Source organism: Paenalcaligenes hominis (assembly GCF_041359055.1).
Lineage (GTDB): Bacteria > Pseudomonadota > Gammaproteobacteria > Burkholderiales > Burkholderiaceae_B > Paenalcaligenes > Paenalcaligenes hominis_A.
This window is the reverse complement of sequence record NZ_JBGJKZ010000001.1, coordinates 573,237-630,907: the sequence shown is the minus strand read 5'-3', so window position 1 is coordinate 630,907 and position 57,671 is coordinate 573,237. Positions and strand designations below refer to the sequence as shown.

54 protein-coding genes and 2 tRNA genes (2 of these 56 cut by a window edge) are annotated in these 57,671 nt (G+C 45.0%); 24 read left to right on the top strand and 32 right to left on the bottom strand.

Annotated elements, in window-relative coordinates; all coding sequences use genetic code 11:
- The 3 genes from metG to ACBP46_RS02925 form a co-directional block, all read left to right on the top strand.
- Positions 1 to 1,039, top strand: the 3' portion of a protein-coding gene (metG, locus tag ACBP46_RS02935; protein ID WP_371015234.1) for a methionine--tRNA ligase. It extends 1,034 nt beyond the left edge of the window; only the last 1,039 of its 2,073 coding nucleotides appear in the window; the start codon falls outside the window, past its left edge; it ends in the stop codon at positions 1,037 to 1,039.
- Between the two features lie 71 nt (positions 1,040 to 1,110).
- On the top strand, positions 1,111 to 2,013 hold the full coding sequence (locus ACBP46_RS02930; RefSeq protein ID WP_371015233.1) for a cation diffusion facilitator family transporter: 903 nt from the start codon (positions 1,111 to 1,113) through the stop codon (positions 2,011 to 2,013).
- Between the two features lie 13 nt (positions 2,014 to 2,026).
- Positions 2,027 to 2,386 (top strand): 5-carboxymethyl-2-hydroxymuconate Delta-isomerase, encoded by a 360-nt coding sequence (locus ACBP46_RS02925; RefSeq protein WP_371015232.1) that lies wholly within the window; start codon positions 2,027 to 2,029, stop codon positions 2,384 to 2,386.
- 142 nt (positions 2,387 to 2,528) lie between these two features.
- Here the strand turns inward: ACBP46_RS02925 and ACBP46_RS02920 are convergent.
- Positions 2,529 to 2,602: transfer RNA gene (locus tag ACBP46_RS02920), tRNA-Gly, on the bottom strand.
- A 75-nt stretch (positions 2,603 to 2,677) separates the two neighbouring features.
- Here ACBP46_RS02920 and trmB point away from each other — a divergent pair.
- From trmB to lysM, 3 genes are all read left to right on the top strand, one after another.
- A complete protein-coding gene (trmB, locus tag ACBP46_RS02915) occupies positions 2,678 to 3,403 on the top strand; it encodes a tRNA (guanosine(46)-N7)-methyltransferase TrmB (protein WP_371015231.1) in 726 nt (241 codons plus the stop codon).
- On the top strand, positions 3,404 to 3,601 hold the full coding sequence (gene thiS / locus ACBP46_RS02910; protein ID WP_371015230.1) for a sulfur carrier protein ThiS: 198 nt from the start codon (positions 3,404 to 3,406) through the stop codon (positions 3,599 to 3,601).
- A gap of 103 nt (positions 3,602 to 3,704) precedes the next feature.
- Positions 3,705 to 4,154 carry a peptidoglycan-binding protein LysM gene (lysM, locus tag ACBP46_RS02905; protein WP_371015229.1) on the top strand — a complete coding sequence of 150 codons (450 nt, stop codon included), beginning with the start codon at positions 3,705 to 3,707 and terminating at the stop codon, positions 4,152 to 4,154.
- A gap of 93 nt (positions 4,155 to 4,247) precedes the next feature.
- On the opposite strand, the gene ffh is transcribed toward lysM, so the two are convergent.
- A complete protein-coding gene (gene ffh, locus ACBP46_RS02900) occupies positions 4,248 to 5,732 on the bottom strand; it encodes a signal recognition particle protein (protein ID WP_371015228.1) in 1,485 nt (494 codons plus the stop codon).
- 99 nt (positions 5,733 to 5,831) lie between these two features.
- On the opposite strand from ffh, the gene ACBP46_RS02895 reads away from it, so the two are divergent.
- The 3 genes from ACBP46_RS02895 to ampD are packed head-to-tail and all read left to right on the top strand — an operon-like array spanning position 5,832 to position 7,487.
- On the top strand, positions 5,832 to 6,683 hold the full coding sequence (locus ACBP46_RS02895; RefSeq protein WP_371015227.1) for a cytochrome C assembly family protein: 852 nt from the start codon (positions 5,832 to 5,834) through the stop codon (positions 6,681 to 6,683).
- Positions 6,676 to 6,915, top strand: coding sequence for a PP0621 family protein (locus ACBP46_RS02890; protein WP_371015226.1), 240 nt, complete (start codon positions 6,676 to 6,678; stop codon positions 6,913 to 6,915). The genes ACBP46_RS02895 and ACBP46_RS02890 overlap by 8 nt, the downstream gene beginning before the upstream one ends.
- Positions 6,915 to 7,487: a 1,6-anhydro-N-acetylmuramyl-L-alanine amidase AmpD gene (gene ampD, locus ACBP46_RS02885; RefSeq protein ID WP_371015225.1), complete on the top strand. Its 573-nt coding sequence runs from the start codon at positions 6,915 to 6,917 to the stop codon at positions 7,485 to 7,487. Before ACBP46_RS02890 ends, ampD begins: the two co-directional genes overlap by 1 nt.
- On the opposite strand, the gene ACBP46_RS02880 is transcribed toward ampD, so the two are convergent.
- The 4 genes from ACBP46_RS02880 to htpG all read right to left on the bottom strand — a co-directional run bounded on the left by ACBP46_RS02880 (position 7,484) and on the right by htpG (position 13,624).
- Positions 7,484 to 8,593 carry an alpha-hydroxy acid oxidase gene (locus tag ACBP46_RS02880; RefSeq protein WP_371015224.1) on the bottom strand — a complete coding sequence of 370 codons (1,110 nt, stop codon included), beginning with the start codon at positions 8,591 to 8,593 and terminating at the stop codon, positions 7,484 to 7,486. The genes ampD and ACBP46_RS02880 overlap by 4 nt on opposite strands.
- Positions 8,593 to 9,273 (bottom strand): Fe2+-dependent dioxygenase, encoded by a 681-nt coding sequence (locus ACBP46_RS02875; protein WP_371015223.1) that lies wholly within the window; start codon positions 9,271 to 9,273, stop codon positions 8,593 to 8,595. Before ACBP46_RS02875 ends, ACBP46_RS02880 begins: the two co-directional genes overlap by 1 nt.
- An 87-nt stretch (positions 9,274 to 9,360) precedes the next feature.
- Positions 9,361 to 11,550 (bottom strand): TonB-dependent receptor, encoded by a 2,190-nt coding sequence (locus tag ACBP46_RS02870; protein ID WP_371015222.1) that lies wholly within the window; start codon positions 11,548 to 11,550, stop codon positions 9,361 to 9,363.
- Positions 11,551 to 11,719: 169 nt separating this feature from the next.
- Positions 11,720 to 13,624, bottom strand: coding sequence for a molecular chaperone HtpG (htpG, locus tag ACBP46_RS02865; RefSeq protein WP_371015221.1), 1,905 nt, complete (start codon positions 13,622 to 13,624; stop codon positions 11,720 to 11,722).
- 153 nt (positions 13,625 to 13,777) lie between these two features.
- Between htpG and ACBP46_RS02860 the strand changes: the two genes are divergently transcribed.
- Entirely contained in the window at positions 13,778 to 14,968 is a 1,191-nt protein-coding gene (locus ACBP46_RS02860; protein ID WP_371015220.1) for an RtcB family protein, read from the top strand.
- Between the two features lie 134 nt (positions 14,969 to 15,102).
- Here ACBP46_RS02860 and ACBP46_RS02855 read toward each other — a convergent pair whose 3' ends face one another.
- Together ACBP46_RS02855 and ACBP46_RS02850 are read right to left on the bottom strand one after the other, a co-directional pair.
- Complete coding sequence (locus ACBP46_RS02855; RefSeq protein ID WP_371015414.1) at positions 15,103 to 15,402, bottom strand: peptidylprolyl isomerase; 300 nt, start codon at positions 15,400 to 15,402, stop codon at positions 15,103 to 15,105.
- A 73-nt stretch (positions 15,403 to 15,475) separates the two neighbouring features.
- Positions 15,476 to 15,928: a YaiI/YqxD family protein gene (locus ACBP46_RS02850; protein WP_371015219.1), complete on the bottom strand. Its 453-nt coding sequence runs from the start codon at positions 15,926 to 15,928 to the stop codon at positions 15,476 to 15,478.
- Between the two features lie 183 nt (positions 15,929 to 16,111).
- Between ACBP46_RS02850 and ACBP46_RS02845 the strand changes: the two genes are divergently transcribed.
- Both ACBP46_RS02845 and ACBP46_RS02840 read left to right on the top strand, forming a co-directional pair.
- A tRNA-Leu gene (locus ACBP46_RS02845) sits at positions 16,112 to 16,196 on the top strand.
- A gap of 208 nt (positions 16,197 to 16,404) precedes the next feature.
- Complete coding sequence (locus ACBP46_RS02840) at positions 16,405 to 17,658, top strand: tyrosine-type recombinase/integrase (RefSeq protein ID WP_371015218.1); 1,254 nt, start codon at positions 16,405 to 16,407, stop codon at positions 17,656 to 17,658.
- 76 nt (positions 17,659 to 17,734) lie between these two features.
- Here the strand turns inward: ACBP46_RS02840 and ACBP46_RS02835 are convergent, their stop codons facing one another.
- The gene (locus ACBP46_RS02835; RefSeq protein WP_371015217.1) at positions 17,735 to 18,070 is read right to left on the bottom strand and encodes a hypothetical protein; all 336 of its coding nucleotides are present in this window, start codon (positions 18,068 to 18,070) and stop codon (positions 17,735 to 17,737) included.
- Positions 18,071 to 18,253: 183 nt separating this feature from the next.
- On the opposite strand from ACBP46_RS02835, the gene ACBP46_RS02830 reads away from it, so the two are divergent.
- The 4 genes from ACBP46_RS02830 (at position 18,254) to radC (ending at position 21,210) form a co-directional block, all read left to right on the top strand.
- Complete coding sequence (locus ACBP46_RS02830; RefSeq protein WP_371015216.1) at positions 18,254 to 18,604, top strand: hypothetical protein; 351 nt, start codon at positions 18,254 to 18,256, stop codon at positions 18,602 to 18,604.
- An 87-nt stretch (positions 18,605 to 18,691) separates the two neighbouring features.
- Complete coding sequence (locus ACBP46_RS02825; protein WP_371015215.1) at positions 18,692 to 19,693, top strand: YqaJ viral recombinase family nuclease; 1,002 nt, start codon at positions 18,692 to 18,694, stop codon at positions 19,691 to 19,693.
- A gap of 78 nt (positions 19,694 to 19,771) precedes the next feature.
- Positions 19,772 to 20,638: a recombination directionality factor gene (locus tag ACBP46_RS02820; RefSeq protein ID WP_371015214.1), complete on the top strand. Its 867-nt coding sequence runs from the start codon at positions 19,772 to 19,774 to the stop codon at positions 20,636 to 20,638.
- Positions 20,639 to 20,709: 71 nt separating this feature from the next.
- Positions 20,710 to 21,210, top strand: a complete 501-nt coding sequence (gene radC, locus ACBP46_RS02815; protein ID WP_442512686.1) for a RadC family protein — start codon at positions 20,710 to 20,712, stop codon at positions 21,208 to 21,210.
- 74 nt (positions 21,211 to 21,284) lie between these two features.
- Here the strand turns inward: radC and ACBP46_RS02810 are convergent, their stop codons facing one another.
- The 22 genes from ACBP46_RS02810 to ACBP46_RS02705 form a co-directional block, all read right to left on the bottom strand.
- A complete protein-coding gene (locus ACBP46_RS02810; protein ID WP_371015213.1) occupies positions 21,285 to 24,653 on the bottom strand; it encodes a DEAD/DEAH box helicase family protein in 3,369 nt (1,122 codons plus the stop codon).
- A 10-nt stretch (positions 24,654 to 24,663) separates the two neighbouring features.
- Positions 24,664 to 28,002 carry a site-specific DNA-methyltransferase gene (locus ACBP46_RS02805; protein ID WP_371015212.1) on the bottom strand — a complete coding sequence of 1,113 codons (3,339 nt, stop codon included), beginning with the start codon at positions 28,000 to 28,002 and terminating at the stop codon, positions 24,664 to 24,666.
- A gap of 325 nt (positions 28,003 to 28,327) precedes the next feature.
- Positions 28,328 to 30,130 (bottom strand): DUF262 domain-containing protein, encoded by a 1,803-nt coding sequence (locus ACBP46_RS02800; RefSeq protein ID WP_371015211.1) that lies wholly within the window; start codon positions 30,128 to 30,130, stop codon positions 28,328 to 28,330.
- A 401-nt stretch (positions 30,131 to 30,531) separates the two neighbouring features.
- On the bottom strand, positions 30,532 to 32,247 hold the full coding sequence (locus ACBP46_RS02795) for an ATP-binding protein (protein ID WP_371015210.1): 1,716 nt from the start codon (positions 32,245 to 32,247) through the stop codon (positions 30,532 to 30,534).
- A 13-nt stretch (positions 32,248 to 32,260) separates the two neighbouring features.
- Entirely contained in the window at positions 32,261 to 35,125 is a 2,865-nt protein-coding gene (locus tag ACBP46_RS02790; RefSeq protein WP_371015209.1) for an SNF2-related protein, read from the bottom strand.
- 76 nt (positions 35,126 to 35,201) lie between these two features.
- Positions 35,202 to 35,429 carry a hypothetical protein gene (locus tag ACBP46_RS02785; RefSeq protein ID WP_371015208.1) on the bottom strand — a complete coding sequence of 76 codons (228 nt, stop codon included), beginning with the start codon at positions 35,427 to 35,429 and terminating at the stop codon, positions 35,202 to 35,204.
- 56 nt (positions 35,430 to 35,485) lie between these two features.
- Positions 35,486 to 35,881, bottom strand: a complete 396-nt coding sequence (locus ACBP46_RS02780) for a restriction endonuclease (RefSeq protein ID WP_371015207.1) — start codon at positions 35,879 to 35,881, stop codon at positions 35,486 to 35,488.
- A 25-nt stretch (positions 35,882 to 35,906) separates the two neighbouring features.
- Complete coding sequence (locus ACBP46_RS02775; protein WP_371015206.1) at positions 35,907 to 36,560, bottom strand: YagK/YfjJ domain-containing protein; 654 nt, start codon at positions 36,558 to 36,560, stop codon at positions 35,907 to 35,909.
- Between the two features lie 306 nt (positions 36,561 to 36,866).
- Entirely contained in the window at positions 36,867 to 37,928 is a 1,062-nt protein-coding gene (locus ACBP46_RS02770) for a Fic family protein (RefSeq protein ID WP_371015205.1), read from the bottom strand.
- Positions 37,929 to 37,985: 57 nt separating this feature from the next.
- Positions 37,986 to 38,672 carry an IrmA family protein gene (locus ACBP46_RS02765; RefSeq protein ID WP_371015204.1) on the bottom strand — a complete coding sequence of 229 codons (687 nt, stop codon included), beginning with the start codon at positions 38,670 to 38,672 and terminating at the stop codon, positions 37,986 to 37,988.
- Positions 38,673 to 38,727: 55 nt separating this feature from the next.
- Positions 38,728 to 38,991: a helix-turn-helix transcriptional regulator gene (locus ACBP46_RS02760; RefSeq protein ID WP_269902077.1), complete on the bottom strand. Its 264-nt coding sequence runs from the start codon at positions 38,989 to 38,991 to the stop codon at positions 38,728 to 38,730.
- An 87-nt stretch (positions 38,992 to 39,078) separates the two neighbouring features.
- The gene (locus ACBP46_RS02755) at positions 39,079 to 39,672 is read right to left on the bottom strand and encodes an inovirus Gp2 family protein (RefSeq protein WP_371015203.1); all 594 of its coding nucleotides are present in this window, start codon (positions 39,670 to 39,672) and stop codon (positions 39,079 to 39,081) included.
- A gap of 375 nt (positions 39,673 to 40,047) precedes the next feature.
- On the bottom strand, positions 40,048 to 41,265 hold the full coding sequence (locus ACBP46_RS02750; RefSeq protein ID WP_371015202.1) for a hypothetical protein: 1,218 nt from the start codon (positions 41,263 to 41,265) through the stop codon (positions 40,048 to 40,050).
- 507 nt (positions 41,266 to 41,772) lie between these two features.
- Positions 41,773 to 42,966, bottom strand: coding sequence for an ABC transporter substrate-binding protein (locus tag ACBP46_RS02745; RefSeq protein WP_371015201.1), 1,194 nt, complete (start codon positions 42,964 to 42,966; stop codon positions 41,773 to 41,775).
- A gap of 18 nt (positions 42,967 to 42,984) precedes the next feature.
- Complete coding sequence (locus tag ACBP46_RS02740; protein WP_371015200.1) at positions 42,985 to 43,683, bottom strand: ABC transporter ATP-binding protein; 699 nt, start codon at positions 43,681 to 43,683, stop codon at positions 42,985 to 42,987.
- Positions 43,680 to 44,399 (bottom strand): ABC transporter ATP-binding protein, encoded by a 720-nt coding sequence (locus ACBP46_RS02735; RefSeq protein ID WP_371015199.1) that lies wholly within the window; start codon positions 44,397 to 44,399, stop codon positions 43,680 to 43,682. The genes ACBP46_RS02740 and ACBP46_RS02735 overlap by 4 nt, the downstream gene beginning before the upstream one ends.
- 2 nt (positions 44,400 to 44,401) lie before the next feature.
- Positions 44,402 to 45,373, bottom strand: coding sequence for a branched-chain amino acid ABC transporter permease (locus ACBP46_RS02730; protein WP_371015198.1), 972 nt, complete (start codon positions 45,371 to 45,373; stop codon positions 44,402 to 44,404).
- Positions 45,370 to 46,221, bottom strand: coding sequence for a branched-chain amino acid ABC transporter permease (locus tag ACBP46_RS02725; protein WP_371015197.1), 852 nt, complete (start codon positions 46,219 to 46,221; stop codon positions 45,370 to 45,372). Before ACBP46_RS02725 ends, ACBP46_RS02730 begins: the two co-directional genes overlap by 4 nt.
- 43 nt (positions 46,222 to 46,264) lie before the next feature.
- Positions 46,265 to 47,029: an SDR family NAD(P)-dependent oxidoreductase gene (locus tag ACBP46_RS02720; protein ID WP_371015196.1), complete on the bottom strand. Its 765-nt coding sequence runs from the start codon at positions 47,027 to 47,029 to the stop codon at positions 46,265 to 46,267.
- A 1-nt stretch (position 47,030) separates the two neighbouring features.
- The gene (locus ACBP46_RS02715) at positions 47,031 to 47,363 is read right to left on the bottom strand and encodes an NIPSNAP family protein (protein ID WP_371015195.1); all 333 of its coding nucleotides are present in this window, start codon (positions 47,361 to 47,363) and stop codon (positions 47,031 to 47,033) included.
- Entirely contained in the window at positions 47,353 to 49,077 is a 1,725-nt protein-coding gene (locus ACBP46_RS02710; RefSeq protein ID WP_371015194.1) for an FAD-dependent oxidoreductase, read from the bottom strand. The genes ACBP46_RS02715 and ACBP46_RS02710 overlap by 11 nt, the downstream gene beginning before the upstream one ends.
- On the bottom strand, positions 49,074 to 49,916 hold the full coding sequence (locus tag ACBP46_RS02705; RefSeq protein WP_371015193.1) for an SDR family NAD(P)-dependent oxidoreductase: 843 nt from the start codon (positions 49,914 to 49,916) through the stop codon (positions 49,074 to 49,076). Before ACBP46_RS02705 ends, ACBP46_RS02710 begins: the two co-directional genes overlap by 4 nt.
- Positions 49,917 to 50,075: 159 nt before the next feature.
- Between ACBP46_RS02705 and ACBP46_RS02700 the strand changes: the two genes are divergently transcribed.
- Together ACBP46_RS02700 and ACBP46_RS02695 are read left to right on the top strand one after the other, a co-directional pair.
- On the top strand, positions 50,076 to 51,020 hold the full coding sequence (locus ACBP46_RS02700) for a helix-turn-helix domain-containing protein (protein ID WP_371015192.1): 945 nt from the start codon (positions 50,076 to 50,078) through the stop codon (positions 51,018 to 51,020).
- A gap of 159 nt (positions 51,021 to 51,179) precedes the next feature.
- Entirely contained in the window at positions 51,180 to 51,350 is a 171-nt protein-coding gene (locus ACBP46_RS02695; protein WP_371015191.1) for a hypothetical protein, read from the top strand.
- Here ACBP46_RS02695 and ACBP46_RS02690 read toward each other — a convergent pair.
- Positions 51,347 to 51,964 (bottom strand): Fic/DOC family protein, encoded by a 618-nt coding sequence (locus ACBP46_RS02690; RefSeq protein WP_371015190.1) that lies wholly within the window; start codon positions 51,962 to 51,964, stop codon positions 51,347 to 51,349. The two genes, ACBP46_RS02695 and ACBP46_RS02690, sit on opposite strands and share 4 nt — an antisense overlap.
- A 142-nt stretch (positions 51,965 to 52,106) precedes the next feature.
- On the opposite strand from ACBP46_RS02690, the gene ACBP46_RS02685 reads away from it, so the two are divergent.
- The 6 genes in view from ACBP46_RS02685 to ACBP46_RS02660 are tightly spaced (at most 3 nt apart) and all read left to right on the top strand, a layout consistent with a single transcriptional unit that may run on beyond the window.
- Positions 52,107 to 53,192 carry a LuxE/PaaK family acyltransferase gene (locus ACBP46_RS02685; RefSeq protein ID WP_371015189.1) on the top strand — a complete coding sequence of 362 codons (1,086 nt, stop codon included), beginning with the start codon at positions 52,107 to 52,109 and terminating at the stop codon, positions 53,190 to 53,192.
- Positions 53,189 to 54,652, top strand: a complete 1,464-nt coding sequence (locus ACBP46_RS02680) for an acyl-CoA reductase (RefSeq protein WP_371015188.1) — start codon at positions 53,189 to 53,191, stop codon at positions 54,650 to 54,652. Before ACBP46_RS02685 ends, ACBP46_RS02680 begins: the two co-directional genes overlap by 4 nt.
- Positions 54,653 to 54,655: 3 nt before the next feature.
- Complete coding sequence (locus tag ACBP46_RS02675; RefSeq protein ID WP_371015187.1) at positions 54,656 to 55,399, top strand: ABC transporter ATP-binding protein; 744 nt, start codon at positions 54,656 to 54,658, stop codon at positions 55,397 to 55,399.
- Positions 55,396 to 56,184: an ABC transporter permease gene (locus tag ACBP46_RS02670; RefSeq protein ID WP_371015186.1), complete on the top strand. Its 789-nt coding sequence runs from the start codon at positions 55,396 to 55,398 to the stop codon at positions 56,182 to 56,184. The genes ACBP46_RS02675 and ACBP46_RS02670 overlap by 4 nt, the downstream gene beginning before the upstream one ends.
- A complete protein-coding gene (locus ACBP46_RS02665) occupies positions 56,174 to 57,172 on the top strand; it encodes an ABC transporter substrate-binding protein (protein WP_371015185.1) in 999 nt (332 codons plus the stop codon). Before ACBP46_RS02670 ends, ACBP46_RS02665 begins: the two co-directional genes overlap by 11 nt.
- Positions 57,173 to 57,175: 3 nt before the next feature.
- Positions 57,176 to 57,671, top strand: partial view of an SDR family oxidoreductase gene (locus tag ACBP46_RS02660; protein ID WP_371015184.1) — the 5' portion only. 275 nt of this gene lie beyond the right edge of the window; 496 of the gene's 771 nt are visible here — the first part of the coding sequence; its start codon is at positions 57,176 to 57,178; the stop codon falls past the right edge of the window.

The window sequence follows — 57,671 nt, the reverse complement described above, 5'->3', positions numbered from 1 at the left end:
CCGCGGTACAGGTATCTCACCTTTACGCTATCTAGAGCTAGGTTTAGATGCCGAGTGGATGCGCTACTATATTGCCGCCAAGCTCAATTCTCATGTAGAGGACATCGACTTTAACCCTGACGACTTTGTGGCACGCGTCAATAGCGACCTAGTCGGAAAATACGTGAATATCGCCAGTCGTGCGGCCAACTTTATTGGCAAGTTTTATGATGGTCAATTAGCCTATGTGGGTGATACCAGCGCCATGCAAGCCGAAATTGCTGAGCTAGCACAAACTGTTTCCCATAACATCGAGATCGGTGAGTACGGCCGTGCCATTCGTCAAACCATGGCTTATGCCGACACAATTAATCAAGCTTTTGATACAGCACAACCCTGGATTCTCGCCAAAGGGCTAAATGAAGCCTCGGCTGAAACCAAAGCTCAGCTTCAAGACATCTGCTCTCGTGCTATTGCAGGCTTTAAAGCGCTTTCTGTTATGTTAGCGCCTATTGTGCCAAGCCTTGCTAATCGTGTGGCTAACGAGCTTTTTGAGCTAGGGCGCAACTTTACGTGGGCCGACGCTACCGTACTGCCAACCTCTATTGCACGCTTCAAACACCTGCTCCAACGTGTAGATGTCAAACAAATGGATGCTCTCTTTGAGCCTCCCGTGGTTGAAGAGGTAGTTCCCACCCCCGGTGGTGAAGCCATCGCTGAAACCATCGACATCAAAGACTTTATAAAACTCGATTTACGCGTAGCAAAAATTGTTGAGTGCACTGAAGTCGAGGGCTCAGACAAGCTACTGCGCCTGATGTTAGATGTAGATGAAGGACGCTTGCGCCAAGTCTTTTCCGGTATCAAATCTGCTTACCAACCTCAAGATCTAGTAGGCAAGCTTACTGTGCTTGTTGCTAATCTTGCCCCACGCAAAATGCGTTTTGGGGTCTCCGAAGGCATGGTTCTAGCTGCCAGCCACGCCGATGAGAAAAACAACCCAGGGCTTTATATACTTGAACCCAATAGCGGAGCCACGCCAGGTATGCGTATTAGCTAATACGCTACCTCTAGACCTAGGCACTAAGTTATCTTAGTGCCTTTATTTTGATCTTAATGTAATTAGAGTCTATGCCTCGCAGAGAAGATAACGAACTCGAACGCAGTATGGCTGCAGCCCGCTCCACCTTGGTTAGTGTGGCAGTTAACCTGTTCTTATCTCTCTTGCAACTCATTGTAGGGATAGTTGCTAAGTCACAAGCCTTAATTGCTGACTCAATTCACTCCTTATCTGATCTGATCTCGGACGCTATTGTGCTTATTGCAAATAAGCACAGCAGCAAAGCCCCCGATGCAGAGCACCCCTACGGTCACCATCGCTTTGAAACAGCTGCCACATTGGCTGTAGGCGTGATATTAATTGCTGTGGGTTTAGGGATGCTCTGGAGCAGCTTTATCAAGCTGCAAAATCCGGGCCTAATTCAAACTGTGCATTTGCTTGCTCTACCTATTGCTGTCTTTGCATTAATTGCTAAAGAGCTGCTGTTTAGGTATTTGCTACGTGTCGCCAAGCGCGTGCGCTCTACGATGCTAGTCGCCAATGCTTGGCATGCGCGCTCAGATGCCGCCTCGTCTTTGGTAGTGGCCGTAGCCATCGTCGCAAACTTAATGGGGCTACCTATTGCTGATCCCATCGCGGTGCTAATTGTCGGGTTATTAATTTTACGCATGGGATGGCGCTTTGCATTTAGTGCTTTTAACGATCTGATGGATCAGGCCGTCGATGATGCTACCGAAGCAAAAATTACAAAAATTATTTTAGACACCCCCGGCATAGCGGGATTGCATGACTTAAAAACTCGCAAGCTAGGCGACATGATTTGGGTAGAGGTAGACCTTGAGATGGATGGCCGTCTTAGCATCTACGAAGGTCACGCAATTGCAGAGGAAGCGCGCCGTCGCGTCATGGCTGCATTACCTGTGCTAGAGGTCATGACCCACTTTGATCCGGTTACTATTCCTAACCCCTCATAAGGCCTTCTGCACCATGCCTCACTTAACCATTGAATACTCTGCCAACCTTAATCCTGACCCCCACGCCTTGTTGACAGCGCTCAATGAGACATTAATTCAGAGCGGGCATTTTGCCGAGTTTGATATTAAAACGCGGCTTTTTCCTGTGGAATATTTTTTAATTGGCAACCAAGGCCAACGTGCTTTTGCTCATGCTTGTTTAAAACTAATGCCTGGACGCAGCCTAGAAATTCGCGCAGACTTAGCGCAGCGGCTTAGCCAAACATTAAGCCAGCAATTAAGTCATGCCACTGAGCTTCATACTCAGTTCAGCGCCGAAGTGCTTGAGTTGCACGCTCCGACTTATAGCAAGCACTTTAGTTCTAACTGCTAAACACGCAATTAACTCGTCATTGCCTTGTTGAAAAACAAGCTAAACGTCTTAATAGAAATACTTTGGAGGAGCACGCAATCGATTGGATTGGTATGAGACTAAGACATCTGGGGGTTTAACCAGAATTAAAAAGCGCAGCGATTGGAGCGGATGATGGGAATCGAACCCACGACGGATGCTTGGGAAGCACCAGTTTTACCATTAAACTACATCCGCACGCCTAATTGACAATGCCTGCTAAAATGGCAGGTTGTATTAATTATTATATCCCAACTGCCGCTGCATCGCATCATGAATTCTGAAAAAAATCCTAAAGACTTTGGTCATATAAAAAGTTTTGTTTCGCAACGCGCTCATATGACGCCTAGTCAAAAAGACGCCTACGACCGTTTGATGCCAGTCTGGGGCATCCCTTATGAAAACCGTATTCTAAATCTAGAAACAACGTTTAAACGCCAAGCCCCTACCATTCTAGAAATTGGCTTTGGTATGGGGGAAACCACATTAAAAATTGCTCAGGCACGTCCAGAAGACAACTTTTTAGGTGTAGAGGTTTTTCCTTCAGGTGTGGGATCGTTACTAAAACGTATTGAAGAAAACCACGTCGAAACTATTCGCATTATTCAACACGATGCTGTAGAAGTCGTGCGAGATATGGTGCTGCCAGCCACTTTGGCCGGTGTACACATTTATTTCCCAGATCCCTGGCATAAAAAGCGTCACCACAAACGCCGTTTGATTCAACCTCCATTTATCGAACTTTTGGCCTCACGATTAGCGCCAGGTGGTTATATTCATTGCGCAACAGACTGGGAAAACTATGCCCAGCAAATGCTCGAGGTATTATCTGCTAGCCCACTACTTACTAATCAATTTAGCGATTACGCACCTCGGCCGGAGTATCGTCCGCAGACCAAATTTGAAACACGTGGATTACGTTTAGGTCATGGGGTGTGGGACCTGTTATTTTCTCGTAACACCACGCCCAACCCAGAAACCTTACAAATGGAGAAATAAATGCAAATTATCCTAAATGGCGAACCCCGTTCTTTTGAAGGACAAAATATCTACCAACTGTTACAAAACCTGGGTTATGTAGATAAGCGTATTGCAGTAGAGCTCAATGGTGAAATCGTGCCCAAAAGCCAGCATGCAGACACTTTGCTAAATGAAGGGGATCAACTCGAAATCGTGGTCGCAGTAGGTGGGGGCTAATCACTCTCTCACAAAGCTTAACAATCCATACTTAATTTATCTCCGTGAACTCTGCATAATAAAACAGTGTCATCAATCCAATCCTATTCCAAGGAGTAGTGCAATGAGCGTTTTAAGTTTTTTGAAAGATGTAGGAGCCAAAATTCTTGGTAGCACTGATACGTCCCCAGCGACCTCTGATGAGCTAAAAAAAGAGTTAGCCAAACACAATTTGGATGCTGAAGGGATTCAAGTCAATGTAGATGGCGATAAAGTAACGGTAACAGGTGCAGCAGACACCACCGAACAAGCAGAAAAAATTGCTTTGGCGTTAGGCAACACCATGGGCGTATCCGAGGTAAACAACCAACTTCAGGTGGCTAAGCCTGCGCCTGAGGCACGCATGTACACCGTTAAATCGGGCGACACGTTATGGAAAATTGCTGAAGAAATGTACGGCAAAGGCAAAGGCGCTCAATATAATGTTATTTTTGAAGCCAATACGCCTATGCTAAGCCACCCCGATAAAATTTATCCAGGGCAAGTGCTGCGCATTCCCGAGCTAACCGCCTAAACAGTTAACAGCTTGCTCTAAATCGCCCTAGGTTTTCCTAGGGCTTTTTTTATACCATCGCTAATGGCAAGCACTACCCCTATCGAATCTGACTTAACGACGGCGACGGCCTTTGCCCTTGCCACCGCGAGCACCACCACCGCCTAACATACCACCTAGGCCACCCATCATGCCACCTAAACCTGGCATACCGCCGCCCCCCATACCACCAAGAGCGCGCATCATTTTAGCCATGCCGCCGCCTTTCATTTTTTTCATCATGCCTTGCATTTGCTCGAACTGCTTGAGTAACTGATTAACCTCTTGGACAGGCACACCAGAACCCAAAGCAATGCGGCGTTTGCGTGATGCTTTAATAATTTCAGGCTTTTCACGTTCAGCAGGGGTCATTGCATTAATAATGCCTTCAGTACGGGCCATTTGCTTTTCTGCTTCCCCGCCTTGGATTTGTTCTGCTGCAGCTGAAAACTGGGCAGGTAGTTTTTTTAACAACGAGCCCATATCACCCATTTTTTTAACTTGCTGAAGCTGCTCTTTAAAGTCATTTAAATCAAAGCGATCACCAGCTTTGATTTTTTTAGCCATTTTTTCCGCTTCAGCAATATCAATATTGCGCTGAGCTTGTTCAACCAGGCTGACAATATCACCCATACCCAAAATACGTTGGGCCATGCGCTCGGGGTGAAAAGGCTCAAGACCGTCTAGCTTTTCAGACACCCCTACAAACTTTAATGGTTTGCCGGTAATATGACGTACTGATAAGGCCGCACCCCCGCGTGCATCCCCGTCTAATTTGGTTAAAACCACCCCAGTTAAGGGCAAGGCCTCAGCAAAAGCCTTGGCCACGTTCACCGCGTCCTGACCCTGCATAGCGTCTACCACAAACAAGGTTTCAATCGGGTTAACGGTATCGTAGAGTAAACGGATCTCTTGCATCATGGCCTCGTCAATACCGAGGCGACCTGCCGTATCCACAATCAAGACATCATAATGATGTCTACGAGCATGATCCACAGCGCGTGCAGCAATGTCTTGGGGCTTTTCTGTGGCACTAGAAGGCAAAAAGTCCACACCGACTTGGCCTGCTACGGTTTCAAGCTGGTCAATCGCTGCGGGGCGATACACGTCGGCACTAACCACGAGCACTTTCTTTTTACCCGTTTTACGACCATTTTGTGTGTGACCGCCTTCGGCAAGCCATTTCGCTAATTTACCCGTTGTGGTGGTTTTACCTGCCCCTTGAAGCCCTGCCATTAAAATAACAGCAGGAGGTTGTGTCGCCAAAGAGAGCTCTGAAGCCTGCTCACCAAGGTCGGCCCCCATGAGCTCGGTTAACTCTTTGTGCACAAGACCCACTAAGGTTTGACCAGGGTTGAGCGAATCGGCGACCTCTTGGCCCAAAGCCTGTTCTTTGACCTTGGCGATAAACTCTCGTACCACAGGTAAAGACACGTCGGCCTCAAGTAAGGCCATACGGACTTCACGCAACATTTCTTGGGTGTTGGCCTCAGTCAATCGGGCTTGGCCACGCATTGTTTTTACAACACGTGACATACGTTGGGTAAGATTTTCAAACATATGGCTGGTTTCGCTTAAACTATAGAATAGAGGAGACAGATTAAATATGGTTTACTGTGGCATCGTGCCTGAAAACCTTTACCTACCCTGTCGATAAATATGTCTGCAAGTATAGTATTTCATGGATTGGCGGCCATCGCCTACGCTGTATTGGCTTTATCCTTATGGCTGCCCATACAAAAATACCAACGATCACCCCACCTAGACCGTACCTTCAGAACGGGATTACTAGGCGCTATTATCATTCATGGCACCGGTTTGTTATTAGCCATTATTATGCCTCAAGGTCTGCATATAGGCTGGGCCAGCGCATTATCTGCGGGGTTATGGCTAGGTATGGTGGTATTTTGGTTTGAAAGCCTATACCTACGGCTGGATAGTTTATTACTTATATTACTACCTACTGCTGCCATAGTCAGCTTAATTGCGGCGCTTTTTCCGCATGGCGTCTTTGTTACCTCAGAAACCAGCGAATGGTTACGCATCCATTTATTGATCGCTTTGGCTTCGTATGGTTTAGCCGGTGTAGCGGCCTTACATGCTATTTTAATTACTGTACTCGATCGTCAACTGCATAAACCAGTACAGCGCGCAGGCGAACAAAACACATGGTACAGAGCGCTCGACAGCATGCCCCCCCTTATGATCCAAGAAGACCTGCTGTTTCGCTTGATTCGTATGTCTTTTTTTGCGTTGACTCTTACCGTATTAACGGGTGCCGCGGTATCATTACGCTTGGTCGATCAACTTCTTCCTCTTGATCACAAGACTTTTTTCACCTTGTTGTCTTGGTTTACTTTTGGCGGTTTATTGCTCGGCCGCCGTATCCGAGGCTGGCGAGGTCGTATTGCTTTACGCTGGACCTTAGTGGGTTTTAGTTTTTTGTTTCTGGCCTATTCTGGAAGCCGGTTTGTGTTAGACGTTATTTTGCAGCGAGGTCCTTTTGGCTAAATTATTAATTTGGGTGGTGGTTATTATTGCCGCTTTGTTTATCACCCGACTCATCACTCATAAAAAAAATACCGTGCGCGCTCGTCCGGGTCGCGCGCCCACCCCAAAAGGGGCCGAGCAAATGGTACGTTGTGCTCACTGTGGTATTTATCTACCCCGCTCAGAGGCCCTCATGAGTAATGACCACACATGGTGTAGCTTGGACCACGCAAAGCTTGGGCCGCGCCACTAATGCAGCTAGATCGTCATGGGTGGCTGCACCTTTCAGATGGGGTGCAGCACGCTGTTTCCCCTAACCACAACGAACGCCCCAACCTCTCTACGCCTTTGTTGCTAGTGGTGCATAATATTAGCCTGCCACCCAATCAATTTTCTGGGGATGCCATCGTACAGTTTTTTCAAAACAAGCTCGATTTTAATGCGCATCCTTGGTTTGAAAACATTCGTGGCGTTACCGTTTCAGCCCATTTTTTAATTCGGCGCGATGGTCATTTAGTACAATTTGTATCGACCGATGATCGCGCTTGGCACGCGGGCGAGTCTTTTTTTGAAGGGCTAACCGGTTGCAATGATTTTTCTATAGGCATAGAACTAGAGGGTGCCGATCACATTGCTTATACCGCCAAGCAATACGAGTGTCTAAGTAGACTAACCGAGCTCCTATGTCAGCGCTATCCGATTCGCGCCATACGGGGCCATGAGCATATAGCCCCAGGGCGCAAAACAGACCCTGGGCCAAGTTTCAATTGGTGGCAGTATGCCCACCAGTGTCATTTACCTTTGCGTTTTTTCCCGTTGGATTAATCCATAGGCATCAAATTTGAGCGTTTAATATCAGCCAGTTGGGCGCAACCTGCTAAGGCCATCGCCACCTCAAACTCAGCTCGTAATATATGCAGAACATGAGCAACACCCGCAGCACCCGCAGCGGCTAAAGCATACACATAGGGCCGCCCAATCAATACGGCCTGCGCCCCAAGAGCTAAGGCCGCAAACACATCCGTACCACGACGTATGCCTCCATCCATTAAAATGGGTATGCGTTGGTCTACGGCCTGTGCAATCAAAGGCAAAACCTCCCAGGCTGTAGGAGCAGCATCCAAGACACGGCCACCATGATTTGAAACAACAATCCCCGCCGCGCCGACCTGTACCGCCTGCTCAGCATCTAAAGGATGCAAAATCCCCTTTAAAAACACAGGCAAAGGGCTTTGCTTTATAAAGTGTGCGACCTCATGCCAAGTGGGCCGAGTAGCTAAATAACCCGTACCAAATAATGGACTCTGACCCGCCCCAACCACAGGAGGCGTGATTATCTGCATGCCTTTGAGGTTTACCGCGGCGACCTGATCCGGCAGTGCAAACTGTGCGCGTTGCTCGGTATTACGAATACCATTAACTGGTGCATCCACCGTTAACACAATTGCCTGTACGCCCGCAGCTACAGCTCGCTGTAATAAAAGCTCTGTGGCCGCTTCATCTGGCTGCCAATACCACTGCAACCACTGCGGCCCTGGCGCATGCTGTGCGATAGCCTCGATGGTCTGAGATGCCTGCATGCTAATAACAAAAGGCGTTTGCATGGCAGCAGCACCTAATGCAGCAGCTAGCTCGCCCTCGGCATGAGCGAGTTTCTGATACGCTACGGGTGCCAAAAATATGGGAAATGCATACGTTTGGCCTAATAAATGCAATTGAGTGGAAGCATGGCTTAAATCATTTAATACCCGCGGCCAAATACGATAAGGACTACCCGCCTCATTGCGGCGTATAAGCTGCTCATCAGCCGCGCCACCACTAAAGTACGCCCATGCTTGAGTGCTCATACGTTCGTAAGCATATGGCACATAGTCTTGCACAGCGACTATCTCAGCAGGTATAGAGGTTAAAGGCGGCAACATTGTTGTCATTAGAGTTCAGCCCATTCGCGTAATAAATTATGGTAGACGCCACTTAATCGAGCTAGTTCGCTGGGTTGCGCATCGCTAGCAGCCAAGCGTTGAATGCTTTGATCTAGCTCCCACAACATACTACGTTTATGTGCTTGCCTTACCATGCTCTGAGTCCAAAAAAATGATGCCAGTCGACGTCCTTTGGTAACGGGGTTCACTCTATGTAAACTTGTGCCTGGATACAATACCAAGTCCCCCGCATTCAGCTTTATCGACTGCTGACCATAAGTGTCTTCAATCACAAGCTCACCGCCTTCATAGTCATCTGGATCGCTTAAAAAAAGCGTTGACGAGACGTCGGTGCGCAAGCGTTGCGTTGCATCAGCTAAAGGAAAAATGGCATTATCAATATGATTCCCATAGGTGCCACCACCTTGATAACAATTAAAGCGCGGCGGTAAAATTTTTGCCGGCAAAGCGGCCGCCACAAACGTTGGGTTGTTATTCAAAATATGCAAAAGAAACTCGCCTACCTGTTGAGCTATTTCACTATTTATAGGCAGTTGCAGATTCGTTTTAACATGCTGTGCTAAATAGCCCGCTGTTTTTTTGCCCTCTTCCCACGTTGCACTCAATAAGGCGTGTTGGCAGTCGTGCACCTGCTCAGGCGTTAATACCTGAGGAATGGTAATAAGCATACAAAACCCTCACTCAAAAACCCACTGCATCATCATAAACAAAACCGCCCCCTAAGGGGCGGCACCTCGGCTGCATCAGCTCAAGATTTACTCAAAACGATAAGTGGCATTAAGCATATAAGAACGACCTGGGCCAACGTTTGCAAAAATGCCTACATGAGAAGCATCATACACACGTGTGTTACTGATGTTATTGACGTTGAACTGCAGGTTAAAACTCTTGTTCACATCGTAACGCACCATGGCGTCGTACACAGTATGAGAAGGAAGCTTTAAGGTATTTCCATCATCTACAAAACGTTGCCCTACATACGTTACCCCTGCACCGGCAGTCCAGTCAGGCATAAACTTGTATGTAGTCCAGAGCGAGGCGCTGTTTTTGGCGATAAATTTGATTTGATTACCATCAAAAACATTTTTGCCATTACGGTATTTTTTGATCTTAGGATCTAAATACGTGTAACCAGCCCATACATCCCATTTCGGAGTGATGGCACCCGAAGCACTTAGCTCTATGCCTCGTACACGGTTGCTACCAGCCAAAGACACATTACCTGTTAACGGATCGGTAGAGCGCGCATTGGTTTTATCTGTTTGGAACACCGCTGCGGCTAAGGATAATTTCTCATCCATTACATCCCACTTGGTGCCTAGCTCCCAAGAGTGACTTTTCTCTGGTTTTAGATCATGCAATTGCGCACCGCCTGCAGGGCCATCAGCCCCACCCGCCTGACCAAAGTTTTCCCCTGCTGGGTTGGAAGACGTACCATACGACACATAGATGGAACCATTATCCACCGGTTTATACACCACACCGGCTTGGTAATTCCAAAGATTATCTGTACGGGAATTATTTTTAACTGTGTCCGTCACTTTGAATTTGTCGTAACGTAGACCAGCATTCACAGACCACTGCTCGTTTAGCTTAACTGTATCAAACACATAAACAGACTGGGTCTTAATAGAGCCATCTTTAGTTTTTGGCCCATAAGCAAAGTTTGTGGTGTAAGGACGGTTTGGATTTGGGTTCCAGAAAGAATCTGTATCAGTACCTGGACCGCCTGTCATAGTTTTAGAGTAAATGTCTTCTTTACTGAACTCTATCCCAGCCGCAATTTGATGCTCTAACTGGCCTGTTTTAAAGTGCCCAAACAGATCTGTTTGGTTAATCAGGGATTCGCTCTTACGCCAACGCATACGATCAGAACGGGTGAACTGCAAGCCCGCATCTTCAGTCGCGCATGAGCCTGTTGCCCCTGCCACACAATTATCAAAAGATGGACGCGTGTAGAGATAGTGATTAAGACTGGTTCCGTAACGGGTAATATTTCGTACGGTAAAATCGCGATTTAAATCATGCTCTATCTCGGCCGTTGCTGTATCAAAGGTGTTTTCACGGAAATCCACCTCTTTACGACCATAGTAGTTTTCGCGATCGACCTTAATGGGTTCGATACGATCAGGATTAGCCTGATTACGGAAAGGAATGCCCCAATCAGGCGTGTCTTTATTCACAATATGTGAATAGCTTAGTGTGGCACGTGTGGGAGTTCCTAGACCAAAAGAAATAGAAGGTGCCACCCCCCAGCGATCCATTTTCACCTCATTGCGACCGGGTACATCACCACCGGTGCGCATTAGGTTTAAACGCATTGCCGCCGTATCAGTAAATACATAGTTGCCATCTACCGTTAAACGGTGCTGGCCGCCGTTACCAATACCCGCGCTGCCTTCAGCAAAATTTTCCAACTTGGGCGTTTTGGTTACCAGGTTAACACTACCGCCAGTACCACCACGGCCGGTATACGCTGAGCTTGGACCCTTAATAACCTCTACGGACTCTAGATTAAAGGTTTCGTGTGAGCCACGGGCGTAATCACGCACGCCATCAATAAAAATATCTGTACTGGCTTCATAACCACGAATAAATGGTCGATCCCCGGTTGGCGTACCCCCTTCGCCAGAACCCAAAGTAATGCCCGGAGTGGTACGCAACACATCTTGTAGGGATGTGGCTGCGCGATCCTTAATCAACTCTTCAGAAATCACATTGACGGTGCGAGGAGTGTCTAATAAGGGAGCAGTCATTTTCAGGGAGCTAGCATCTTTAGCTTGATAAGCATCTATATTTGCCCCTCGCACAGAAATAGTTTTTAACTGCTGTACTGAATTGTTGCTTGCTTCTTGAGCAAAAGTAGGTACCGCTAACGCACTACAAATGGCGCTGTAAAGCACCTTTTGGCTAAAGGATCTAGCCAACGGATAACTGCTAAGCATCACATTCTCCTGGAATGAATACATTTTGATAAGATTTACAATTTGACAAATGATAATCATTATCATTCACAAACGCAAATCAAGTCTTATTACTCCTTGTACCGTTGGCATTAGGCAACAAAAAAGGCGATGGAATCCATCGCCTTTAGCATTTCAGCAAAAGAAGCGCTTAGTTTTTTAACAATAAGCGGTTCATACGCTGCACAAACAACGCCGGCTCATCTAAGGTCGCGCCTTCAGCAAGCATGGCCTGGTCTACCAACAACGCTGCCCAGTCGCTAAAGTCATCCTCTGCAGCTTCATTAATACGGCTAATTAAGCTGTGTTCGGGATTAATTTCAAGAATAGGTTTTAGCTCTGGTGTTTGTTGGCCTGCCGCTTGAAGCATACGCAATAAGTGCGGGCTCATTTCATTTTCATCTACCACTACACACGCAGGTGAATCCACCAAACGCCCAGTGATACGTACTTCTTTGACCTTATCACCCAACGCAGTTTTCAAACGCTCTACTAAGGGCTTGTATGTTTCTGCTATTTGCTCTTGTTTTTTCTTTTCCTCGTCGTCTGCTAGCTCGGCAAGATCTAAGCCGCCTTTAGCTACTGACACAAGAGCTTTACCGTCAAATTCATTCAAGAACGACAGCATCCACTCGTCTACCCCTTCACTAAACAACAGGACCTCGATGCCTTTTTTGCGGAATACCTCGAGATGAGGGCTGTTTTTAGCAGCAGAATAAGAATCTGCTGTGACATAGTAAATTTTGTCTTGACCCTCTTTCATGCGCTCGATGTAATCAGCAAACGACACATTTTGCACGGAAGTCTCATTGTGAGTCGAAGCAAAACGTAACAAGCTAGCAATGCGATCTTTGTTCGTCGAATCTTCGCCTACCCCTTCTTTGAGCACAGAACCAAACACCTGCCAGAAACTATCGTATTTCTCTACTTGGTTTTCCGCTAAGTCTTCGAGCAATGACAAAATACGGCGAGCAGAACCATCACGGATCGCACGCACATCACGACTTTCTTGCAAGATTTCGCGAGATACGTTCAAAGGCAAATCAGCGGAATCAATCACACCACGTACAAAGCGCAGATAGTTCGGCAACAACTGCTCGGCATCGTCCATGATAAACACGCGTTTTACATACAGCTGCACGCCACGCTTGGCATCGCGATCCCACATGTCAAACGGAGCACGTTTGGGCACATACAGCAGCTGGGTGTACTCGGTACGACCTTCGACACGATTATGTGTCCAAGCAAGTGGCTCCTCAAAGTCATGAGCAATATGTTTATAAAACTCAATGTACTGCTCGTCTTCGATCTCGTTACGGGAGCGAGTCCATAACGCATTGGCTTGGTTAACGTTTTCCCACTCGTTTGTGCGCAGATTTTCTTGTTTTTCTTCGTTCCATTCCTCTTTGCGCATTTGTACAGGCAGAGAAATATGGTCAGAGTAACGACGCAAAATAGAACGCAAGCGCCAGTTATCAGCAAACTCGGCATCCTCTTCGCGTAAATATAAGGTAATAGCCGTACCACGGTCTGCTTTTTCAGCAGGCGCGATGGTGAACTCACCTTCGCCAGTGGACTCCCACAATACAGCCTCTGTTTCAGCAGTGCCTGCACGACGCGTTAAGACAGAAACTTTTTCCGCTACGATAAAAGACGAATAAAAACCCACCCCAAACTGCCCAATGAGCTGAGAGTCTTTTTTGCTGTCACCCGTTAGCTTGCTAAAGAACTCTTTGGTGCCAGAGCGAGCAATGGTACCCAGGTTTTGAATGACCTCGTCACGGTCCATACCAATGCCGTTATCTGAAATGGTAACGCTACGGGTATCCTTGTCGTAATCCACACGAATGCGTAGCTCCGCCTCGCCTTCAAGAAGGTCTGGTTTGTCAATGGCTTCAAAGCGCAGTTTGTCACACGCATCGGAAGCATTGGATACCAATTCGCGTAAAAAGATCTCTTTGTTGGAATACAAAGAGTGAATCATCAAATGCAGTAGTTGTTTTACTTCTGTTTGAAAGCCGAGGACTTCCTCATTCTTTTGTTCTACTTGACTCATGTCGGTTCACATATAAGGAGAAGAGTTAATCAATATGCATATAGATGGGTGCGTTCGATAAAAATTCAAGCTCTATCCACAATTTCTCAAAAAAACCTGCATTACCAAGGCCTTACTTGGTATGGGCCCCCGCTTTATGCCATCATAGATAGCATGAAACACGTTATTCACACCCAAGGGTCGGCTCCCATTAAAATCTGGACCAATGATATTGACCCAGCCGCATTAGCCCAACTACAAAACGTCTCTACGCTCCCTTTTGTTCATTCTCATGGGGTCGTAGCCATGCCCGATGTACATGTCGGTATTGGTGCCACCGTAGGAAGTGTTATTGCAACGGATCATGCTGTCATTCCAGCTGCAGTAGGGGTAGACATAGGCTGCGGTATTAATGCGGTACGCCTGTCACTTAAAGCCACCGACCTACCTGATAATTTGGCACCTATTCGTCATCAAATTGAGCGCGATGTACCTCTGGGCGCGGGGCCAGCAGGTACACACAAGCCTAAAAATATGCCTAAGTTCGATACAGAGCTATCTGCACGCCTAAAGCAACTAACAACAAAACACCCCTTGCTAGAAAAAAACAATGCTCAGCGTCAAATTGGTACCTTAGGTTCAGGCAATCATTTTATCGAGATATGCTTGGATCAAAACGATGACGTATGGGTGATGCTGCACTCAGGCTCTCGCGGTATTGGTAATTTAATCGGACGCTATTTCATAGAAAAAGCCAAAAAACGCATGGAAGCGTTTGGTATTCAGTTACCGGATGCTGACTTGGCTTATTTACCTGATGACAGTGACGACTTTGATGATTACGTGGAAGCCGTGCAATGGGCTCAAGACTACGCCTTTGAAAACCGCCGTGTCATGATGGCTAAAACCATTGCAGCCTTACGCCGCCACATAAAAAAACCGTTTCAAATCACGCAGGAAGCCATTAACTGCCATCATAACTACGTCGAACAAGAAGAACACTTTGGACGTAAGCTCTGGGTGACACGCAAAGGGGCTATTCGAGCTAGAGAGGGTGATTTAGGCGTGATTCCCGGCAGCATGGGGCAACGTAGTTACATCGTGCGCGGTAAAGGGAATATTGATTCCTACTGCTCGTGTGCTCATGGTGCAGGCCGTAAGTTCAGTCGTACCCAAGCCAGAAAGCAATTTAGTGTAGAGGATTTGCGTGCGCAAACAGAAGGTGTAGAGTGCCGCAAAGATGCTGCCGTACTAGACGAGTTGCCGAGCGCTTACAAAGACATTGATGAAGTGATGGCTAATCAAGAAGATTTAGTGGAAGTCTTGCACGTACTAAAGCAAGTGGTTTGCGTTAAAGGGGCGTAGTCTTAGCGCAAAATACACCTCGTTAAGAGAAGCACTTTGCCATAAATGACTACGCCCATATCATCGCCCTAAAAAGCCTGCACTGCCGTTAACTAGTAATAGCAACGGCTGCGACTTTGCTAAAGCACGAGGAATTAGTCGTTACGTTCTGTAACCAAAACCAAATGATAGCCAAACTGGGTTTTAACAGGGCCTTGAACCACGCCTACTGGCGCTGTAAATACCACCTCATCAAACTCAGGCACCATTTGACCACGACCAAATGTTCCTAATGCCCCGCCTTGGTGGGCGGAGGGGCAGCTAGAGTTTTGCTGAGCCAGTTGCGCAAAATCGGCACCTGCTTCAATGGCGCTTTTTAATTCCTGAGCGCGGGCTTCTGTTTCTACTAAAATGTGACTTGCGGCTGCTTGTGCCATAAAAGACTCCTTATTAATACAAGCTAAAAGAGTAACCCAACTTCTTAGCCGCTTCTAGTCATGTGGGCATAAACTATCACTTATTCGAGGATTATGCCCGACTCAATTTTTGCATCAGCGTATCAAACGCATTGGCAAACTCCTTTCTATCGCTTTGTGACAAGGCTGCTGGCCCTCCTACCTCTACACCCAAGCCGCGCAACTCCTCCATGACATTTCGCATTGTTAAGCGCTCTCTGATGGTATCCGTTGTAAAACGCTCCCCCCGTGGGCTGAGCACATGGACTGCTTTTTCAACTAACTGTGCAGCCAGTGGAATATCGCCTGTAATCGCTATATCGCCTGCTTGGGCCTGCGCCACAATATAATCATCAGCCACATCAAACCCACGTTGCACCTGAACCGCACGTATCCATGGCGAAGGCGGCGTACGCAACGCCTGATTCGCCACTAAGCACACTTTGCACTGCCAGCGCTGCGCGCCTCGATACAAAATATCTTTAATGACCACCGGACACGCATCCGCATCCACCCAAATCTGCATACCAAGCTCGCTTATTTAAACACTTATTAAGGGTTTGATTATGACACCCAGACTCAGAACTCTGCCATGAGTTATCACCTAGACTTAGACAAATAAACTCTGTGTCTTTAGCTTTTGAAAAATTGCTTGCGTATCTGCTCTGCTCCCTCTATAATTTATTTTTGCTGCTACCAGATAGCTCGTGCCCGAGTGGTGGAATTGGTAGACGCGTCGGACTCAAAATCCGATCCCGAGAGGGGTGCCGGTTCGATTCCGGCCTCGGGCACCATTAGCATAAAAAACAGACCGCAAATGCGGTCTTTTTTTTCGTCTTTTGATTGTTAAAGCCACTATTCATGCGGTTTTCAGAGCTTCGATCAATTTTGAAAGTCTACCGAGGTCAACTGAAGTCCATCCACATCAAGCGATTTTTGTTGGTACATTTGTTGGTATAAGCTGGTTCGATAGAAATTTGTACCAACAATTAAGGATCGAATATGGCTCTCACCAATACACAAGTTAAAAACGCTAAACCTAAAACTAAAGCTTACAAACTCACCGATGGTGAAGGCATGTATCTTTTAGTAAATCCTAATGGCTCTAAGTATTGGCGACTTAACTACCGCTTTCAGAGACAACAAAAAACACTAGCTCTTGGCGTATACCCACTCATCTCAATAGCTGAAGCGCGAGAGGCACGAAGCGAAGCCAAAGCTAACCTTGCCAAAGGCATTGACCCCAATGATCTAAAAAAAGAGGTTGCCTTGGAGTCCGCTCCTGAAACCACCTTTGAATTCATAGCACGACAATGGCACGCCGCTAATAAAACATGGACAGCAGACCATCGCGCTCGCGTTTTACGTTCATTAGAGAAAGATATTTTCCCCTATATAGGCAACAAGCAAGTTAGTGAACTTAACACTCCCCAACTTCTGGCACCCATCAAACGAGTCGACAAAGCAGGCAACTACGATACAGCCACTCGCCTACAGCAACGAGTCACTGCTATTATGCGCTTCGCAGTGCAAAACGGCTTGATTCATTACAATCCTGCGCAAGAGTTATCGGGGGCGCTAAGCGTTAAGAAAACCCAACACCGCCCTGCGCTTGATCTCGACCAGTTACCCTCCCTACTACAGCGTATAGAAAAACACCAAGGCAGAATCCTAACTCAGTACGCCATCCGATTTGCGCTGCTCACCTTTGTGCGCTCCAGTGAAATGCGATTTGCTCGTTGGTCAGAAATCGACTTTGATAAAGCCATCTGGACTATACCTGCAGAACGCCAACCCATCGAAGGCGTAAAATACTCAAACCGTGGCTCAAAAATGCGTACTGTCCATATCGTTCCTTTAAGCCGACAAGCTTTAGACCTGCTGAAAGCAATTCATTTCTACAGTGGTAAGCATGAGCTGATTTTTATAGGTGATCACAATGCCAATAAGCCCATGAGTGAAAACACAGTCAATAAAGCACTAAGCAATATGGGCTATGACACCAAGACAGAACTCTGCGGGCACGGCTTTAGGGCTATGGCTTGTAGCGCCCTCATCGAGTCAGGCCATTGGTCTAAAGATGGTATAGAGCGCCAAATGAGCCACCAAGAACGTAATTCAGTACGAGCCGCCTACATTCATAAAGCAGAACACCTAGAAGAACGCAAACAAATGATGCAATGGTGGGCTGATTACATAGATGCGAATAAGAATCATTACGTAAGCCCCTTTGAGTTTAATCGACAAGACAAATAACGCTCTCTCAATACCCTTCAAAAAAGGCAGTGTTCGAACTGCCTTTTTTTTTTCCTTTATCTAGCCTATCTCTTAGCTAGCTTGCTGTACTGTTATCCTTATCATTCGCAAGGGCTTTACTCGCAGCGATATCCTCAAATAACTTAACCAAATTTTTTTCACCCTTTAATAAATTCATGAATTTATCCTCTACGGCTCGTTCAATTCTTGCTTTTTCTTGTAGCAGTTCATGAATTTTTATTAAGTCCTTCATGAGACTTCGGTAAATTTTATAATTTTGATCACTAACCACATCTCTCACTGGATGCACCTCCAGCAAATAGTTGTTTAGCCCAGACTTATTTTTCTTTTTACTTAGTTCGGCAATTACAGCTTCAGCCAACTCATGGTCAACACGCTTCACTTCAGACACATGACTCTCCTAGAAAACATAAAGATGAATTAGGCAAATTAGCACAAAACTATTAGACTTTGAAATTAAAAAATACAAATCATAATAATATTTATTTGTATTACAGATTTTTTCATACCTATATCACCCTAGTGAACCCGGCAGAGCATTGGCTCTGCCTTTTTGTTTTCTAAGGAGATCAGTATGTCATTTGTTCATGAGTGCCCACGTTGCCTCTCTAAGCGAGTGCTCACTAAACACACAGGTCGCAAAATTGGCGCAGGTATAGGCGCAGTGGCGGGTTTTGGTTCAGCGATCAGTAGTGCGGCGACCGGAGCGGCTACAGGGGCTTCGTTTGCCATTCAAAACCTCTCAGACAAAAGCCCTTCCCCTCAAACCGTTCTCAGTGCGGTGATAGGTGGGTTAGTCGGTGGTGTAGCAGGTTGTGCCGCAGGTGCAGCGTTTGGTGACGCCCTTGATCAAACCGTGTTTGATAACTACGAATGCCTTGATTGTGGGTATAGCTTTAGTTATGTCGCCAACTCGGATCATTAACAGCCTAAAGAACTGTCTTGCCCCTTTTCTTATTGATTAGCCCGATGTGATTGCATCGGGTTTTTTTACGCCTTTTAGGAGTCCATCATGCAAACCCAATCCTTACCCCAACCACGTCCTACCTATCGTCCTGCTCTACGCTTAGTGGATACCAAAACCCTTGATCACTCAGAATGGCTCAGTGTCCGTAAACAAGGCATTGGTAGCTCGGATGCAGCCACCGCCATCGGCTTAAATCCATACCAATCACCGCTTGAACTGTGGATGGTTAAAACGGGACGAGATAGCGCCTTTCAAAAAGAAGAGAGCAGCATTGGTTATGCACCGATGCACTGGGGTACACAGCTTGAGCCCCTAGTTGCCAAGCAATACCAAACTCACACAGGCCATCGGGTACGCCGTGTCAATGCCGTCCTACAGCACCCTGACCACCCTTGGATGCTAGCGAACATTGATCGTGAAGTGGTCGGCACGGCTGAGGTGGATATTTTAGAGTGTAAAACCGCAGGCGAATTTGGTGCGAGACACTGGCGAGATGGCGTACCTGAATATGTACAAATCCAAGTCCAGCATCAGTTAGCCGTCACAGGTAAACACGCCGCCGACGTAGCGGTCTTGATCTGCGGACAAGACCTACAGATCCATCGCATCTACCGAGACGATGCTGTGATTGCTCGCTTGATTGAACTAGAAGCCAAATTTTGGCATTACGTACAAACCGACACCCCGCCACCTGCGGATGGCTCAGAGTCAGCCGCTAAAGCCCTCCAAGCCTTATACCCTCACGATAACAGCGAGGAGCTAGACTGGAGCCAAGACAGCAGCAAGTCAGCCTTGTTCGGAGATCTGATTGCCATTCGTCAACAGGCCGATCAACTGAAACAACGTGAAGAGCAACTCAAACAACAAATCCAAGAGCAAATGGGCGATGCCAGCAAAGCGCTGTTTGAGACAGGCTCGGTAACATGGAAACGCAGCAAAGACAGCGTTACTTTAGACACCAAACGTCTCTTAGCGGATCACCCTGAGCTACTACACCAATACAGCATGACTCGCAGTGGTAGCCGTCGTTTTTTAATCCAAGCCTAAAGCCTATTTCATCACAGCATATAGCCAGCCCGTCGTCACTGACAGGCTGGCTTTTTTACGTTTTATAAGGACGACATCATGATTAAAGGATTAATGATTACCCCACCGACCTTAGGTCGTATTGCCATTGGTCGTGTGGTAGAAAAAAACGGCAAACGTCTGCCCATCAAAGACGATCAGTTCACTATCACCAGCCAAGTACAAACCAAAGACGGCTGGATACCTCACCCTTTAGATAGTGCCTTACGCAACGGGGAAGACAAGCTACGTTCTATCCCTATACGTCTGCTCTTTAACGAGCCAGACCTCAATCTACGAGCCGAATACAGCCTATTTGACCGCACATCAGGCCGACCGCTTTGTGTAGGTAATGGTGAGGCTTGTAAACGTGTTACACAAGGCGGTATGCAGTCTCTGGCCTGCCCTGCTCCTGACCAATGTGAGTTTGGGCAAAGCGGTTACTGTAAGCCCTACGGACGCTTGAACGTCGTGATTGATCAAGACGATGAAATGGGAACCTTCATCTTTAGAACCACGGGCTTTAACAGCATTCGTACCCTTGCGGCACGACTGCATTACTACCATGCGGTATCCGGTGGCTTATTAGCGTGTATGCCTTTAGAACTCAAACTACGAGGCAAAAGCACCACCCAAAGCTTTAGGTCTGCCATTTACTACGTGGACATGACCATCCGAGAAGGACTGAGCCTAGAAGAGGCCATACAAGAAGCCCAAGCCTTGTACCAACAACGCCTCAGCGCTGGCTACGACCAAGCGGCTTTAGATAAAGCAGCACGACAGGGATTTGCCAATGGGGCTTTTGAGGACAGTGAAGACGAAGCCTTAGAAGTCATCGAAGAGTTTTACCCTGAAGCCCACACACAAGCCCAGTCTACTCAATCCACTACCCTCGCCGACAAGCTAGAGCAACGTGCGACAGCTTAACCCCTACCTACCCAAACAACATACACGCCACCCTAAACAGGTGGCGTTTTTTACGTCTAAAGGAATTGATCATGCGTTATCACAAAATGAAAGCCTGCCCCAAGTCTGGCCTGTATCTGATGGAGTCCAACGTGCTTTCAGAAGCGGATATATTAACAATGGCAAACCAGCTCGCCAGAAAGCGCCTAGCTAAAGGCCGCAGCATCAGCAGCCCACAAACCGTTAAAACCTACCTGCAAAATTTACTACAAGACTACGAGCATGAAGTCTTTGCTGTGCTGTTACTGGACAACAAAAACAAAGTAATTGGCTTTGAGGAGCTGTTTAGAGGCACCATCACCCAAGCCCCTGTTTACCCTAGAGAAGTGGTTAAACTTGCACTAGAACGCAATGCCGCTGCCATTATCATGACCCACAACCACCCATCGGGAGACCCTACGCCCAGTCAGGCAGACATTGAGCTGACGAAACAGCTACAGAAAGCGTTAGCGCTGGTGGATGTAAGGGTGTTGGATCACATTGTAGTGGGGATGGAGGGGTGTGAGTCGTTGGCGGATCGCGGTGAGATCTAAAAGCTAGCAGCAACAAACGATAAGACTTTAACCCCTTCTACGACGCTGAGGTTAAAGTCTTTTAAGATAGCCTGTTAAAGCCCCAGCTTTTGTACTAACTTTTCCATATAAAGCTCGTCATCTTCTGGAAATAAAATATGTTTATTTTCCATACTGGTTTGAGTTTCTCCTGACCAAAGACTTTCTAATACCGCAGCACGAGTTTGCGAAATGATAAATGAGTGCAGCTTAATATTTCTCTTGCTCTGGTTGTTAGCGTGTAAAGCTCGTTCTAACTCTTTAATGCTAAGATAAAAGTTGATCTTGGGGTCATTCGCCTGGAGTTGGCGTAAGCCTTTAGGATCGATAAACACTACATGTTGATGTTCTTGATACTTTACCCACAAAATAAAGTCAGGTTCAAAGCCACCATCAATAAATACGCCCACCGCACCTTTACCCGCTATATTGCGCAGCAGATAAACCTCTGCCTCACTAGGAAATACGTCATTATCCCACGCTTTTTGCACGGCAATCACAAAGTCAGCCTCACCTTTATTCAGTGGTACAGGCGTTACTTGATAGTCCACCTTTTTCGCCACTAAAGTAAGCAAAGGCTGGTAAAAATGGCGCTCATTAAATAGAAACTGTAAGCCAGCATCTACAATGGTGTCCTGCCATTGCTGTACATCATTAGCAGCAATCTGATCATTAATGTTTTGTAATTCGTCGTAGACGTTTTCGTGACGTACAGGATCAAGGGTAATCAAATACCCCCCCTCCGGCATATCCTCACGCACATTAGGTAAATAACTCTTGTCGTCAGTGATGTACTTAAACTCTAACTTATCACTTTCCCACTGCTTACGACGGTAGTTATAAAACATTTCACAATACTTACGCAGCAAACTAATGGCCATATCATGCCATAGACTCACGTTTTTTAAGTTACCAAGCTCCATCATAGCCGGCGGAGCTTGTAGCTCATACCAACTGCTATCGCTTAGCAACTCGTTAACCACCTTAGGCGATAGGGTTAAATTAGACCAACGCTTGCTACGCTTAAAAGCGAGTAACTCAAAGTACAGCTTGTCATTGTCTAGCAGTATTAAATGTGCAGAAGTAAGTCGCTGAGTCTTCCCTTGTAGTGTGCGGGTATCCCCATCTGTCGCAAAACTGCCTATACGAGGATAAAAGTCCACCATCACACGAGCAGGGTTACAAAAATAAGCACGTCCGGCATCGCTAAGACGCTTTGGTGGCAATAGCACCACCTGCTCAGCCAACTCTAGAAATGCGGAACCTGCGCCACCAATAGCACGGTTAGCCACCTTATCTTTTACGCGAATAATGCTTAAGTCTTGAGGCAAATTGGGCATGGGTTTTAGCGACAAAGCCACCTCAACAATACCCTCATTCACAGGTATATCTTCATCTTCCAACTGCTTGCGAAATTGATCAATATAATCTGCATTTAGACCAAAAATATTCAAGGTTTCAAGCACGGAAATATGCTTAGGCCGCTCCACATTATGCAGCTTTAACTCAGTCGCAATATCGGCTGAGCGTTTTAGCGTAGTATTCCACCCTTTTAAGCGCACTCCTCGACCAAATAGTTGGATAATTTGCGCACCTTCGCTTTTACCTACGTTCATGAGGGTCATGTTAGAGACACGCCAGCTACTCCAACCTTCAGTAAATTTGCGTGATCCTAATAACAGGTTTACTCGGGAGTTAGGTTTATTAATATCATTAAACAATGAAGTGCCAAAACGAGCATCTTGTACTAGCAAGCCATGGTCTTCACATAAGCTTAATAATTTAGCTGGCTCACCAATATTAATAACACCAAAAGGCGTGCCCGCCTCACCTGCACGCAACGCGATTTCACCTTGCACACCAGTAATGTTTTCTAAATACAGCCTGCCGCCACTAGAGTGAAAGACCTCCTCTAGCATGTTGATATACAAGTTTTCTGGGCTTTCACGTAGTTGCTTTAAATAATCAAAACGCCCATGTAAATAATTCACACCACCTTGAGCCACTAAGCCTTCATTAAGCAAAGTACGAATGGCTGCAATAGCTTCGGAACGACTGGAAAGCACCTGATCAATAAAGCTAAGCACCTGTACCATGTCATTAGCTTCTATTTTTCCTTCTTTGGTTGTTAAAGAAGTAGCAACACGTGAGGTAACAAATACCCACAAAGGTTTTTCTAAGTTAAATGGTGCGAGTTGTTGAGTGTGGTTTTGGTACAAATGCATCTGCTGGTAAAAACTCAGCAAGGACGCCATTTGATACAAAAATTCGTTTTGCTCAACCCCTTTTTCAATGTTGAGCACTTGCGATTGCTTACCATAGCCATCGGCATAGAAATGGCGATAAGAGTAATCAAACAAAATAGCTTTGGTGTACGACTGGCGCAGGCTAGTGCCCATCTCTTTATTAACGCTGTCATTAAGCGCGCTTTGAGCAAAAGTGGCCGAGTACTCAAAGGTAAAGCCCTTAGCCGCCAGTTGCCTGCGATAACGATACCACACACCATCACCACCACTAGCCGTACCACGGTGGCCTTCGTCCACTAGCAGCAGGTTATTATCACCAAAAGCAGCTACAGCCACGGTTTTATCGCCTTGACTATCAGCAAGCTTATTGATGTCGATCACCACCACGTCGTTAGCAAATAAGTCGCCCGCATTAGGTGAAAACTCACTAGCCTGAATGCCTGATGCCTCAAGCTCAATTAAATGCTGGCGAGTTAAACCCTCATTAGGGGTAAGTAAAATCACCTTATTGAGTTGACTCGTTTTACCGTAGTGGTTGCTACCATAACGCTCTTGATAAAAGCGGTACTGCAAAATATTGGCGTGCATCACCAAGGTTTTACCTGAGCCTGTCGCACTCCAATAAGCGACTAAATTAAGTTGCGGCCATAAGTCATCGTTAATATCAATAGGCAACAACTCCTTATGTCTATACTTTTCTTCCTCTATCCACTTAGCATTCCAACGTTCTATTTGCTGATTTAAACCTGCCACCAATACTTCAGGCTTGGTAAATAAGTAATCCAAATAGATTTCAGTGAACAAAAGCATCAAGTATTGAAAATACTTCCACTCAATAGGCTCAAGTCCCTTAATCTGACGACCTGCATTGATGGCTTCAGTGTGTATGGAAATGCGGCGATCATACTCCAATAACTCTTCATCGCTTAGCTGTACATCATCAGTGATGTTTTCACGCAAGCGTTGAATAATTAAATGCTCGCCTGCTGCATTACGTCCGGCGGTCTCACCATGCATTTGAAAGCGATCACAAAAGGCTTCCAACGTGGCTTTTTGCATGCCCTGCTCTACTTCAAAAAAGCCACTAACCGAGTCTAACCCAAATAAAGAGAATAACCATTGGTTCAGCACCAGATGGTGGCGAAACGCCAGCTCTTTCTTTTTTGTATTTTTAGTCATGGTTACCCTCTTAATGCGCAACGTCAGTGTCAGCGAACATAAGCGCCTTAAAGGCTTCTTCAATTAGTTGCACACGAGCTTGCTCCAAGGGCCTTCCTTGACGATCACGAGGGATGCTGATGTTGTGGTCACCATTCACATACAGCACGTCAATCTCATCATCTAGACTTTCAGTTAGGCGTATTTTAAGGCGTTCCACCAACACAGCATCAAGCACAGCGTTATCTTTCAGCAGCGCTTGCTCACGAGCTTCAGCATTGCCTCTAGCAGCAATTACGCTTGGCAGGTTACGCCATACCACTAGCACATATTGACCGTTACGGTTTTTGCCATACACAGTGCGGAACCACCATTGTCCTTCTTTATTTTGCGATACCTTAGCCTGCATGCGACCGTATTCGCCTTGACTAAACTCAGCATCAAAATAGATAGGCGCAGCAATATGCTCCACTTCCAGCCCAAGCAGGTAGTTAAACGTTTCCAACAAATCTACATTTACAGGAACTGTTTCATCACCACTGGCGGAACGTACATTCAACTGATATTGGGTGGGGTCTAAAAACTGGTTGATATTAAGCAGCGATTGCGAGCCACGAGTTTCTACATCGAGCATATAGTTCATCACATAGGCTTGGCGAGCATCGTCGTTGCTGGCTTGGCTGAATAAATCTTGTTTGGTGTTCAAACGCAAATTGCCCAAGGTGTCTTCGTAGCTTTCTAAGCGGATGTATTTAAAGCAATGGGAAATGCCAGTATCGCGAGAGACTGGCTTACCGTTTTTCCATTCGGAAGAGTAGGCAACTTTAGCAAGGCGGGGTTTTAGGACAGTGTCAAAATAACTTCCCATTTCTACAAGGATATATTTACGCTTGCCATTATCCTCTCTGTTTAAGTTAATAACGGCATGACCTGTGGTACCTGAGCCAGCAAAATAATCGAAAACGAGATCAGTTTTTGAAAGTACAAGCTTACCCAAAAAAACTAGAAGTTTTGAAGGTTTTGGAAATGGAAAGGGTAGAAAAGACAAAATATCCTCTAATTCAGATGAGCCGTCTTTTGTATTAGCAATATTACTAATTACAGTCGCCGGGTGCTCTGTACCTCGTTCTTTTTCATACCAAAGAATTCCTTTTTGATTAAAGTAAAATCGAATAACTTTTTGTCCTTTTGTATCAAAAGTTTCCTTACCCTCAAGCCAAGACTCCAGTTGATTCCGCATTGCCCATCCTGCTTCAACAACTACATCTTTTGCTAATTTCCCATTAACAAAAATCATCTCACCGTGAATAATCTGTTTCTCTGACCCTCCGATCTCACCAGTAAATATCGCATTATCCCCTTCATACTGAATACCCGCAGGAAATAAGACCTTGCTTGCTGGGTTAGCTCTAGAGATTTTTTTTAATGCGCCATGCCTAATGTTTCCAGTCATTGTTGAATGAAAATGGGGAAATTTCCTCTTGTTTTTTGCATAAACCTGAATATACTCATGTGAACGAGTAAAGTGTCCGGCTTGAGTACCCGTGCCTAAATTCCATATGGTTTCATAAATATAATTTTCTTTGCCAAAATGAGACTCGAGCAACTCTGTCTGACGATAATTTTCGTTATCATCTATAGATGCTATTAATACTCCATCTTCACGGAGAAACTTGTTTCCTTGGCCTATACGATCATTCATTAGGCTTAACCAAGATGAACGAGCATAGCCATCTTTATAAATAAATTTACCCTGACTACGATCGCTTTCAGTGTTATATGGCGGATCTATATAAATGTACTTCACCTGCTCTTTATATCGCTCCCTCAACAAATTAAGCGCCTGATAATTCTCCGAGTGCACCAATAAGCCATCACACTGCTCATCAAAGTCCTCAATACTGGCAATCAATGCGGCCTTAAACGACTCATCAAAAAATCGGGTATCCAATACCAAGTTTTGATTAGATTTTAGAAAATCTTCCGTTAGGGGGTTACTGTAGGCGGGCGTAGTTAAATCCCCTTCAATTTCATCGATGGAAAATAACTTCACCCATTCATCATGCTGGACTGGGTTGGCACAAATAGCTGGATAGAGTTCCTGTGGCACACGGTCGAGGGTGATGCAGTAGTTTGTTTCGGTCACAAACTTTTTCTTTAACCACAGTTTCTTTTGAAAGTTCTCTAATTGAGCTAAAAAGGCAATAATTTTGCCGCCAAGCTCGCGTATCACATCTAGCTTGCTGAGCATAGGTACTAGACGTGCGGGGTTGTTTTTTAAGGCAGCAATATCCTCCCACTGCATCAGCTCGTTTTTAATATAAAAATCCAACTCACGATTTAAAAAACCACCTAAGTCTTTATGAATAAAGTAATCAAAGGTGTTCTTCTTGGTGTAGTTGTTAAGCTGGCCTTTTAGGGTACTGTAATTAGTGGCTTCGCCATCGGCTTTAATATAAGGCTTCTGTAATGCGGCTTTCCATGGGTCCGGCAGTTCGCTGCTTTCCCCTAGCAAACGTACTTCTGCAATATCTAATAAATGTGCTTGTGTAGGTATATTTTTCTGAGCGGCTGCAGTGGCTTTTGCTTTTATGCTGCTTTCCCAGTCATCCATCGTGGCTGGACGAAACTCAAAACGACAAACCAGCTCCTCAAAGCGATTACCTTGGGCATCGGGTTCACCTTGGATAAACTCAAAGGGCTGCTCGGCATCTAGCACAAACTGGCGCTTGCTATCATCCGTTTCCTTATTGTTATCTTTAGCGCCTTCACTAGCATCCACTACCTTAAAATGCACCCGTAGACGATCTTCACCTTCTGTAGCCCGAGGGTTTAATAGCAAGGTGTAATCCCGCAGGGTTTCACTGCTTTTAACGTAATACTGATCCTTATTAGCCCAATGCAGCACTACCTCTTCGCCTTGGTAAGGAATAGCATACGTTCCGTCTTTGTACACACGACGTGAGATAAAATCCCCTTCGTCATAATAACGACTAAAGAAAGTGACTAAGGCGTCGTACACCTCACCCTCTTCACGAGCAGTCTCAAAACCCGCGTTATATTGTGCCTCTAACTCTTTAACTTTTGGCGATTCATCAGGATCAAAGCCCGCAGCTACAGCCGCTTGGCGAGCCTCTTGAATAGCTTTCTCAAGCTGACTTTTATCTTGCCCTACAAAATCCTTAAAGGCGTCCTGAGCAAGCTTAGGTAGGTCTTCATCAATAAAACGATTAATGTCGTCTTTTTTAGCGTGCATGATGCGATATAGACCAAAATCCAGCTCAGGCTCGTCCAACTGGAACATATTACGCAACAACGCCGCGAACTTAGCGCGGCGTTGTTTGGCCTTTTCTTGTTGTATGCTGCTCATGCTTCCCTCTAGAGTTAAACCTGCGTCTATACAATGACTAGAGCCAGTGCACTGTATAGAATACTTTAAAAACACATAAATCAACTATTGTACAAGCCCCTTCGCTTTCTGTCCCTCTTAAAAGAGTATCCACACTAATTTCCAACGCAATCTAGCACAGTGCCGCTAAGATGCAATTAATTAGCCAACTCTCTCCTTACGACGCCAAAAGGTGAGCTTGAGCCTAAAATAGTTGACCTACTTACTAACGCTAACTCAATAGAGCTCAGAGGCGTTTGATGCCCCTAACTAGCTTGCACCCTACGCCTGAGCTCATGAAATAGAGTTATAAGGCGTTTTTATCTGAAACACCTAAGGGATATTTCTCTAGTACTAACTCAACTAACCTGTCTGTACGGATCTTGATTTTATCAATAGTCCAATCTTTTTCTTTTATGAGAGATTCGTTTAAGTACAGCCCATTGTTATATCCCACTTTACGGCCTTGACTGTCTACCCTATTTTGCTTGTCTTCAAAACTTTTGTTACCTAGAGAGCTGTTATAGCCTGAAATAGTAAGATTACCTAAACGATGTACATAATCCTGACGGTACTCTTCGGCTTTATCCTTATCCCCTTCAGCAATCATGTTTACCCAGCTCTGAGGAATATTTTCACCTTGTGGGAAAATATGCTCTATAGTCCATATGTACTGGTTTCCTTTGCGCTCCCACAAGTCCACACGGTTTTCACGTGTCATGTTACTTTCTTCTAAAGCACACAAAACAAAGCGACATACTGCAGTGTTATCTTCATAAATCGCGCCTTGCAAGCTCTCTTTAAACTGCTCATCACTAGCACTTTCTAACCGAAGCGATTGTTGAATATGCTGACTAATAGCCTCACCACGCAAAGTCAAAACTTTCTCAGCCATACTCATAAAAATACGTGTTAAGTCACGAGTTGGTGGCAAATTAGTCGTATTGCGTCGTACAAAGAAGGCAATAAGAATCTCTGTTATTTGCTCAAGATGTCTTTGAGTTAACTCAAGCTGTGTCTGACGATCAAATAGCAGCATCAAGAGTAGATAAGCGTCTGCCCCCTGAATTCGATCCAGTGACAACAGAAGCTGTGAAAGCTCCGGTTGCTCCTTAATTTCTTTAAGCCCTAGAATCGTAGCGTAATGCTCTGAAATCCTAATCATATTGCTTAAGAAAGACTCCGCATCATGAGTGATTAGCTTTTCATAAATATGAATCAGAGTGGATTTAGTAGCAACAGGCACAGAAACTATACTTTTTAGCTCAGATCTAAAGGCATTATAATACTGACGAAAAAAGCGTTCTTGTATAGCATAGTCATCCCCTAGCGCTTCCATCACTTTTTTCCAACGATTGTAATGCTTATCGATACTTCCTTTATCCTTTTTCTCAAGAGTCGCTAGTAGCTTATTTTTAATTAAGTCAATGGCAGTCAAAGGTACACCCCGATTATTCAACGACTCAAACAAAGTGTAAGCATCAGAGTGCCCTGCAACCTCAATTTTTACCAGTGTTGCTGTATTAACTTTTTCTAATAATTCTTGCAACTTTTGAGCAGGATCAGGTTGATCGGAAACATACTGTTCTATACGTCCGACAAAATGCCAAAATGCACGCATAATGCGGCGATTCCCAGCATATGCTACAGCTTCTGCTTCTTGCAGTACACCTACATCCTTTAGCACAGAAAAATAATCCTGTTGATTATTATTTTGCACCTGTGGTACTAAACGAGGCTGATCAGGCTGCTTTTTTAAAATTAGTTTATTCTTAAGATTATATAATTCATTTTGTTGCTCCATAGTCAGGTCGGGAAGATGACTGAAATGGTAGTAGATGGCAGTTAACAAAAGTGAAATTGTAGTTATTCGTTGTTGACCATCTACTAACTCCAAATTCTGGATAGCTAAAGCGTCTTGAGCTTGGTTAATACAAATGATTGAGCCTAAAAAATAATGAGAGTTATTTTCAAGCAAATCATCAAATAGAGCATCCCATTGTGGACGACCCCAAGTATATTCGCGTTGATACCGAGGAATGGTATAAATAACTCCACTTTCAATATCAAACAAAGTCGAAATTGGGTAGTTGTAAACAGACTTAATCATAGGAAATATATTTTAAAAATATTCGGAATTGATGTTACGAATACTAACACACTGATATTTTTAAAAATGATTTCCAAGTCAGTGAAGAATAGCGTTTTATATAGACTATTTGAAAATTTGAAATATATACCTTTGTGGCATGCCTAATTTCCTCTAAGTAATACCAAAAGATAAAACAATATTCCAAACGAGTTATGGGTGTAGTCTAAAAACAGCCTAAACAGTTATCTCTAAACCTATGCAAGCCATGCTGAGGCAGCATCCTATGCCGTGCTCATTGATGCTAACGCTTTACATGCACCATTTCATGCTTATTCACACACCTTGTGCACTCAATGGTGCATAAAAATAAATCTATGCACCATGCCCATGCACCATTTTATAAAAAGTGCAATAAAGAGCTATTTTTCATGCCAAACATAAGTGGTTTTGGCTGCGCTGCCTTGCTTTACTATCTGATCAGGGTTTTCTGCTTGCAGCTCTTTAATAAGACGAAGTACATGGTTACGCGAAAACTTCGTTACCTGCCGTATTTCCCGATTGCTTATGCCGGCCTCACCGCGCTTGGCTCTTTCCATAAGCATACTTAGCACACGTGTTTTAGCAGCTTCCCAAGTTATGCGGCGTCGAGTCTCACTATTACCATCGTCCACTAATTTACGATGCAAATTTGGATGAATACTCCAATAGGTTCCTCTTCCATGCCCACCTTGCTCTAAATATCCATCTTTCGCCATTGTAGCTAGCTTTAGCTTGATTTCGCCTTCGCTTCTTTGACATAAGACTGCTGCAGTTGATGTATCAACCTCATTGTGCTGTAACAAATGCTGCAAAAGGATTAGCTCATCGACAGCCAGCATTTTACCTTTTTCATTTTCTTCTGCGACAAACATCCTAAAAGTAGGGTTAAGCTCTCGTTTAAGGAAAACGACCTGAACAGAATCACCCACTTCGCTAATAATAGGAGCCTCTTTACCCTCCACTAGCAGAGATGAAAACATGCGGCTGATGCCTAGATTGCTTCGGTTAACAAGCCTTAAACGTGTTAGGGCCTCAACTAACAATGGATTTCTAGCCGCAGGTTGGTGGTGCAGAATGTTGCTAGGGGTAATGCCGGCAATAAATCCACCGTTATTACTAAACTCAAGCCTATCAGCATAGAGTTTCACTATAATCGGACCACTAATGCGATAGTCTGCATGACAAAAAGCATTCATCAAGGCCTCGCGCACAGCTATATGCGGCCATGTGTGATACTCAAAGTGAAACATGCCCTGCTTGTACGTCGTAATTTGATTAAAAGGCGTAATTAACTCTTCTATGCGCTGAATGGCTATAGGTAGTGCGCTAATACGATCCTCCCGCACTCCATACTCCGTATCACCTCGCATCTGCAAAAAAGTCCAATTGTACCCCGGCAGATAGTCTCTAATGGCTTGCTCGTTACCTGCCAATAACAAAGCAGCACGTGTAAACTGGTTATTTTTAATAAGATGAAGACTATCCAACAAAGTAATATCGTCAGCATGCAAAAGATCTTCTGCTGCTTTTTCTTTTCTTGCTTGAGTGCGCAGAGTCTCTAAGGCGCTAGGTGAGAGTAAACTTGTATGCACAGGCGCTACAGGCTCAGCACTGTAGTCTGTCTCCCCTGTTTCTACTGCTATTTTTCGGCGCATACCTCCGGTAAGAGGAACACAATCTTTAGCAACCCGAATAGTGCCTCGTCCTGCCGTATCTGTGTGTGGCGGCATCCCTGGATTTATTTGCATAATAAGTAGGCGACCTGTACCTTCGGGTACGCGCAGCTCTTCAAACAAGGGGATGATTCTGGGATCTGTTTGGTCGTAAACGGCTTTCTTAAGTATGTTGGAGTCTATTTCTAGAGGCACGCCTACAATAGCATTAGCGCGCCCTACGACCCTGTCTGCAACACCGAACACAACCGTACCTCCACCACCATTAGCCATGCAAACTGCCATCTGAACCGCTGTTTTTACGGACTTGTCACGACTAGACTTATCCCATAATTTAAAGTCGAGATCTTGATCTTCAAGCTCATCAGCTATAGTGGTATCCAATAAGGATAGTAACTCGTGGATTTGTTCTGCTGTTCGCATAAAAACTCTTTTGTTAAATTAGCCGCCAACGAATTCTAAATAAATGCTGAGTGCTGCTTTGCTGGTGCATTTTGGCATCAAGGGCTTTGATCATTGCATCGCGCTTACCATCAATTTCATCTTGCACATCAAACACTTGCTCTCGTTTACGGCGCTGCAAACGATTAAGTTTCTTTAGGACTTCCTCTGCAGCCTTTTGCTCCTCTAAGCTTTCAGCTAAGCGTGACTCTTTTCGCGCTTGTTTTATTTGTATACGCACATCCTCTAGCTCTTGCTCAGCGGCTACCATCATATCTTCCGCCCAAACATCTAGCTTAGCGCGTTCGCGTTGAAAGTACTCATTGTTTTCATCTAATGCTTTATTAAGAGCGGTTTGAATTTGACGTTTTACTGTGTCAGATAACTTGTCTTCGAGTGCAGCATCAATGGTCGGTAACTCGCTGGCAACATGACCGTTTAATCGAAAAAGCAGCTCAATAAATTCCCTATCTATTACTTCACCTTCATCACTTAATGCAGTCAGTATTAGATACTCTTCATTGGCAAAGCTTTGCAAGGATAACTGACTTAGCTCTAACCAACCTTGAGTATGCGCTGCTTTAACGAGAGCACTAATTTTAGTGCTGTGCCCACTCAAATCAAAATTAATTTGTGCTACAGGTGTAATAAGGTGGCGCGCCTTATCGAGCACATACTCACCCAAAGGGTGACTAAGGCGATATAAGTGTTGGTGATCTGCTTTTTCTTTACCTTTCTGGATAAGCGCATACTCACCTATAGGTACTTTGCTCAACGGTGAACGGTGCAAAGTAAAGCTAAGATTATGGTTATCAAAAGTAGCGTAATCTCGTAACTGATGTTGCGTAAGTTGCCAAAATATCCGCTGCATCCGATCAAGCTGCTGCTCAGCTTTTTCGTGCTGTACTTTTAATAACTCGTGAATTTGCTCATCAAAGTGCTCTAACAGCTTTTCACGGGTTTGATCCATACGCTGGCTAATACTTGCCTCCAGCTCTTTTTGTAATGCATCAAAAGCTTCTTGTATTTCTTTTTCAGATCGACAGCTTTGGTAAATGGTGGCTATACGCTTTTCAAAGTCTACGCCAGACTCAATGCGGCCTAATACTTCATCGGAAGCGCCAAAAAGACCACTAAACAAATGAAATTTATCGCCAAGTAACTCTAAGACACGTTGGTCCGCCTCATTCTTTTTGTTTAAAAAGTTAATCACTACCACGTCGTGTTTTTGTCCATAACGGTGGCAACGTCCGATACGCTGCTCTACACGTTGTGGATTCCAAGGCAAATCATAATTAATGAGTAAACTACAAAACTGTAGATTTACCCCTTCAGCCGCAGCTTCCGTAGCAATGAGAATTTCAGCATCGGTTCTAAAGTAGTCAATAATAGCGCTGCGTTTATCTATCCCGGGGCTACCTGTTACTTTAGTAGTACCCTGATGCTCAATCAGCCAGCGCTGGTAAACAGCATTGACACCTTCAGTGGCATTACTACCGCTAAAGGTAATAGTTTTGCCTAAATAACCGTGGCTTTCTAAAAACCGCAGTAAATAATCTTGCGTACGCCGGCTTTCAGTAAAAATTACGGCTTTACGTTCAGCTCCTACTCTTGCCATACTTTCAAAGCCCTGATCTAGAGCCACGAGTAGAGCTTCTGCTTTAGCATCTACCTTAATACGTTTAGCCAGCTCAATGTATTGCTCTAATTCAATGATTTCAGAATTAAGTTTCTCAAGATCAATGACCACCTCTTCTGCTTTATACTCAGTCTCATCGTCAGCAGCATCTACTAGCCACTCATCTTCTAAGTCATCGTTAACAATAAGCTCTTCCAACCAGCTAACATCATCCTGCTCTGCTTTTTCTAATTTTCTTAAACGAGCAATGATGCCTTCTAAAGTACGAACAATAGCTGGGGTAGATGATGCTAAAAGCTTGCGTGCTACTAAAGTAATAAGATGGCGCTGCTGGTATGGAATGCCATAAGTGTCTATGCGCTGTATATAAGCTGAAATAAGGTGGTACAGCCGCAACTCATCCTCAGAAGGAGTAAAAGGTATAGTCACTGCACGGCGCTCAGTATAACGAATGTACTCATTTACGTGGCGACGCAAAGTGCGCTTAGTAAATTCCTGCACGCGATTTTTTAAAGCAACTAAATCGCCACCATCGTTCATATACTGCCTGCGGAAGCTATTAACATCACCAAACAACTTCTCATCAATAATGGTAGAAAGCCCATATAACTCTAATAGTGAGTTTTGCAAGGGTGTGGCAGTCAACAACAATTTCTTTTGACTACCAAAGGCGATTTTGATCGCTTGTCCTGTGCGGTGACTTTCACGGTGGGCATTGCGTAAACGGTGCGCCTCATCAATTACTACTAAATCCCAAGGAATAAGCCTAATTTTTTCCGCCATTCTAGCGGCGAAGTTATAAGAAATAATGGAAATAGCAGCTTGATCAAAGGGCTCAACAACACCAGCTTTGCGCTGAGCACTCCATGTTCTGGCATCTAGCACTTGGCAAGGGAGATTAAATTTTTCTTCTAATTCGCTAGCCCACTGCCTCCTTAGAACGGCAGGACAGACTACAATAATTCGTCGCTGTCGCTCAGCCCAGTATTGAGCCATAACCAACCCTGCTTCGATAGTTTTCCCCAGTCCCACTTCGTCAGCAAGAATAACGCCTTTATTCAATGGGTTTTGTAACGCAAACAAAGCAGCATCAATTTGATGGGGATTCAAATCTACTGAAGCGTCAAATAAGGATTGGCTAATACGGTCTATACCACCGCCACGGCGACGATGTGTTAACTCATAGGCAAAATACTTTGCGTGATATGAAGTAATAGGCATTCAAGCAAGTCCTAGAGGGCTGTTACATTTAGATTAACCCATTATAGGCCACACAAAAACATACATCTCAAGAGGCTTACCGAGAATCACGGTATTGACCTAAATGACTGACCGTACACTCTTCGACCGCTAACACAATGACCTTGTAGTCCACCAATAGACTACGTTGTACAGCCTCAGAGAAGTTAATTACAAACAACTCTTTACCGTAGTGTTCTTTGCTATCCATGGAGTACACCGCTGCGTTGCTTTCTGCGTCAGTGATCTTAGCATCTGCACTATAGATACGAGGCGTTGCTGTCATGTCCAGTCAATTTGACTGTTCTCTAAGTCGTAGAGGTCGATCTTACTGACTGGTGGCTATTGATCTCGTAAGGCATCCTCAGCATGCTCACTCCAATTATTAGTAGTGCTGATGATAATGCGATGCGTAAAAGGACGTTGCTCTGATGCCGTAAAGAAACTATCAATATCACGACGCTGAACCTTGTAGTCCTCTGCATAAAACTTACACTGAATGGCATGGTATTCATTCGTGCCACATGTCTTTGCCACAAGGTCAATCCCTGTATCACGTTTATCCAGCTGCTGTTGTGCTGCCCAATCCGAGTACGTCCACACATCACTATACAAATCCTTATAGGTTGCCTCGTTACGTAAATAAGCCAGTATCAGCTCTTCAAAATACGTACCCTTTTCCCGTTCAGTAACAGCTGCCTGACGGAAGGAATCAAGGATGGTTTGCAATGGTGACATGTGGGTATCCGGAACAGTTCAGAGTTTATTGATGGATAGGATGTAACGGATTATAGCAAGTAGCCCAAGCCACTCTAGGACGGCCTAAACGGCTGTCTCTAGGCTTATATACGCCCTGTCTATATGAACGGTAGGCCTTGCCTGCTGCATCGAGTCTAACAGGCTCTCCTGCTTCCTCTTTTACCAAGTACTTTAGGGCTTCTTTCAGATTAGCTATGCGTTGTAAGTCATCATGCACAATCATACCTACAGCAAAAACCGGATAGTCATCTTTATTCATATTGGCACTGTGATACCCTCCTAAACCATCCGTAATCACGTTAACCCAATACTTTCCTAAAAGCTTGGCTAAGGTGTAGTCATGCTTAACCTTTTGCCCATCAAAGAAAAAAACAACGTGATAATGCCAACGTCTATCAGACCCATACTCTATTCTGGCTGTATAGGTGATGTAGTGTTCAAACAGACGATTAAAACGCATGTTATTACGTAACCGATCAAAGGCTGCGTTCATGTACTCGTAGGTGTTAACATCTGCATAATCCTTTCCAAGGTACAGGTCTAAACGCACTACTAGGAGCTTAGAGTAGTCATTAAAGAGCTGATCAATTAAATGGTGAAGCCTACGTTGATTACGTTTGTTAGGAGTTACTTGAAGATGAAAAGTTGCTTGAGTCATCGCTATACCTCTATGGTGATTCATTGATAGGTATAGGCCTTAGATGAAACAGTAAGAAAGTAAGGGGGGTGTTGAGAACACCCCCTACTACTATGATTACCCTTACTTCTTAATATACTTAATTATTAATAGTTTAGTTATAAATACTTTACTTATTAATAACATCTAAAACCTAAAGTGATGAACCTAAGCCCAGTTAAGAGGCAATCAAAAATACCCCATCAGGTAAAAGGAAAAGTCAAAGATGATTGGCGTTTTAAACTACACACTTAGGTTCATATACATAGAGGCATAGATAGTAAAAAATTACTTACTCAACTGTTGTAGGAACTCTTGTCCTTGTAGAGTCAATTCATACTTCTGTTGTCGGCTGGTAGGCTTGTCAGGAATCGTCATTTGAATCCACTGTTTTTCTAATAAGGCTTTTACCTGCTTATTCAACTCACCTGAGATCGATTTATGTCCCAACAAAGCGGCTAGCTCTGATTTACTTAATGATTGATCTCTAACGAACAACAAAACCTTAGCCGCAATGCTTGACTCTAGCCGAGACTCTAGCTGTGACTCTAGCCGTTGATCCAGATCTTGAGTCTCCTCTTGCTCTTCACTTACTGCTTGCTGTCTTAGTGTTTGACTAATCACGTCCAACATAAACTCCACAAACGGCGCGCTGTTGGTCTGGGCTGTACTGTGAGCAATTGCTTGGTAATACTCTGGCTGGTTAGCATAGACTAAGGATTCGATCGGCAAATTAGCAAACAGGGGATTCCACTTCGCTAAAATCAAACTTTGCCATAAGCGGCCCATCCGCCCATTGCCATCAGCAAATGGGTGGATGAACTCAAACTCATAATGAAAAATAGCACTTGCGACTAAAGGATGGTGCTCAGTGCGCTGCAGCCAATTAAACAAGTCTTTCATTAAGCGGGGTACTTGATTAGCAGGCGGTGCCATATGAATCACTTCCTTACCACTCATTACGCCGACGCCACCACTCCTATACACCCCACTCTCATTCATAAGGCCCACCATTAAGACTTCATGCGCTGCTAATAAGTCTGATTCTTTCTCTGGCTGGTAAAAATGAAAGTTATCATAAACGGCTAAGGCATTTTTAACCTCTTGCACCTCTCTGGGTGGGGCAATAACAGGTTTTCCTTCTAACACAGCCGTAATCTGATCTACGCTTAAGCTATTACCTTCTATCGCTAATGAGCCATGAATCGTGCGAATTTGGTTAGCTCGGCGTAAACGCAGAGAATAAGCTCTACGCTCACGCTCTGCATACCGCCCTAACAACTCACTGATCTGAGCGACCAAGTTCAATATTTTTGGACTAATTTGTATTGGCGGCTCGTAACGACTCATCTTGATTTACCTGTAAAAGTGATTTGCTAAATATAGCCTTACAGCAATAGTAAAAACTTACATCCTAATACGGTCATGGTACAAATAACCCACCTGCCCCGTTGGCGTACACACCTGCCACCAGTTGCCTTTTTGCTCAAAGGTATAAAACGGCTCGTTATCAAACAGCTTTTCAATAACGTCGCTTTTAGCATTAGGCTGAGCCCGTACATTGCTGTAGCCGTCTTTGTCTTGAATGACAGCAGTAGCGGTAAACTTGGGGGCTTGGCAAGCAGAGGGACGTTCAGAAGCATTTAGAAAGTTAGCATCAATGTCAATACGATACGGCACGAACTCTCTTATGTTTAAATAGCCATCCGCTAATAAATCCCGAGCCTGTCCGGCTACGATGGCATCGGCCTCAGTAATGACCAAGCGCACATTCTCTTCACACACTAATTCATTTTCCCAATACACGGTTTTATAGCGACTAGCGTTATCCCTTCCAAAATCATCCACCTCTAAAACTACTTGTGCAACAGGACTATTTGTTTTTGTATCGACTGCTGCTAAGGCAATACGTAAGTTTTGGATATGATCACCCCACGCACCTCCACTGTCCAAAGTAAAGGAAGCCGCACATATACCGCGACTTAACCCAACTGTATTCGAGTGCCAAATATCTAAGCCATACGCCTGCCCTGACAGAGCTACCATTGCACAGGCAGCAGATAATGTCTTTGTGATTCTACGTTTTAGCGCCATACATTTCTCCTATTAAAAACGGCCCCGTCAAAGAAGCCTCAAAGCTACGATCTACCTACGCCTTTATACCACCTCTTGACTCACGAATTCGCTGCATCATCCACTGCTCTACTTCACTTTTCAACCAAACGGATTTACGACCTAGTTTAATAGGAGGTGGAAACTCCCCGTCCTTAATTTTTTTGTAAATCCACTTGTCCGACACAATCGTAAACTCTGTAATAAACTTCATATCTACACACTGGTCATCAAGTAAGGATGGTGTCTGGGCTGGTGGCAAGTCTGTAGAAAATGGGTTAGGTGCGCTAAGTGTAGTCATGTTGTTCTCCTGTATTCAAAATGGAGAAGCTCGTGCCAATTAAAGAATCAGTACGGCTTCTACAACATGACCCAACCCCATAAAAAATTAAACTAAGCTGCTGCCTATAGAGCGCTCACCATCACCGTAACGCTTCGTTATATGCTTAGCTAAATAGCTTGCATGAATCATCAAACGATCAACCTGATCATCATTGGCTGGATTATTTCCATCTAAATAAAACCGTCCTTGTCGTGGAAAGTGAACTAGAGCACCAAAGGAAAAAACGGGCAGTTTTATTGCGCTGCACCATGCTTCGTTAATCATGGAAAAAAGATTGCCTCCTGCCTGCTCGTAGTAACCCAGAGAGTGATACACATCTTTATTAAAGAACAACAAAACGTGATAGTGCTTTTTGCCATTGATATCACCAAACTCACGTACCCATACGTACCGTACCTCACATGACAAAGCTCTTTTCCATGCGTGTTCTTTGCGTTGTAGGTCTGCATTGATTTTTGCTTTAAGGGAATTGATAAAGCGACTAATGGCCTTGGGGTCAAACTCCGCCTCTGTAGTTTCTAAAGGAAAGCGCAGATCACAACGCACGACAAAGACACGCGTGTAAGCGTCAAGTGATCGACGAATCACATTAGAAATGATGCTCTGATATTTAGGATTATGTTTAGCTTTAGTAACCATGGTTGACTCCTATGCGTGTTAGTTACATAGAAGACAACTGAGTAGTATTTTCTAACTGTTTATGTAGGCTGTTTTGGTTTTAGAGAACCTGACTGGCTGTTAAGTACTAACGCTATAAACCAGACTACCTATGGGTAGTTGATCTACCCTTCACCATCTGCTTGTGAGATGGGTTCCTATCTTTTTATTATTACTATACCAACAGTGAAATGGCTAAAAGAAGTGCATGGGGGTATGCACTTCCTCCATTCCTGACAGAGTAAGAACCTACATCAAAAATCAAAATTAACTCTATAGTTAGACATAAAAACCTCTCTTTTGCCACGAAAGGATATACCCCTAAAACCCCTAGGAAAAGGAACCAAAAAATATATTTTAGGAACTAGATTTTTGCATAAAAACGACTTTTTTTGCCCAATCATTAACATACAAATCTTCTGAAGAAAAAGCCCTAGTCCACTCATTATCTATCGTAATATCCATAGGTACTGTCAAATGAAAATTCACGATATCATTAATTTTTTTTGCTGACTTTGGTAGACTTGCTCTACCGTAAGAGTTTAAAAACTTGTCTCCTATAGGGACTTTTATTTTTACAAAATAGTCTGTCATCGTCATATAAAAAATAGCTCTTCGAACTTGATCAATCGATTTTTTATTTTTTAATTTAACCAAGCCAGTACCTATACCTCTAGAACTATCTTCTCTTTCTGTATAAACCATACCCCATCCATCGCTTACCTGTTTCCATACCTGATCGACCAAAAAAGTGTACTTTCTAATCTCATGACGTGATCTAAAAAACAACATAAAGTGATAGTAATGAGGATAAAAATTTCTAGATTTGGTGTAAGACAAGCACCACATGTACCCAACTAAGTCACCTTTATCTAAATGTAAATCTATCGTTTTTCGAAACTGCTTTATAAACTCATCACGATCTTTTTGGAGCTGGAGTGCCGGCCTATCCGGACTAGGAGACAGCCCTCCTCTGAGATAAAGTAAGTCACATCTGACCACAGTTAAACTCTGATAAAGCTTAGATAATGACTTAAAATAGCTCAGTGCCTCTTGGTATTTCTTCCTAGAAGATCGCTGAAAGTTATTTGACTGGACTACTAACGAGGGCTTTCTATCATCTTTAAGTCGCTGAGAAAAACGCTCCAAAGCTTCGACTACCTTATAAAATGAATCCCTATTCGTCTCTGATAGACCATCTAAATAGTAATTAAGTCGCATTCGCTCTCGAGACTTTAAAAAAACATTTACAAGAGGATTAAACTCAGCCCCCTCTAGCTCCCTAAAGGTCTCATCTACATTAACCATGAGCATGACCTTAAGCTTATGTGCCAGTGGGTTGCCTTGAATATCTGTATAGTCCATAAAAAAGCCTGATCTTTTTGACAGGCTAAAAATCACTTCTTGACTCCTAATTGCTAAAACAAGATTAACCACGTCAATCAGAAAATCCACTGCCACTTTTTTTAAAATGTGTGTCTTTCTGATTCTCCCCTCATCATCCAAAGTCAGCTCCGCTGTCTTTTCGATCACATCACCAATCAAATCAAGTCTAAATTTCTGTCGCTTTTTCATTAGTAACCTTGTTATAAATGGAGTTATTATGCTAAGACAGTAACACTACTACGGATGATTAAACTCAACCGTAATCACCATGCCCCTAAGCAAGAGGCATATATGTCCAACTCATGTACACTTCATCATTTTTATTGTTGTTGGTACATTTGTTGGTACAAATAAAAAATAATTATTTTATTTGTTATATTTCAATAAGATACAGAGTCGTTCGATTCCGGCCTCGGGCACCATTAGCATAAAAAACAGACCGCAAACGCGGTCTTTTTTTGTCTCTGCTATAAAAGCCGTTATTTTGTAAAATACACAAAACGGCGACTCGAACCTATCTGTAGCATCTGCTATCAGCTGGGTAACGCTACCAATACAGCCCTGCACTCCATCGCAAACGGTTCATTTCAACCTACGATGTCATGCCACGCATTGCGTGGCATGATTACAATCATCTCAAAAGACCCACTAAAAACCTAGCCTGTCATTTAAGCTAGGTTTAGTCGAGTCGAAAAATTACAATTTACACTCTGAAGACGGCTCGGGAATAGTCGTGGCATCAAACACATGCTGAATCACAGGACGTAAGCTACCATCTTCTTGTTTTACTACCTGGCTAATGTAATTAGGCAAAAGCAGTTGATTGTCTTCGGCGCGCATAGTGACCCCACCATAAATACTAGGGAATGAGGCACCACGTAAAGCCGCTGAAATATCTTTAGGTGCCACACTATTAGCGAGTTTGACCCCTTCAAATATAACTTGAACACCGTTATAAGCCTGCCCTTCATTGTCTGTAGGAAGACGATTGTATTTAGCTTGCCATGCCTCTACAAATGCTTTGTTTTCTGGGGTATCAATATCTGCCCCATAACCACTGTTCCCCCAAACGCCCTCGGTTGCACTATCTGTCGCATTCACCACAAAGTTTAAGATATACGCATGACCTAAAATACGCTTTTTAGTTAAACCAAACTCTTGAGCTTGCTTGGCGAAAGCAATTAAATCACGGCCTACTAGTGCCACCCACACACCATCAATCGTCGGGTCCGCATTAATTTGCGAAATATACGGGGCAAAATCTTTGGTTCCTAAAGGCGGAAAAACGCTTAATGCAATCTCTTTATTATTTGCTTCGGCTGAACGCTTAAAGTGCTCAGCCGAGTCACGTCCCCAAACATAGTCTGCCCCAATCACAGCAAAGCGTTTCTCCTCAACAGAATCCATCCACTGGTTGATCATGCTTAAATCCATAGCATCAGAGTGATTGGTTCTGAACATACGAGGCTTGCACGCATCGCCTGTAATACGGTCCGTTTTACTTACTACAACGACTTGCATGGCATCCCAACGCTCTAAGCTTTGGCCTACAGCCATTGCGATAGAAGAGGCAATAGGGCCAATTAATAAATTGTGGCCTTCTCTAGAAAGCTTTTCTGCAGCTCGACGCCCTGCGTCGGGTGTACTTTCATCATCAGCTTTTTTGATCAGCACCTCACGCCCATCTATACCACCGTTTTGATTCGCTTGATCAACAGCAAATTCAATACCCCGTAAAACCTCTTCCCCCTGCTGAGCAAATACACCTGAAATGGAAGAAACAGCCCCAATGCGAATGGGCTCTTTATCTGCGGCTAATGCCTGCACCGCAAACAACGAGTTCACCAAAGCCGCCCCAACCACTAAAAGCAATTTGTTTTTTTGTTTCATCACTTGTCTCCTAAGTGCTTAGACCACTACATGCTCACGCAAACCATCAATATTGGTCGGGTCCACTAGACCCGACTCTATTACCTGCCCTTTAGCTACGGCATAATAACGATGACACACGCGACTGACTAAACTCAGGTTTTGTTCAATCAACAGCAAAGCTGTTCCTTGATCCGCCACCACATTAAAAATATCTGCTAACTGGTCTACGATGACCGGCGCTAAGCCCTCAGTAGGTTCATCCAAGATAATTAAATCTGGGTTCGCCATTAGCGCACGTCCAATCGCTAACATCTGTTGCTGCCCGCCGGACAAGGCCGTGCCAGGGGTATGGGCGCGTTCCCGTAAAATAGGGAATAACTCATAAATTTTTTCTAAATGCCAAGGGCCTTGTCTGCGTACAGCTGAGCCTAAAATTAAATTTTCCTCTACGCTTAGGTTGGCAATAATGCAACGCCCTTGCGGCACTAATGCCATACCCAAGTTCGGGGCTTGATAGGGTTTTGGTTTATTTAAAACCTTGCCACACACTTCCATCGTGCCGCGCCGAACCGTAGCAAAGCCAAACAAAGAGTTCACTAAAGTGGTTTTCCCCACCCCATTGCGCCCAATTAAAGCAACACGCTCTCCTGCTTTAATTTCCAAACTAAGGCCGTGCAATATATGTGCAGCTCCATAATAAGCATGGATCTGATCCACTTTTAAAACATAGCTCATGCTGCACTCCCCAAATACGCTTCTCGCACTCGAGGGTGTGCCCGCACTTCCTGTGGTTGACCGGAAGCAATAACACGCCCTAGCTCAAATACAGTGACGGCATTTGAAATGCCAAACACAATATCCATATCGTGCTCAACCAAAAGAACGGACACCGACCACTTAGACACTAGCTCAACTAAATGAGAGGCCAGATCCTCGGACTCTTGTGCCGATAAACCTGCCATTGGCTCATCCAAAAGCAGCAAAGAAGGCTTTCCAACCAGTGCTAAAGCCAAATCCAAACGACGCTGCTCGCCATAGCCAAGATCCTTTGCTACGTCCTGTCTCATTTGCCATAAAGACAACTGTTTTAAAACCTCGGTGGCATTTTGCTGAGCCTCAGACGGGTTCATCATATGAGCAGCTAGCTCAACCTGATCTTGCACCGTCATTTCCGCAAATACACTGGTTTTTTGAAAGGATCGGGCCAAGCCTAAGCGACGACGTTCTAATACGCCTAAGCGGGTCACGTCTTTCCCATTAAGAAACACTTGGCCTGCATTTACGCGACGACGCCCTGTAATCGCATCAATTACGGTGGATTTACCGGCTCCATTCGGTCCAATCAAACCTTGAACTTGACCTTTTTTCACACTGAACGTAACACCATCTACAGCTTTAACACCACCGTAGTACACCGCTACATCTCGTACTTCTAATATGTTCTGAGACATACCTAAACTCCTGACTTGATAGTGCGGGAGGAACGACGTAAACGCTGCACCAGTCCGCTAATGCCTTCGGGAGAAAACACAATGACAACGATCAAAGCCACCCCAAAAATAGCTAACCAATGTTGAGCATAATCACCCACCAAGTCACGCGTTAAGAAGAACACCATGGCACCGATAGCAGGCCCCCATGTATTTCTATAGCCACCCACAATAACCATCATGAGCGCCGAGCCAGAAACGCTCCAATGCAAGCTTTCTGGTGAGATAAAACCTGTATGAAAAACAGATAGCAACCCTGCAATGCTTGTAATCGTTGCGGACAACGTGAAAATAGCAACTCTGGGCAAGAGGGTTTTAATTCCTATAAATCTCGCACGCTCTTCGTTATCTCGAATAGCTGCGGTGATATGCCCAAAACGAGACGCTACAATCAGACTCACTAAGGTGGCTAAAATCACCAACAGGGTCCAACACAAAATAAATAAATTATCTTGTTTTAATAAGCTATTTACCGAGAAGCCAAAAAGAGTAGCTGGCCAATCCACATACATGCCATCTGCCCCTCCTGTTAAACCTCTAGAGGTGGAGGCAAGCTGAAAGAACATCTGACCTATAGCTAAAGTCAACATACCAAAGGCTATGCCTGGCACTCGCACTATGCTCAAACCCAATAAGGCCGCAAATACCGCCATACCCAACACAGAGATCAACAAAGCCGCTTCGGCGCTAAAACCTTTGCCAACAAGCAGAGCCACCGCATAGCCAGCTACACCGTAGAAGGCAGCATGCCCAAAACTAACCATGCCATTTTGACGTAGTAATACGCCGACCCCTAAAGCAAAAATGGCAAAAATAGAGGCTTGGGTCGCTAAGGACAACACCATGGAAGAGCTAACACTCAAAGCGAAAACCACGCCTAACCCAACTAACCCTACTCCTAGCCCCAGACTTTTTATCGTAGAAGGTTTCATCATGTTCTATTCCCTGCAAGACCCTCTGGACGCCATAACAAAATAGCAATCATCAAGATAAATGGCAGCACAGCGGCTAAGTCAGGTAAGTAAATAGCACCCAGTGCTTGCAGCTGCCCTAATAACAACGCAGCAATAAAAGCGCCACCCAAACTACCTAAACCCCCTACTACCACCACCACAAAAGAATCAATGAGCACATCACTATTCATCGTTGGAGAAAGTGACAGAAAAGGTGCGGCAACCACACCGGCTAGCCCAGCTAAAGCTGTACCTAAACCCACTACGCCTGCACTTAATCGGTCTGTATTAATCCCTTGCATTGCCGTGCTAGACGGGTCTGTGCTGGCAGCTCGAACAAAAAGCCCCACGCGAGAAAATCGCAACCAACACGTTAAGCCCACTGCTACCGCTAACCCAGAAACAATCACTGCAATGCGATAAGCGGGTAGTTGTGCACCAAAAAATGTCACCGTGAAATTTAGCAACTCAGGAGTCGATAACGAGAGATTGCTGCGCCCCCAAACGGTTTGCACAAAATCCTCTAAGATCAAAAGTAAACCAAAGGTGACTAATACAACTGTTAATGGGTCACGTTCTTGAAGTAATCTAAAACCATAGCGATCTAACAAGACCCCCAAGGCACCCATGATGAAAGGGGTAACACATAAAGCCACCCAAAAATTGCTATACATCGCCAAGCTATAGCCTATATAAGCGCCAAGCATATACAGGGAGCCATGAGCAAAGTTCACTACGCGACGTAACCCGTAAATCAAGGCCAGCCCCGAGGACATAATAATGAGCAAGGTGCCATAAACCAGCCCATTGAATAAATAAACACTGAGCATTTTTTAGTCGTCTCCCTCTTGAATCAATTTATCTATGCTCTAACTACGCAGCCCCATTTGCCAACCAACCACCATCTACCATCAGAGTTGTTCCGGTAATGAAAGACGCTTTGTCGGAGGCTAAAAACACAATTGCCTCTGCAATTTCTTCGGGTTGAGCTAAACGCCTTAGGGGAGTACGTGCTTGAATCGCTTTTACATCCACCTTGCCCTGCTGCTCTAATTTTTTCACTAGCTCCGTATAAACATAGCCAGGCGCAATGGCGTTCACTCTAATGCCCAATTCTCCCCACTCACACGCCATGGATCGAGTCATAGCGCTCAGACCGGCCTTAGCCGCTGCATACGCATTACGAGCAGGTATGCCAGCAAATGCAGCAATAGAACTAAGGTTCACAACGGCCCCTTTACCTTGTCGCTGCATCTGTTTTGCCACGATTCGGCTTAACAGAAACCCCCCAGACAAATGAGTCGCTAAAATCACCTCAAAAGCAGATAACTTTTGTTCAAGCGTCGTCCCTGGCTGCTCACCCACTCCTGCGTTATTAACTAAGCATGCAATGGATTGGTAACGCTGCACTATTGCCTCTACTGCCAACGTCACACTGTCTTCACTAGTTACGTCCACCTCATAAGCGCTGTGCTCACTGCCCAGCTCATTGGCTCGCTGTACGGCTAAGTCATACTCTTTATCTAAAATTGCCACGCAGTAACCATGCTGAGCAAAACATTGAGCCGTAGCCCAACCAATACCCTGAGCACCACCACTTATCACTACTACAGGCTTTTTCTGCTTGACGGCCCTCATCCTAGATGTCCTTAGAGGCTGTTAGATGCACCGCATCCAACAAACGGTTTTCCTGTGCCACGATCAAATGACCTGAAGCAGCCAAATAACGAGGAAAATCAGGATGTTGATCCCGTTGTAAAGAGCGCTGCTCATAGTCAGCCAAGCTCTCATACGCCCACAAATGCACAAACTGATTCAGAGCCCCTACTTTGCTGGTATAGGTACCTATAGGTTCACCTAAGGTTTGTCTTAACACAGGCATAGCCAACTCATTAAAAACAGCCAAGAACTCCCCCATCTTGCGGGGCGCAATCGTATAAATACGGTGATCAATTACTGGTTTAGTTTGCACAATGATCTCCTTTTGCCTGCTGCGCTTTGTCCGCAATCGCATTGGCAGTTACATAACCAAAAGTTAAAATAGGACCTAATGTAATTCCCGCTCCAGGATAATTCCCGCCCATGATGCTGGCCCTATCGTTACCTACCACATACAAATTAGGAATAATGGTGCCATCAGATCGTAGAGCTTCTCCTGTGACGCTCGTTTGAATACCATCAAAAGTACCCAAATCCCCCATCAATACATGCACTGCATAAAAAGGACCTTGCTCTACAGGCGCTACACAAGGATTAGGCTGATGTTCTGGGTCGGCTAAATAACGATTAAAAGAGGTTTCACCCCGCTGGAACTGCGTGTCCTTACCTTGCTTGGCCCCGACGTTGTATTCAGCAATAGTTTGTTCTAGTCTTTGCGCGTTAATGCCGCACTGAAGCGCCAGATCAGCCAAGGTTTGACCCTTTAATAAATAACCACTTTTAATCAAACCACCTAAGGGCATGGGCGCAGGTTTGGCATACCCCAAACCATATTTACTCATGGTTTTTTGATCACAAATCAACCACATTTCTGTTTGCTGACCTTGCGCTCCATCCTTGATCATGGCTGCTCCTACATCATGGTAGGACTCAGACTCATTGGTAAAACGCTGCCCATAACGATTCACCCCCACTACCCCTGGCTTATACCGATCTAACAAATGAGGAAATACACCTTGACGACCACCAGATAAAGGCGGCAAAGACACAGGCATCCACGCCGCAGCTGAAGGGTATTTCACTTGGAAATCAGCACCTACAGACTCAGCCAAACGCACGCCATCACCGGTGTTATCAATCGGAGCTGGAGAATGATGGGTTCCACCGCGCTGTACATGGGGAAACGCATGCTTTAAGCGCTCCTTATCATGAGGAAAACCACCTGCGGCAAGAACAACACCGTGCTTTGCCAAAATGGTTTTCTCACCCTCTGCACCTTGAGTGCGCACTCCAGCAATCCCCTCTTGACCTTCGATTAGCTCCACCACAGCGGTAGAGGTCAAAATAGGAATACCAAGATCGAATGCACTTTTAGCCAAACGAGCGGCCAAGGCATTCCCACTTGTTACGTGTACACCGCGCTTGTAAAGAGCTAACTCTTTAATATGGTTTGCCAAGCGCTTAACCACGTAAAGAAAAGACCGTAATGATTTGGTCGCATTAAAAAAATGTTTGAGATCAGCATTGGATGAGTTAAACATCATGCCGATAAACGTAATGGTTTCCAGTGGTGGCCGCAAACGCTCTTTTTCTTTACCCAACTCTCTGATATCAAAAGGCTTAGCCAAAATAGAACGCCCAATATCTACACCACCAGGTACAGTAGGATGGTAATCAGGGTAAAGGGTTGGAATGAACTGAACGGTCGTATTCTGCTGAAAAAAATCCACCATCTCAGGACCTTTTTCTAAAAACAGATCGACGGCGGCCTCGTTGAAATACTCTCCCGTTTCATTTTTCATGTATTCAAGAGCAGCATCTTTGGTATCGTGCACACCAGCAGCTTTGGATACTGAGTTGCCAGGAATCCACAATACGCCACCTGAAAAAGCAGTCGTTCCACCAAAAACAGGGGCTTTCTCTAGAACAACCACATTCAAACCACGTTTTTTCGCTACCACGGCAGTAGATAAACCGCCTGCACCAGAACCTACAACGATTAAATCGACCTGTTGTACTGAGCTCATGCTTTTACCTCTTGATTTACCACACCCGTTACCTTGTTAAAACCTGGTCTTGGAACCATATCCATCAACACCGTTGACATACCCCCATCCACCAGCAATTCAGTACCATTCACATAACCGGCACGCTCACTTGCCAAAAACAACACAGCATTAGCAATGTCTTGGGGGATTCCCACCCGACGACTGGCAGTCATACGTGCTCTTGCTGCTTCTAACTCTGGGTCTGCATAAAAAGCAGCAGAAAGACTGGTCTTAATCATGCCGGGGCACACCACATTGCTACGCACCCCTTTAGGACCCCACTCTACTGCTAGCTGTTTGCTAAGCAGCAACACTCCTGCTTTACTTGAGCTGTACGCACCACTATTACTTTGAGGAAATAACGCGGCGATAGAGGCGACATTCACAATGCTCCCCTTGCCCTTGGCTTGCATTTGCGCTCCAAACTGCTGCGCACACCATAAATAGCCAGATAAATTCACTTGCAAAACATGGAGCCACTGCTCAGGTGTTACATCAGCCAAAGCTGCTGTTCGTAAAATGCCTGCGTTGTTCACCAACACATCAGCACCACCTAAGCGTGCTACGGTTTTTGCCACCTCTTGTACTTGGCTTAGCTCAGCTGTATTACACGCAAAGGCATCCACCTTGTAGCCTTGCTCTACCAAACTGTTTTTAAGCGCCATAACTGAATCAGGATTAATATCCATCAAAATCACATGCGCTGCGGCTTGAGCAGCAGAAATGGCTATTTGTTCCCCAATACCACTGGCTGCACCTGTGATGACTACTTTTTTTCCACTTAAACCTAACCAATCAAAGTCCATGTTTTGCATCATATAAACCACTCTTGTTTGTATTCGCTGAGTGGAATTATGACTTTTACTTTTTTTTAAATAGTATAAAAATCAACAATCACTTGGACAAAACGTGCATTCCATGGAAAACAAGGGATTTTACTAGGTGACAAAACGTGCATTAAACATGATATTTAAAACATGAAAGACAATGCACGAAATATACTAGGCAGCCGCATTCCCACCTATGGCCTCTATGGTGACCACTCCCAGTCAGGATGGGATATAACCTTTAATTTTGAATGGATTCCACAACGATCCTCCATTTATAACTGGGTTATACCACCTCATATGCACGAGGCATTCATCCAGTTTTTATTTATTACAGAGGGTTCGGGCAGTGTTTTGCTTGACGATAAAAGATGGCAGATACGCGCACCAGCCCTACTAGTAATACCTGCACATTATGTGCATGGATTTAATTGGAAACCTGACATAAATGGCATTGTTATCACTACGGCCCAACTGCCTTTAGAGTCTATTGCGCAACTGCTGTATCCAGACCTAATTAGCACCTTAAACGCCCCTTGCGTACTGAACCTTCCCTCAGATAGTCAATACGAGGACGAGTTAATGCCTTTGATTTTGCATATTGAGCAAGAGGCACGCATTGCAGAAGCCGGCCAAAATGCTTTTAGTTTGTCGTTAATTACAGCGGTGCTGGTCAAAGTAGCTCGCATTAAAACCAAAGAAGGAACCACCGCTGAAGACAGTTTGATTGATGACCGTAAAAATGACCTATTACAGCGCTTTAGGGCTTTGATTAATCAATGGTTTAAATTACACAAACCCTTGGCTGACTATGCCACTGAGCTCCAAATCACTAGCGGCCATCTAGCTAGGCTATGCCGAGAAGAATTAGGAATCACAGCGTTAAATATGATTCACGCCCGCCTTATCCATGAGGCAAAACGGGATTTAGTCTATACCAACGGCAGTGTGCGCCACATTGCTGATAGTTTAGGTTTTCAAGACGAGGCCTATTTTTCTCGTTTTTTTAAACGACACACCGGGCAGAACCCGAATATTTATCGCTTACAAACTCGTCAAGCTCTAACTAAACCTCATACCTCCGCCCCTAACTAGCTAAACTAAAGGCGAAATGGGGGCTAGCATCTACGTGGGCTAATCAAGTCACCAAATATTTAAATAAAGCTGTGACTCGTTCGCATCGCTTCACGATGCCCAATACGACAACCCTGTGGTGCATGGTATAATTAAAGATGTTCTCTTGGAGCCTACTACATGTCGAATGTACAAAGCGCACCCATGCGTCAGCCTACTAAAACCATTTCTAAACAATGTCTTTATCGTGCTGTGGCTAGCTCTGCAGCCCTAGAAAGCACAGCCAACACCTCTACTATAGAAGCCCAACTTAAATCCGATAACTATGCACATTTGCAGTTAGCGCGTTAGCTAATTGCGGGCCAAATATCTTTGATTAAACGTTGCATAGGCGTATAGTCACCCATCAACCCGGCATGAATGGCCCCTACATAATAGGCTTTATTCTGGTCCCACCAACTATAGTCTAAAGGGGTAAAGCCAGCTTGGGTTGCCATCACATCCAATAGCAATCGTCCCAAGCGCCCATTCCCCTCTCTAAAGGGGTGAATCAAAATAAACTCCACATGACTTTGTGCTAAATAAGCCCATAACTCGTGCAGGCTATACGTCGGCAGCCGCGGGTAATGCCGCAAAAACTGCTGCTCATACTGATGCAATAACGTAGCAAGCAGATGAGCAGAAGCAAAAGGGAATGCATCTTTAGACATGTGTACAGTACGCAGTTGCCCAGCCCAATCATAAAGCGGTCCGAGCCACTGATAATGCCAATGCATCAATACAGCGTTACTTAGGTGCGATACCTGAAACTCAGGCTCAAACAAAGACTCATACATCCGCAATAACAAACGGTTCTCTGCCTGATTCATCTCTGACAACGTTTTGATATGAAGCTTATTTTTTAAAACGTGATCTTGTGCCTTTGGCTCGTACTCGGCCTCACTTCCATAGGTGCGGTATTTCATACACACCTCCCGTAGTGAATTAAATAACAGCATAAAGCTCAGATTAACGTTACAAACTCAAAGCGTAAAGTCCGTTTTATGTGGCCTTTATGTATAATCTGCCTACTTATCAACCACTGTGTTAGCTCATGCCGAGGCGTCCGTGACTTCTACTGCTTTGCCCATTGATTTAATCCAAGACTTACAGCAGTTTATGCTGACCCCCGATTACAGTGATGCTGCTTTTAACGCCATGGCTTTACGCATTTTTAAGCACCAGTTTCAACACAATCTGGCTTATCAGCGCTATTGTCAGCATTTAGGAAAAACTCCTCGCTTTATAACGCATTGGCACGATATTCCTGCGGTACCTATTAATGCATTCAAAGACGCCACCCTAAGCAGCTATCCTCCCGAGCTCTGCCAACATGTGTTCATGACTAGCGGTACCACGCAAAAAATACGTGGGCGCAACTATCATCCTGATACAACGGTATATGATTTGTCTATGCGCTTGTACTTTAAAGAGCGTTTTATGCCAGACCAAGACCGTATCCAAATGGGGATTATTTTCCCTACTGCACACAGTCTCCCCAACTCCTCGTTAGCTCATTACTTAGGTTTAGCACTAACGCACTTTGGCACCGAATCCAGTCGCTACTTTATCGATGAAAAAGGGCTACAAGTTGATGCGCTATGCGCTCAGATTGAGTCAGCGATCGCTAACAACGAACCCTATGCATTACTCGGTGCCAGCTATAGCTTTGTGCATCTAATCGATGAGCTCCAACAACGTCAGTGCCGCTTTCAGCTTCCTGCAGGCAGTCGCCTGTTTGATACAGGAGGCTTCAAAGGGCAATCTAGAGATATTGAGCTCTCTGATTTCTATGCCGCTTTACACGAGGTCTTTGGCGTAGCCCCCGATCAATGCATCAATATGTATGGCATGACGGAGCTCAGCTCTCAGCTCTATGACAGCGGTAATCATGATTTGCCTTCAGTAAAATCAGGACCACATTGGACTCGTTTTCGTTTAGTAGACCCGTTAACTGGCGCAGATGTGCCTCAGGGGCAACCTGGGGTTGTGGTGCATTATGACTTGGCTAACTACAACTCGGTCGCAGCCTTATTAACAGAAGATTTAGGTCTTGCTAAAGACGAAGGGTTTCAACTGCTAGGGCGTGTAGCTGGAGCTGAGGCCAAAGGCTGCTCATTAGCTATGGAGCACTTTTTACAGGCCGTCCAATGAGCACGCAACACTGGCAAGGCGGCTATTGGCCCGAGCAGGCTGAGTTAGGACCTATACAATGGGAAACCCATACTCACACTTCTCAATATGGTGTGCTACACCTTCAGTTACCACGTCTATGTCCTGAGCAAATAGCGCAGTGCGCGAGCTATTTAAAAGCCCAAGCGCAAATCCATTTAGCTAAACGCTCAGTTTATGACATTGTGACTGCAGTAGATCAATGTGTACAACTCATGCTGAATCCAGACTGTGAAGAGCGTCAGCAAGTAGAGCAAGCATTACAAAAAATCACCGGTTACGATGCTGAAATGCTTCGTCTTGGAATTAACGCTTGTTTGCGTACATTCAGACGCCCCGAGCTACTGCGTTGTTTAAGTGAAGATTTTACTGATCCAACCATTCTGGATGATTTTAAGCCACGAGTGCAGGGAGGTTGGTCTAAAGCATTTGGTCCCGAACTATTAGGTGTGGTGTGGGCCGGCAATGTGCCCGGCATCCCCATGTGGTCACAAGTGGCTGCACTGCTGACTAAAAGTCCAAGTCTGGGTAAGGTTGCCACTGCTGAACCTATTTTTGCGACTTGGTTTGCACGCAGTTTGCAACGCGTTGCGCCTGACTTAGCTCAAACCTTGGCCGTACTCTGGTGGCCGGGTGGCGATGTTTCCTCGGAGCAAAGCCTGCTCCAAGCGGTAGATGTGATGATGGTCTATGGGGGCGAGCACACCTTGCAAGCATGGCAAAATCAGCTGCCCGCCTCGGTACGCTTTTTAGCACATGGTCATAAGTTGAGTGCTGCTTACATTAGTCAGAAGGCGCTCGATACGCGTCAAGCACAGCACTGTGCGCAACGTGTGGCCTTAGATAGCAGTCAATGGGACCAACAGGCGTGTTATGCACCACAATGTATTTTTGTAGAGCGTGGGGCTGATGTTAGCCCTAGAGAGTTCGCTTTGCTGGTGGCAGGCGAGCTCAAAGCCATGGCCCAACGCTATCCTCGCCAGCCAATTTCTCTAGAAACCAAACAAGCCATCGCTCAATGGCGTCAAACGCACACCATGGCATGGTTACAGGGGCAAACGGTAGAGCTACTAGGTGCCCCTGATGATGAATGGGCCGTAGTATATAAAGAGCACGCCACCCAACCTGAAGCTAGCCCAACCCAACGTTGCATCACCGTAATGGCTGTGGATCACATTGAAGAGGTTACAGACCTGCTTCGCCCGTATCGGCGAGTGCTTCAAACCATGGCCATAGCTACCAGTCCAGAGCAACTCTTTAGTATTGCTGACTCCCTAAGCGCAATCGGGGTGCACCGCCTTTGTGCTTTAGGCGCAACAGCACAACCCCAAGCTGGCTGGCATCATGATGGACGCTTTAGCTTACTGGATTTAGTTCGCATGGCCGATATAGAAGCCTCGGCAGAAACCTTAGCGCAACAATTTGCTTGGTATAGAGATTAACCCATGCCTTTTTTAGCGCTTAAACAGATCAATCATTGCTATCCGAATCAAAAACAAGGCCTAACTCAAGTTCACCTTGAGCTGCAAAAAGGCGAGTTTCACTGTTTACTTGGACGTAGTGGTTCTGGTAAGTCGACGTTGTTAAAAATCGCTGCTGGCCTTATTACGCCTATGTCAGGGCATGTGCAACTTAATGGCAAACCACTACTAAAGCCCAGCACAGAAATTGGGTTTGTGTTTCAACAGCCTACTCTTTTGGACTGGTTAACTGTACTAGAAAATGTGTTATTGCCTGTTGCCCTGCATGCTAGACCTAGCTCAAATCAAACAAAGCATGCCAAAGCCTTACTTGATGAGGTGGGTTTAAGTGAGCTGATGCAACGTTATCCTTCTCAACTATCTGGTGGTCAACAAAGTCGAGTTGCTCTCGCTCGAGCCCTATTACTCCAACCCGCGCTGCTATTAATGGACGAGCCTTTTGCCGCCTTAGATGCACTCACCAGAGAACACCTCCAAGACCTGCTCTTGAGCTTATGTGCGCAGCATCAAAGCACGGTGTTATTTGTAACGCATGATGTGACGGAAGCCTTGTACCTCAGCGATACTATTACCTTGCTTGAACAAGGCCGACTGCACTCTCAACACGCCGTGCCCTTAAAAAAACCACGTACCGAAGCATTACGCGCGGAGGCTGAGTTTGCTCAGCTTAGTCATGAATTTCGTTTAAAGATGAAACAACTCCAATGAGACGCTCTGTATGGTCACGTTGCTGCTCGCTTAGCCTTTTAGCGTTGCTGCTACTTTTTTGGGAGTGGGCGGTGCACCACTTCAATTGGTCTGCCCTAATTCTGCCAGCCCCCAGTCGTGTTGCCATCACACTTTATAATGGCCTGATTTCTGGCTATTTTTGGCCGCATTTGCGTCAGACTACTCTAGAGGTAATAGCTGGGCTATTTTTAGGTGGCGGCTTAGGTTTTTTACTCGGTGTAGTGTTGGGGCAATCCCGTTTTTGGCAAGCAGTTCTTATGCCGTATGTGCTGACCAGTCAAGTCGTTCCAAAACTGGCTCTGGCTCCGCTGCTCACGTTATGGCTTGGGTTTGGTTTTTTACCTATGGTGGTTATTACGGCCTTAGTATGTTTTTTTCCTGTATTGGAAAACACACTCACCGGGCTGCAGCAAACCGATTCAGCACGTTTAGAGTTATTTCGTATGCTCGGAGCTACGCGTTGGCAGACCTTATGGCGTCTAAAACTTCGTTTAGGATTACCCTATACCTTATCGGGGTTACGCGTAGCGGCTGTGCTCGCCCTAGTGGGGGCCATCGTAGGCGAATTCATTGGCGCAAATCAGGGTCTAGGCGCGTTAATTATTGCAGCTCAGGGTTCCATGGATACTACTCTGATGTTTGCAGTACTCATTTTAATTACTGCGCTAGGCCTAGGTTTGTATTACTGCACCCTTGTCCTACAACGCTTTGCTTTACGTTTTTACTCACCTCTTTCTACTGGTGTGCATTCTCATGATTTCTAAACGATTTTTCTTACGTCAGTTAATGGGCTTAGCAGTCGGCACCACATTCGCATTAAGTGGCTCATTCGCATGGTCGCAAAACGCTACTGAGCGCTTTACTTTAGCGGGTTGGAGTAAGCCCATCAGTGAAATCACCCAAATCATTGCCGAGCCAGAGCTTAAACACTTCAGCTCCCAAGGCTTGGATCTGGCCTATCTGCCTGGTGCGGGTGGTGGTGATGCGCTACGTAACTTACTTAGTGGTCAAGCCGATATTGCTTTTACGGACCCAGGTTCTTTTTTTGCTGCTTTAGATCAAGGTGCCGAGCTCGTCGCCGTCTATGACATTTACCCCCAAAATGTCTTTAACGTGGTCAGCCTCAACGCTAGCCCTATTGCCGATGCCGCAGACCTGAAAGGTAAAAAAATTGGGGTTTACAGCCTAGCAAGTGGTACCCGTCAAAATCTGCAGATACTATTGCATCAGGTAGGTTTAAAAGAAAGTGATGTGGAAATTATTGTTACAGGTCTTTTGAACTTTGCCCCACTCATGCAAGGGCAAGTTGACGCCACAGCCGCTACCGACACAGGACTCTTAGTAGCCCAATACCGCGGCTTAAAAGACCCACAAGTTATAGAAGTCAAAGACTATTTAAATTACTCCAGCGATTTGTTTGTGGTGCGCGCCAAAGACGTGGCTGAGCGTAAAGGTGCAATTCAACAGTTTTTACAAGCCTATAAAAACAGTACCGAATGGATGATTCAGCACCCAGATCAAGCTGCGCAGCTAGCCGTAAAATACGCCATAGATGGTCAAGACCCTAAGCTAAATCAACAAATTATCGAAGCGCGCAATCGTTCTAGTGAGTCCGAGCTAACCCAGCGTGATGGCTTGGGTACATTAGACATAAGCTCTTTACAAAAGGCAGCAGATACGTATTTTGAGCTAGGTTTAATCAAAAGCCCGCTAGATATTCAACAACATGTCAGCACAGAGCTTGTGCCATAAACCATGATGAACTTTAAAGGTCAAACTGTTTTAATTACTGGTGCTAGTCGCGGTCTTGGGGCCGCTACCGCCAAAGCTTTTGCAGAGCACGGCGCACTGGTTATTATTAACTACAAACAAAATACCGAAGCAGCTCAAAACACAGCACGGGCGTGTGAAGAACTGGGGGGCCAAGCGTGGCCTATTGCTGCAGATGTCCAAGATGCCTCTGCCGTACAAGCCATGGTGCAAGAAATTATTAGTGAAACAGGACGTATTGATGTGCTGGTTAACAATGCTTTCGCGCCCTATCGCTTTAATCCAGATCAACGCCAACGCTTTCATGAATTAAGCTGGGAGCAGTGTGCTCAACAAATAGATGGCTCGGTAAAAAGCACTTGGCTTGTCACTCATGCTGTGGTGCCTCATATGCAGCGTGCTTGTCGCGGCAGCATTATCCATATCAGTAGCGATCTAGGTGAAGAAGCCATTGTGCCCTATGCAGACTACGCAACGGCCA

Excerpts from the sequence above, each read along its gene's own strand:
- ACBP46_RS02930 (WP_371015233.1), top strand. The coding sequence starts at position 1,111 with ATGCCTCGCAGAGAAGATAACGAACTCGAACGCAGTATGGCTGCAGCC.
- ACBP46_RS02925 (WP_371015232.1), top strand. The coding sequence starts at position 2,027 with ATGCCTCACTTAACCATTGAATACTCTGCCAACCTTAATCCTGACCCC.
- trmB (WP_371015231.1), top strand. The coding sequence starts at position 2,678 with ATGAATTCTGAAAAAAATCCTAAAGACTTTGGTCATATAAAAAGTTTT.
- thiS (WP_371015230.1), top strand. The coding sequence starts at position 3,404 with ATGCAAATTATCCTAAATGGCGAACCCCGTTCTTTTGAAGGACAAAAT.
- lysM (WP_371015229.1), top strand. The coding sequence starts at position 3,705 with ATGAGCGTTTTAAGTTTTTTGAAAGATGTAGGAGCCAAAATTCTTGGT.
- ffh (WP_371015228.1), bottom strand. The coding sequence starts at position 5,732 with ATGTTTGAAAATCTTACCCAACGTATGTCACGTGTTGTAAAAACAATG.
- ACBP46_RS02895 (WP_371015227.1), top strand. The coding sequence starts at position 5,832 with ATGTCTGCAAGTATAGTATTTCATGGATTGGCGGCCATCGCCTACGCT.
- ampD (WP_371015225.1), top strand. The coding sequence starts at position 6,915 with ATGCAGCTAGATCGTCATGGGTGGCTGCACCTTTCAGATGGGGTGCAG.
- ACBP46_RS02880 (WP_371015224.1), bottom strand. The coding sequence starts at position 8,593 with ATGACAACAATGTTGCCGCCTTTAACCTCTATACCTGCTGAGATAGTC.
- ACBP46_RS02875 (WP_371015223.1), bottom strand. The coding sequence starts at position 9,273 with ATGCTTATTACCATTCCTCAGGTATTAACGCCTGAGCAGGTGCACGAC.
- ACBP46_RS02870 (WP_371015222.1), bottom strand. The coding sequence starts at position 11,550 with ATGCTTAGCAGTTATCCGTTGGCTAGATCCTTTAGCCAAAAGGTGCTT.
- htpG (WP_371015221.1), bottom strand. The coding sequence starts at position 13,624 with ATGAGTCAAGTAGAACAAAAGAATGAGGAAGTCCTCGGCTTTCAAACA.
- ACBP46_RS02860 (WP_371015220.1), top strand. The coding sequence starts at position 13,778 with ATGAAACACGTTATTCACACCCAAGGGTCGGCTCCCATTAAAATCTGG.
- ACBP46_RS02850 (WP_371015219.1), bottom strand. The coding sequence starts at position 15,928 with ATGCAGATTTGGGTGGATGCGGATGCGTGTCCGGTGGTCATTAAAGAT.
- ACBP46_RS02840 (WP_371015218.1), top strand. The coding sequence starts at position 16,405 with ATGGCTCTCACCAATACACAAGTTAAAAACGCTAAACCTAAAACTAAA.
- ACBP46_RS02830 (WP_371015216.1), top strand. The coding sequence starts at position 18,254 with ATGTCATTTGTTCATGAGTGCCCACGTTGCCTCTCTAAGCGAGTGCTC.
- ACBP46_RS02825 (WP_371015215.1), top strand. The coding sequence starts at position 18,692 with ATGCAAACCCAATCCTTACCCCAACCACGTCCTACCTATCGTCCTGCT.
- ACBP46_RS02820 (WP_371015214.1), top strand. The coding sequence starts at position 19,772 with ATGATTAAAGGATTAATGATTACCCCACCGACCTTAGGTCGTATTGCC.
- radC (WP_442512686.1), top strand. The coding sequence starts at position 20,710 with ATGCGTTATCACAAAATGAAAGCCTGCCCCAAGTCTGGCCTGTATCTG.
- ACBP46_RS02810 (WP_371015213.1), bottom strand. The coding sequence starts at position 24,653 with ATGACTAAAAATACAAAAAAGAAAGAGCTGGCGTTTCGCCACCATCTG.
- ACBP46_RS02805 (WP_371015212.1), bottom strand. The coding sequence starts at position 28,002 with ATGAGCAGCATACAACAAGAAAAGGCCAAACAACGCCGCGCTAAGTTC.
- ACBP46_RS02800 (WP_371015211.1), bottom strand. The coding sequence starts at position 30,130 with ATGATTAAGTCTGTTTACAACTACCCAATTTCGACTTTGTTTGATATT.
- ACBP46_RS02795 (WP_371015210.1), bottom strand. The coding sequence starts at position 32,247 with ATGCGAACAGCAGAACAAATCCACGAGTTACTATCCTTATTGGATACC.
- ACBP46_RS02790 (WP_371015209.1), bottom strand. The coding sequence starts at position 35,125 with ATGCCTATTACTTCATATCACGCAAAGTATTTTGCCTATGAGTTAACA.
- ACBP46_RS02785 (WP_371015208.1), bottom strand. The coding sequence starts at position 35,429 with ATGACAGCAACGCCTCGTATCTATAGTGCAGATGCTAAGATCACTGAC.
- ACBP46_RS02780 (WP_371015207.1), bottom strand. The coding sequence starts at position 35,881 with ATGTCACCATTGCAAACCATCCTTGATTCCTTCCGTCAGGCAGCTGTT.
- ACBP46_RS02775 (WP_371015206.1), bottom strand. The coding sequence starts at position 36,560 with ATGACTCAAGCAACTTTTCATCTTCAAGTAACTCCTAACAAACGTAAT.
- ACBP46_RS02770 (WP_371015205.1), bottom strand. The coding sequence starts at position 37,928 with ATGAGTCGTTACGAGCCGCCAATACAAATTAGTCCAAAAATATTGAAC.
- ACBP46_RS02765 (WP_371015204.1), bottom strand. The coding sequence starts at position 38,672 with ATGGCGCTAAAACGTAGAATCACAAAGACATTATCTGCTGCCTGTGCA.
- ACBP46_RS02760 (WP_269902077.1), bottom strand. The coding sequence starts at position 38,991 with ATGACTACACTTAGCGCACCTAACCCATTTTCTACAGACTTGCCACCA.
- ACBP46_RS02755 (WP_371015203.1), bottom strand. The coding sequence starts at position 39,672 with ATGGTTACTAAAGCTAAACATAATCCTAAATATCAGAGCATCATTTCT.
- ACBP46_RS02750 (WP_371015202.1), bottom strand. The coding sequence starts at position 41,265 with ATGAAAAAGCGACAGAAATTTAGACTTGATTTGATTGGTGATGTGATC.
- ACBP46_RS02745 (WP_371015201.1), bottom strand. The coding sequence starts at position 42,966 with ATGAAACAAAAAAACAAATTGCTTTTAGTGGTTGGGGCGGCTTTGGTG.
- ACBP46_RS02740 (WP_371015200.1), bottom strand. The coding sequence starts at position 43,683 with ATGAGCTATGTTTTAAAAGTGGATCAGATCCATGCTTATTATGGAGCT.
- ACBP46_RS02735 (WP_371015199.1), bottom strand. The coding sequence starts at position 44,399 with ATGTCTCAGAACATATTAGAAGTACGAGATGTAGCGGTGTACTACGGT.
- ACBP46_RS02730 (WP_371015198.1), bottom strand. The coding sequence starts at position 45,373 with ATGATGAAACCTTCTACGATAAAAAGTCTGGGGCTAGGAGTAGGGTTA.
- ACBP46_RS02725 (WP_371015197.1), bottom strand. The coding sequence starts at position 46,221 with ATGCTCAGTGTTTATTTATTCAATGGGCTGGTTTATGGCACCTTGCTC.
- ACBP46_RS02720 (WP_371015196.1), bottom strand. The coding sequence starts at position 47,029 with ATGAGGGCCGTCAAGCAGAAAAAGCCTGTAGTAGTGATAAGTGGTGGT.
- ACBP46_RS02710 (WP_371015194.1), bottom strand. The coding sequence starts at position 49,077 with ATGAGCTCAGTACAACAGGTCGATTTAATCGTTGTAGGTTCTGGTGCA.
- ACBP46_RS02705 (WP_371015193.1), bottom strand. The coding sequence starts at position 49,916 with ATGATGCAAAACATGGACTTTGATTGGTTAGGTTTAAGTGGAAAAAAA.
- ACBP46_RS02700 (WP_371015192.1), top strand. The coding sequence starts at position 50,076 with ATGAAAGACAATGCACGAAATATACTAGGCAGCCGCATTCCCACCTAT.
- ACBP46_RS02695 (WP_371015191.1), top strand. The coding sequence starts at position 51,180 with ATGTCGAATGTACAAAGCGCACCCATGCGTCAGCCTACTAAAACCATT.
- ACBP46_RS02690 (WP_371015190.1), bottom strand. The coding sequence starts at position 51,964 with ATGAAATACCGCACCTATGGAAGTGAGGCCGAGTACGAGCCAAAGGCA.
- ACBP46_RS02680 (WP_371015188.1), top strand. The coding sequence starts at position 53,189 with ATGAGCACGCAACACTGGCAAGGCGGCTATTGGCCCGAGCAGGCTGAG.
- ACBP46_RS02675 (WP_371015187.1), top strand. The coding sequence starts at position 54,656 with ATGCCTTTTTTAGCGCTTAAACAGATCAATCATTGCTATCCGAATCAA.
- ACBP46_RS02670 (WP_371015186.1), top strand. The coding sequence starts at position 55,396 with ATGAGACGCTCTGTATGGTCACGTTGCTGCTCGCTTAGCCTTTTAGCG.
- ACBP46_RS02665 (WP_371015185.1), top strand. The coding sequence starts at position 56,174 with ATGATTTCTAAACGATTTTTCTTACGTCAGTTAATGGGCTTAGCAGTC.